At 68.9% G+C, this 56,511-nt stretch carries 54 protein-coding genes (1 of these 54 only partly in view); 19 read left to right on the top strand and 35 right to left on the bottom strand.

Annotated features, from left to right (window positions below; all coding sequences use genetic code 11):
* Window positions 1-82: 82 nt before the first annotated feature.
* The 16 genes from xerC to ACIP6U_RS22750 all read right to left on the bottom strand — a co-directional run bounded on the left by xerC (window position 83) and on the right by ACIP6U_RS22750 (window position 11,479).
* A complete protein-coding gene (xerC, locus tag ACIP6U_RS22675; protein ID WP_401720628.1) occupies window positions 83-952 on the bottom strand; it encodes a tyrosine recombinase XerC in 870 nt (289 codons plus the stop codon).
* Between the two features lie 63 nt (window positions 953-1,015).
* On the bottom strand, window positions 1,016-1,204 hold the full coding sequence (locus ACIP6U_RS22680) for a helix-turn-helix domain-containing protein (protein ID WP_401720631.1): 189 nt from the start codon (window positions 1,202-1,204) through the stop codon (window positions 1,016-1,018).
* Window positions 1,205-1,575: 371 nt separating this feature from the next.
* Complete coding sequence (locus ACIP6U_RS22685; protein WP_401720632.1) at window positions 1,576-3,138, bottom strand: YfjI family protein; 1,563 nt, start codon at window positions 3,136-3,138, stop codon at window positions 1,576-1,578.
* Window positions 3,139-3,448: 310 nt separating this feature from the next.
* Complete coding sequence (locus ACIP6U_RS22690) at window positions 3,449-4,324, bottom strand: bifunctional DNA primase/polymerase (protein WP_401720635.1); 876 nt, start codon at window positions 4,322-4,324, stop codon at window positions 3,449-3,451.
* Complete coding sequence (locus tag ACIP6U_RS22695) at window positions 4,321-4,968, bottom strand: DNA methylase (protein ID WP_401720637.1); 648 nt, start codon at window positions 4,966-4,968, stop codon at window positions 4,321-4,323. The genes ACIP6U_RS22690 and ACIP6U_RS22695 overlap by 4 nt, the downstream gene beginning before the upstream one ends.
* 200 nt (window positions 4,969-5,168) lie before the next feature.
* The gene (locus tag ACIP6U_RS22700) at window positions 5,169-5,399 is read right to left on the bottom strand and encodes a hypothetical protein (RefSeq protein ID WP_401720640.1); all 231 of its coding nucleotides are present in this window, start codon (window positions 5,397-5,399) and stop codon (window positions 5,169-5,171) included.
* 40 nt (window positions 5,400-5,439) lie between these two features.
* Entirely contained in the window at window positions 5,440-5,910 is a 471-nt protein-coding gene (locus ACIP6U_RS22705; RefSeq protein WP_401720641.1) for a hypothetical protein, read from the bottom strand.
* 19 nt (window positions 5,911-5,929) lie between these two features.
* Window positions 5,930-6,118: a hypothetical protein gene (locus ACIP6U_RS22710; protein WP_401720644.1), complete on the bottom strand. Its 189-nt coding sequence runs from the start codon at window positions 6,116-6,118 to the stop codon at window positions 5,930-5,932.
* A gap of 14 nt (window positions 6,119-6,132) precedes the next feature.
* Window positions 6,133-6,387, bottom strand: coding sequence for a hypothetical protein (locus ACIP6U_RS22715; RefSeq protein ID WP_401720646.1), 255 nt, complete (start codon window positions 6,385-6,387; stop codon window positions 6,133-6,135).
* Window positions 6,388-6,408: 21 nt separating this feature from the next.
* Entirely contained in the window at window positions 6,409-6,660 is a 252-nt protein-coding gene (locus ACIP6U_RS22720; RefSeq protein WP_401720649.1) for a hypothetical protein, read from the bottom strand.
* 141 nt (window positions 6,661-6,801) lie between these two features.
* Window positions 6,802-9,027, bottom strand: a complete 2,226-nt coding sequence (locus tag ACIP6U_RS22725) for a cell division protein FtsK (protein WP_401720651.1) — start codon at window positions 9,025-9,027, stop codon at window positions 6,802-6,804.
* 84 nt (window positions 9,028-9,111) lie between these two features.
* Window positions 9,112-9,453 carry an RRQRL motif-containing zinc-binding protein gene (locus tag ACIP6U_RS22730; RefSeq protein ID WP_328682977.1) on the bottom strand — a complete coding sequence of 114 codons (342 nt, stop codon included), beginning with the start codon at window positions 9,451-9,453 and terminating at the stop codon, window positions 9,112-9,114.
* A gap of 52 nt (window positions 9,454-9,505) precedes the next feature.
* Window positions 9,506-10,636, bottom strand: a complete 1,131-nt coding sequence (locus ACIP6U_RS22735) for a conjugal transfer protein (protein WP_401720654.1) — start codon at window positions 10,634-10,636, stop codon at window positions 9,506-9,508.
* The gene (locus tag ACIP6U_RS22740) at window positions 10,633-10,923 is read right to left on the bottom strand and encodes a hypothetical protein (protein WP_401721484.1); all 291 of its coding nucleotides are present in this window, start codon (window positions 10,921-10,923) and stop codon (window positions 10,633-10,635) included. Before ACIP6U_RS22740 ends, ACIP6U_RS22735 begins: the two co-directional genes overlap by 4 nt.
* Window positions 10,924-11,028: 105 nt before the next feature.
* Window positions 11,029-11,322 carry a hypothetical protein gene (locus ACIP6U_RS22745; protein WP_401720657.1) on the bottom strand — a complete coding sequence of 98 codons (294 nt, stop codon included), beginning with the start codon at window positions 11,320-11,322 and terminating at the stop codon, window positions 11,029-11,031.
* A complete protein-coding gene (locus ACIP6U_RS22750; protein WP_401720659.1) occupies window positions 11,309-11,479 on the bottom strand; it encodes a hypothetical protein in 171 nt (56 codons plus the stop codon). The genes ACIP6U_RS22745 and ACIP6U_RS22750 overlap by 14 nt, the downstream gene beginning before the upstream one ends.
* A 487-nt stretch (window positions 11,480-11,966) precedes the next feature.
* On the opposite strand from ACIP6U_RS22750, the gene ACIP6U_RS22755 reads away from it, so the two are divergent.
* Together ACIP6U_RS22755 and ACIP6U_RS22760 are read left to right on the top strand one after the other, a co-directional pair.
* Window positions 11,967-12,725 (top strand): helix-turn-helix domain-containing protein, encoded by a 759-nt coding sequence (locus ACIP6U_RS22755; RefSeq protein ID WP_401720662.1) that lies wholly within the window; start codon window positions 11,967-11,969, stop codon window positions 12,723-12,725.
* Between the two features lie 2 nt (window positions 12,726-12,727).
* Entirely contained in the window at window positions 12,728-13,201 is a 474-nt protein-coding gene (locus ACIP6U_RS22760; protein WP_401720664.1) for an NUDIX domain-containing protein, read from the top strand.
* Here the strand turns inward: ACIP6U_RS22760 and ACIP6U_RS22765 are convergent.
* Window positions 13,189-13,755 (bottom strand): HD domain-containing protein, encoded by a 567-nt coding sequence (locus ACIP6U_RS22765; protein ID WP_401720667.1) that lies wholly within the window; start codon window positions 13,753-13,755, stop codon window positions 13,189-13,191. The two genes, ACIP6U_RS22760 and ACIP6U_RS22765, sit on opposite strands and share 13 nt — an antisense overlap.
* The gene (locus tag ACIP6U_RS22770) at window positions 13,752-14,219 is read right to left on the bottom strand and encodes a GntR family transcriptional regulator (protein WP_401720669.1); all 468 of its coding nucleotides are present in this window, start codon (window positions 14,217-14,219) and stop codon (window positions 13,752-13,754) included. The genes ACIP6U_RS22765 and ACIP6U_RS22770 overlap by 4 nt, the downstream gene beginning before the upstream one ends.
* 268 nt (window positions 14,220-14,487) lie before the next feature.
* Between ACIP6U_RS22770 and ACIP6U_RS22775 the strand changes: the two genes are divergently transcribed.
* Complete coding sequence (locus tag ACIP6U_RS22775; RefSeq protein WP_401720672.1) at window positions 14,488-16,365, top strand: ATP-binding protein; 1,878 nt, start codon at window positions 14,488-14,490, stop codon at window positions 16,363-16,365.
* 180 nt (window positions 16,366-16,545) lie between these two features.
* On the opposite strand, the gene ACIP6U_RS22780 is transcribed toward ACIP6U_RS22775, so the two are convergent.
* The 3 genes from ACIP6U_RS22780 to ACIP6U_RS22790 form a co-directional block, all read right to left on the bottom strand.
* Window positions 16,546-18,627, bottom strand: a complete 2,082-nt coding sequence (locus ACIP6U_RS22780; RefSeq protein WP_401720675.1) for an ATP-binding protein — start codon at window positions 18,625-18,627, stop codon at window positions 16,546-16,548.
* An 888-nt stretch (window positions 18,628-19,515) separates the two neighbouring features.
* Window positions 19,516-22,236, bottom strand: a complete 2,721-nt coding sequence (ppdK, locus tag ACIP6U_RS22785) for a pyruvate, phosphate dikinase (RefSeq protein WP_401720678.1) — start codon at window positions 22,234-22,236, stop codon at window positions 19,516-19,518.
* Window positions 22,237-22,652: 416 nt separating this feature from the next.
* Window positions 22,653-23,876 carry an ROK family protein gene (locus ACIP6U_RS22790; protein WP_401720681.1) on the bottom strand — a complete coding sequence of 408 codons (1,224 nt, stop codon included), beginning with the start codon at window positions 23,874-23,876 and terminating at the stop codon, window positions 22,653-22,655.
* Window positions 23,877-23,996: 120 nt separating this feature from the next.
* Between ACIP6U_RS22790 and ACIP6U_RS22795 the strand changes: the two genes are divergently transcribed.
* The 3 genes from ACIP6U_RS22795 (at window position 23,997) to ACIP6U_RS22805 (ending at window position 29,436) form a co-directional block, all read left to right on the top strand.
* Window positions 23,997-25,493 carry an MGH1-like glycoside hydrolase domain-containing protein gene (locus ACIP6U_RS22795; protein WP_401720682.1) on the top strand — a complete coding sequence of 499 codons (1,497 nt, stop codon included), beginning with the start codon at window positions 23,997-23,999 and terminating at the stop codon, window positions 25,491-25,493.
* Entirely contained in the window at window positions 25,490-27,427 is a 1,938-nt protein-coding gene (locus ACIP6U_RS22800; protein ID WP_401720685.1) for a glycogen debranching N-terminal domain-containing protein, read from the top strand. The genes ACIP6U_RS22795 and ACIP6U_RS22800 overlap by 4 nt, the downstream gene beginning before the upstream one ends.
* 239 nt (window positions 27,428-27,666) lie before the next feature.
* Window positions 27,667-29,436 (top strand): CDP-alcohol phosphatidyltransferase, encoded by a 1,770-nt coding sequence (locus ACIP6U_RS22805; protein WP_401720688.1) that lies wholly within the window; start codon window positions 27,667-27,669, stop codon window positions 29,434-29,436.
* A 146-nt stretch (window positions 29,437-29,582) separates the two neighbouring features.
* Here the strand turns inward: ACIP6U_RS22805 and dusB are convergent, their stop codons facing one another.
* Entirely contained in the window at window positions 29,583-30,725 is a 1,143-nt protein-coding gene (gene dusB, locus ACIP6U_RS22810; RefSeq protein ID WP_401720690.1) for a tRNA dihydrouridine synthase DusB, read from the bottom strand.
* A 97-nt stretch (window positions 30,726-30,822) separates the two neighbouring features.
* Here dusB and ACIP6U_RS22815 point away from each other — a divergent pair, with 97 nt between their 5' ends.
* Entirely contained in the window at window positions 30,823-32,268 is a 1,446-nt protein-coding gene (locus ACIP6U_RS22815) for an MFS transporter (RefSeq protein WP_401720693.1), read from the top strand.
* 10 nt (window positions 32,269-32,278) lie between these two features.
* On the opposite strand, the gene ACIP6U_RS22820 is transcribed toward ACIP6U_RS22815, so the two are convergent.
* The gene (locus ACIP6U_RS22820) at window positions 32,279-33,247 is read right to left on the bottom strand and encodes a helix-turn-helix transcriptional regulator (RefSeq protein WP_401720696.1); all 969 of its coding nucleotides are present in this window, start codon (window positions 33,245-33,247) and stop codon (window positions 32,279-32,281) included.
* A 102-nt stretch (window positions 33,248-33,349) separates the two neighbouring features.
* Here ACIP6U_RS22820 and ACIP6U_RS22825 point away from each other — a divergent pair, with 102 nt between their 5' ends.
* The 3 genes from ACIP6U_RS22825 to ACIP6U_RS22835 all read left to right on the top strand — a co-directional run bounded on the left by ACIP6U_RS22825 (window position 33,350) and on the right by ACIP6U_RS22835 (window position 36,408).
* Entirely contained in the window at window positions 33,350-34,774 is a 1,425-nt protein-coding gene (locus ACIP6U_RS22825) for an MFS transporter (protein ID WP_401720699.1), read from the top strand.
* A gap of 143 nt (window positions 34,775-34,917) precedes the next feature.
* Window positions 34,918-35,124, top strand: coding sequence for a hypothetical protein (locus ACIP6U_RS22830; RefSeq protein WP_123999823.1), 207 nt, complete (start codon window positions 34,918-34,920; stop codon window positions 35,122-35,124).
* 135 nt (window positions 35,125-35,259) lie between these two features.
* Entirely contained in the window at window positions 35,260-36,408 is a 1,149-nt protein-coding gene (locus ACIP6U_RS22835; protein ID WP_401720702.1) for a serine hydrolase domain-containing protein, read from the top strand.
* On the opposite strand, the gene ACIP6U_RS22840 is transcribed toward ACIP6U_RS22835, so the two are convergent.
* The 3 genes from ACIP6U_RS22840 to ACIP6U_RS22850 are packed head-to-tail and all read right to left on the bottom strand — an operon-like array spanning window position 36,405 to window position 39,206.
* Window positions 36,405-37,538 carry an NAD(P)/FAD-dependent oxidoreductase gene (locus ACIP6U_RS22840; protein ID WP_401720705.1) on the bottom strand — a complete coding sequence of 378 codons (1,134 nt, stop codon included), beginning with the start codon at window positions 37,536-37,538 and terminating at the stop codon, window positions 36,405-36,407. The two genes, ACIP6U_RS22835 and ACIP6U_RS22840, sit on opposite strands and share 4 nt — an antisense overlap.
* A gap of 11 nt (window positions 37,539-37,549) precedes the next feature.
* A complete protein-coding gene (locus ACIP6U_RS22845) occupies window positions 37,550-38,140 on the bottom strand; it encodes a TetR family transcriptional regulator (RefSeq protein WP_401720707.1) in 591 nt (196 codons plus the stop codon).
* Window positions 38,141-38,192: 52 nt separating this feature from the next.
* The gene (locus ACIP6U_RS22850) at window positions 38,193-39,206 is read right to left on the bottom strand and encodes an aldo/keto reductase (protein WP_401720710.1); all 1,014 of its coding nucleotides are present in this window, start codon (window positions 39,204-39,206) and stop codon (window positions 38,193-38,195) included.
* Window positions 39,207-39,404: 198 nt separating this feature from the next.
* On the opposite strand from ACIP6U_RS22850, the gene ACIP6U_RS22855 reads away from it, so the two are divergent.
* On the top strand, window positions 39,405-40,460 hold the full coding sequence (locus ACIP6U_RS22855) for a chitinase (protein ID WP_401720712.1): 1,056 nt from the start codon (window positions 39,405-39,407) through the stop codon (window positions 40,458-40,460).
* A gap of 3 nt (window positions 40,461-40,463) precedes the next feature.
* Here ACIP6U_RS22855 and ACIP6U_RS22860 read toward each other — a convergent pair whose 3' ends face one another.
* On the bottom strand, window positions 40,464-41,075 hold the full coding sequence (locus ACIP6U_RS22860; RefSeq protein WP_401720715.1) for a LysE family translocator: 612 nt from the start codon (window positions 41,073-41,075) through the stop codon (window positions 40,464-40,466).
* Window positions 41,076-41,254: 179 nt separating this feature from the next.
* Window positions 41,255-42,637, bottom strand: a complete 1,383-nt coding sequence (locus ACIP6U_RS22865) for a glycine--tRNA ligase (RefSeq protein WP_401720718.1) — start codon at window positions 42,635-42,637, stop codon at window positions 41,255-41,257.
* A gap of 186 nt (window positions 42,638-42,823) precedes the next feature.
* Here ACIP6U_RS22865 and ACIP6U_RS22870 point away from each other — a divergent pair, with 186 nt between their 5' ends.
* The 4 genes from ACIP6U_RS22870 to ACIP6U_RS22885 all read left to right on the top strand — a co-directional run bounded on the left by ACIP6U_RS22870 (window position 42,824) and on the right by ACIP6U_RS22885 (window position 45,949).
* Complete coding sequence (locus ACIP6U_RS22870) at window positions 42,824-43,783, top strand: metal ABC transporter substrate-binding protein (protein ID WP_401720720.1); 960 nt, start codon at window positions 42,824-42,826, stop codon at window positions 43,781-43,783.
* 8 nt (window positions 43,784-43,791) lie between these two features.
* A complete protein-coding gene (locus ACIP6U_RS22875) occupies window positions 43,792-44,565 on the top strand; it encodes a metal ABC transporter ATP-binding protein (RefSeq protein ID WP_401720722.1) in 774 nt (257 codons plus the stop codon).
* Window positions 44,565-45,467: a metal ABC transporter permease gene (locus ACIP6U_RS22880; RefSeq protein WP_401720724.1), complete on the top strand. Its 903-nt coding sequence runs from the start codon at window positions 44,565-44,567 to the stop codon at window positions 45,465-45,467. The genes ACIP6U_RS22875 and ACIP6U_RS22880 overlap by 1 nt, the downstream gene beginning before the upstream one ends.
* Before the next feature lie 62 nt (window positions 45,468-45,529).
* Complete coding sequence (locus tag ACIP6U_RS22885; protein WP_401720727.1) at window positions 45,530-45,949, top strand: Fur family transcriptional regulator; 420 nt, start codon at window positions 45,530-45,532, stop codon at window positions 45,947-45,949.
* A 111-nt stretch (window positions 45,950-46,060) separates the two neighbouring features.
* Here ACIP6U_RS22885 and ACIP6U_RS22890 read toward each other — a convergent pair whose 3' ends face one another.
* From ACIP6U_RS22890 to ACIP6U_RS22915, 6 genes are all read right to left on the bottom strand, one after another.
* Complete coding sequence (locus ACIP6U_RS22890) at window positions 46,061-47,392, bottom strand: histidine-type phosphatase (RefSeq protein WP_401720730.1); 1,332 nt, start codon at window positions 47,390-47,392, stop codon at window positions 46,061-46,063.
* 37 nt (window positions 47,393-47,429) lie between these two features.
* On the bottom strand, window positions 47,430-48,281 hold the full coding sequence (locus ACIP6U_RS22895) for an isoprenyl transferase (protein WP_401720732.1): 852 nt from the start codon (window positions 48,279-48,281) through the stop codon (window positions 47,430-47,432).
* Between the two features lie 24 nt (window positions 48,282-48,305).
* Window positions 48,306-49,052 carry a DNA repair protein RecO gene (gene recO, locus ACIP6U_RS22900; protein ID WP_401720735.1) on the bottom strand — a complete coding sequence of 249 codons (747 nt, stop codon included), beginning with the start codon at window positions 49,050-49,052 and terminating at the stop codon, window positions 48,306-48,308.
* Window positions 49,053-49,097: 45 nt separating this feature from the next.
* A complete protein-coding gene (locus ACIP6U_RS22905) occupies window positions 49,098-49,313 on the bottom strand; it encodes a hypothetical protein (RefSeq protein ID WP_401720737.1) in 216 nt (71 codons plus the stop codon).
* Window positions 49,314-49,464: 151 nt separating this feature from the next.
* Window positions 49,465-50,151: a response regulator gene (locus ACIP6U_RS22910; protein ID WP_401720739.1), complete on the bottom strand. Its 687-nt coding sequence runs from the start codon at window positions 50,149-50,151 to the stop codon at window positions 49,465-49,467.
* The gene (locus ACIP6U_RS22915; RefSeq protein WP_401720741.1) at window positions 50,148-51,356 is read right to left on the bottom strand and encodes a sensor histidine kinase; all 1,209 of its coding nucleotides are present in this window, start codon (window positions 51,354-51,356) and stop codon (window positions 50,148-50,150) included. Before ACIP6U_RS22915 ends, ACIP6U_RS22910 begins: the two co-directional genes overlap by 4 nt.
* A 134-nt stretch (window positions 51,357-51,490) precedes the next feature.
* Between ACIP6U_RS22915 and ACIP6U_RS22920 the strand changes: the two genes are divergently transcribed.
* The 3 genes from ACIP6U_RS22920 (at window position 51,491) to ACIP6U_RS22930 (ending at window position 54,902) form a co-directional block, all read left to right on the top strand.
* Entirely contained in the window at window positions 51,491-52,462 is a 972-nt protein-coding gene (locus tag ACIP6U_RS22920) for an ABC transporter ATP-binding protein (RefSeq protein WP_401720744.1), read from the top strand.
* Entirely contained in the window at window positions 52,459-53,307 is an 849-nt protein-coding gene (locus ACIP6U_RS22925) for an ABC transporter permease (protein ID WP_401720747.1), read from the top strand. Before ACIP6U_RS22920 ends, ACIP6U_RS22925 begins: the two co-directional genes overlap by 4 nt.
* 101 nt (window positions 53,308-53,408) lie before the next feature.
* Window positions 53,409-54,902 (top strand): alpha/beta hydrolase, encoded by a 1,494-nt coding sequence (locus ACIP6U_RS22930; RefSeq protein WP_401720750.1) that lies wholly within the window; start codon window positions 53,409-53,411, stop codon window positions 54,900-54,902.
* Window positions 54,903-54,959: 57 nt separating this feature from the next.
* On the opposite strand, the gene ACIP6U_RS22935 is transcribed toward ACIP6U_RS22930, so the two are convergent.
* Window positions 54,960-56,120, bottom strand: a complete 1,161-nt coding sequence (locus ACIP6U_RS22935; RefSeq protein ID WP_401720753.1) for an abortive phage infection protein — start codon at window positions 56,118-56,120, stop codon at window positions 54,960-54,962.
* A 172-nt stretch (window positions 56,121-56,292) separates the two neighbouring features.
* Between ACIP6U_RS22935 and bla the strand changes: the two genes are divergently transcribed.
* Window positions 56,293-56,511, top strand: the beginning of a protein-coding gene (gene bla / locus ACIP6U_RS22940) for a class A beta-lactamase (protein WP_401720756.1). Its footprint extends 711 nt past the window's final position; only the first 219 of its 930 coding nucleotides appear in the window; it begins with the start codon at window positions 56,293-56,295; the stop codon falls past the right edge of the window.

Raw genomic sequence — 56,511 nt, forward strand, 5'->3', positions numbered from 1 at the left:
AGCCGGTGGCCGTTCATCTATGCGGGCACGATCCGGATGCCGGAGCAAACCCCCGGATCAGGTCGAACCCGTACACCACTTCTCAGGACGCAACCTGGGGCGGGAACTCCTGGCGGTGCCGTGCGATCTCGGCCACGACTGAACGTCCTTGAGGAACAGAGCGATAGCTCTGTCTGGTCTTCGGTTCCCCGAGGTACGGCACCCCCCTGTCGGGGCCGTTCAACTGCTGTTTGACCGTCACGGTCTCGGCAGGGTCTCCGTCCTCCAGTCCAAACAACTCACCTTGCCGTAGACCAGTCGATGCGGCTTGCCTCACCAGGGCGCGGTATCTCGAAGACGCGGTCACGATGAGCGCCTTCACCGCCTCCGGATGAAGCGGGTGGATCTCCGGGTAGAAGACCTCCGGCGGTTTCAGCCCCGCCCACGGGTACTTCGGAATGATCCCCTCTTGGTGAGCCATCTTCAGGATGCTGGTGCAGACGTTCCAGGGCGTCGCAAAGGTCGACGGAGCGATGACCGCCGACCGCTCTTTGATCCACCTCATCCCGTCAGCCCGCTGAATGCGGCCGATCTCGCGATTCCCGAATGTGGGGTAGATGTGCAGCCGTAGGGCCCGCTCGACGTTCGTCTCGGTCCGCTCGCGGTGTACGGCCGTCTCTTGCCAACGTTCAGCGATGGCCCTGAACTTCTGCTTTCCCAACTCCCTGTTCACGAAGGTGCCGTCGTCAAGTTCAGTCGTCACCTTGGCGGCACGAGAGTCCGCGGCAGCCTTCTTCTCGAAGTTCTCCTTGCACTGCTTACCTGACAGGTCCCGGTAGCGCACCTGCCAGCGCTTCCCCATGCCGTGATCGGTACTGCAGTAGAGCGTCTGGGTCTTGCTGCTATGCACCTCGCACGGCTTAGCATCGGCCGGCGGTCGGGAGAGGTGCCAACGGTCGTACACCTCAGCCATCGGTGCCCCTCCCCCCAGAGCAAGCCGAGTCGGCGCTGAGGCGAGGGGCGTTGCTGTTTCGGGTCATGCGGCGCGTCGCCCTCCAATCTCGTCGGCGTCGTACTTGTCGAGCGCTTGGGCGTCGTACAGCACGTGCCGACCGCGCCGTATGAAGCACTGCGGACCGGTTTCGGCGTAGCGCCAGTAGCGGATGGTTGAGGGCGAGGTGCGGTAGCGCTCAGCGACTTCCGCAGTCGTCAGGTACTTCTTCATGACGTCCTTCCAGTGGCAAGCGACGCTTGCGCAGTCGTCGCCGCGAAGCTGAGTTCATGGGCAGGTGCCGCCGCACAAACCGCAAAATCCGCAGAAAAGCCGGGAGTAGGCGTTGACCTGCGGTGATGCGGAGTGCGGGTGGTGACGTGGGGTGCTCCGCAGAAACCCGCGATATTCCGCAAAAATCAGGGACCGCCGGCGGCCGGCCCCGGGGGGTGGGGTGGCGCTCGGTTTTTTGCGGAATATCGCGGGATTGTGCGACGGGCCTCCGGCCAAGGTGGGGCGTGGGTCGCGTTGCAGGTCAGCGGAGTGTCCCGGCTTTTCTGCGGATTTTGCGGTTTGTGCGGGAGGGGTTGAGGGCGCGGCCGGGGTCACCGACCGCCGTGGCGTAGCCCGGGGTGGGCCAACAGGCGGGGCGCCGGGGGCCGTCCGCGCTTGCCGGTCTTCTCGGGCTGGTAGGACCGCAGGTATCCGTGGTCTTCCAGCAGCGCGAGGGCGGGTTCCAGGTCGGCGACGGTGGGGACCTCACTGCGGGACAGGACGGTGAAGACGTCCCGTCGGCTGACGTCCTCCCATCCGTTGTCCCTCAGTGCTTCCAGCACGCTGCGGGCGCGGGACAGGACCGGGTCGGCGCCCATGACGTCGAACACGGCGAGGGCATGGGCGGTGTAGTACTCGCCCAGCTCGATGGCCGCGTTCATGGTGGCGTCGGTGACCGGGTGCGCGTAGCCGTTGCCGCCGTGTTCGGCGAGGTGCAGCAACGCGGCCATACGGGCGGTCGCCCCGGCCAGCTTCCCGGCCCAATTCGAGATGTGGCCCAGCTTCCCGCCGCGTGCCTTGAGCTGGGGTTCGATGCGCTTCTGATAGGCGATCAGAGCCGCGTCCGCTTCCGGGGTGAGCTGGATGACGGCCGGGTCGGTCCACTCCGCCAGGGACAGGGCGAGGTCGATGACCCGGGCGGTGTAGGCGCCGGCCGTCTCTTCCGGGACCGGGTCGGTGATGATCTCGCGGTCACCGACCGTAGAGATCGGCAGGGAGTACAGGAAGCGAGCCAGCAGTCCGCGCCCCTCGAACCCCTTCACCTTCCCGATGTCCCGCAACACGTCCGGCTGCACAGCGAGGCCGATGGTCAGCGCGGGGGCGTCGATGTACTCGCGGCGGGTCTGCCGGTTCACCCGCAACCGGTCCCCGGCATGCCCCTTGAGGAAGACTTCCATGTTGGGGGCCCCGGAGTAGCGGCCGGCGATGATGTCGAAGATGCCGCCCTCCGCGCTCATCACCGACAGCCGGCCGCCCTGTTCGGCCATGAGTGAGGTGACCGTCTCGGGTGTCGAGTCGTCCGCCAACAGCACCGGTTCGGCAGGAACGCTCAGCGTGTCGGCGGTCTGCGCGAGGCCGACAGCGGTCTTCACCATGTCGTCGCGCTTGTCGCCGTCGGCGGACGCGGCCTTGGCGACGGCCTTATCCGCCGCCTCCTTGGCGAGCCTCGCCGTCAACTCCGCTTCCACGATCACAGGCTTCATCGCCGCCTTGAGCTGTTTCTCAGCCTCGTACAGGGGGTTGGTCAGCAGCGCGAAGACGGCGGACTTGCGGTTGGCGGGCGGGAGCGCGACCACGGTGAAGAGGTTGGTGGGCTCGCGCCAATTGCCGCGCACGTGGACCACCGACCGGCCGCCGGCGGCCGTGGCGAGCACGGCGAGGGCGATGGATCCGGCGAGGTCTGCCGGGGTCTGCGTCTCTTCCGCGACGGCCGCCACGAACTCCCCCAGCCAGACAGGGAGAACGTGGACGGGAAAGGCGGGTCGGTCGCGGCGGCCGGTGAGGGGAATGGGGTCTTCCCACACGTCCAGTGCCGTGTCGTCCTCGCCGTGCGGGTCTTGCAGGGTGGGCAGTCCGGCCCACAGGTCGGGGCTGTCCACAGGCTGTGGAGTCATGCGACGGCCCTCCCTTCGATGGTGTGGGGACAAGTCCCGGCGCGGACGCGGGCGGTGAACCTGATGACGGCGGCACGGCCCCGGGCGCGTTCGTGCTGCCCACAGACACAGAGCCAGTCGGCGACCGGTACGCCCTCGCACTGAATGCGAAGCCCCGGAGTGATGCCGGAGACGGTGACCGTCTGCGGGTCAGAACCAACGGCAGAAAGGACGCCCTTGCGGGCGACGTCCTTCGGTTCGCCCCCGGACGGCCGTGGCGGGCCCTGTACGGCGCCCTGACGGCCTTTCATGGGGGTTCGTAGTGCTTTGTTCATGCCGCGCGCTCCACAGCCGCCTCAAGGCCGTTGGTGACCGCGCGGCGCGCGTAGGGCTCCGGGACGCCCACGGAGAAGGCAGCCGTGACGATCTCCTCGCCGATGGCCGCGAGCCCGCACGGGCCGGGGCAGGCGGCGTGTTGTGCGGCGAGGAACCGGGCGACCCCGAACGCCTGTGATCCGGCGCCGGATTCGGTCCGGGCCCGTACCAGGGCGAGGCCGCGTTCCAAGCCGGTACGGACGTAGCGCTCGGTGTGGCGGCACCCGGTGGCCACCTCCCGCGACCACGGGGCGCGCCCGGGAGGAGAAGAGACCACCTCCCCCCGGGCGGGGATGGTGTCTTCCTTCACCACCAGGGCGCGCACGGCCGCCGGGAGAACGGCCATGCGGCCGGTCCCGGGACCGAGCCAACGGGCGTACTGCATCAGGGACTTGACGTCGACACCCGACCGGACCGCGTTGGCCGACGGCATGGCGCCGAGGTAGAGCCAGTGTTCGCCCCGTGTCGTCGGTACCGTGCGGGTGGCGGGCAGCGTCTCGCGAGCCCACGCGACGGCCGCCGCGTTGTCCAGGTCGACCACCGTCAGCCCCGCCCCGCCGGGGTGGTAGGCGACCGTAGAAGCCTCACGCCATACCGCCGCCCACATGGGCGAGGTGAGGACCTGTGGGTCCGTGGTGGCGGCGGCCCACGCGTGGCACGGTGCGGGGCACCGGCAGGGGCCGGCCGCTTTCATGGTGGGCCGTCCGCCGCACGCGTTCCCGTTGCAGGGACGGCAGTTGCCGAACGGAACCTTGCCCCGTAGGGGCAGGACCGGGACGCCGGCCGCCGCGAGGGCGAGGGCGACACTCAGGGGTTCCGGCGTCACGCTCATGCGGCCGCCTCCGTCATCGCCACGTCCGCGAGGAACGCACGGCCGATCCACTCGGCGTAGGCGGGCGGGATGGCCTCCGTCAGCTCCTCGCGGACGTCGGTCCACGTGATACCCATCGCGGCCTGAAGTTCCGAGACGGACGGCTTGCCACCACCGTTGCCGTACGCGGCAACGTAGGGGCCGTCGTACCACTTGCCGTGACGGCAGCCGCGCACGCGGCCCCGGTGCGGGACGTGCGCCGGGCGAACGGCGGTCCAGCCGCCCAACTCGAAGTTGCGGTGCCGAATGACTCCGAGCCCGAACATCTCGCCGCACAGGGTGAGGTCTTTGCGGATCTTCGCGCGGCCGTTGGGCTGCTCGATCGCGTACGGCAGGCCCGTCTTGTCGAGGAGTTCGCGGGTGGGGGCGACGAGATCTTCGTGGGTGCCGCCCCAACCTCGCGAGCGGTTGGTGCCCACGGTCAGGGCGCACTTGTCCTGGCACGGCGGGGAGGCGTGGACGAACGCGTACCGCCGGATCTCGCCCGACGCGATCAGGTCGGCGAGATAGGCGAGGGCGTCGCCGTGGTGGTACGGGAAGGGGTAGTTGGCGCGGTCGGCGATGTCGCATCCGTCCACGTCGAAACCGGCGCGGTGGTAGCCCATTCCGGCAGCACCGGCACACGAGAAGAGATCCAGCAGGCGCGGCCGGGGCACGCGCCCCGTTCGAGTGGCAGGGGAAGAGAAGCTCTCGCTGAATACGTGCAGTTGGGTCATGCTGTAGGTCTCCTGTTCTGCAACGTCGGGATAGGGAGACCGGGGGCGGCGGGTTGTCCTTGTCCGGGAGCCGCCGCCCTCGGGCGTAGCTACTGCGGGGCGCGGCCGGCGCGGCGGATCAGGCTCGCGATGGTGGCCACGGTGGGGTAATCCCATCCGGCGATCCAGTCGACGATTCGCCGGTCGTAGGTGCCCAGTTCGACGCCCGCGTTGGCGAGTTCGGCGTATAGGGCCACGCGCTGCGAGGAGTCCGGCGAGTAGCCGAACGGGGCGTTGCTCAGCGGGCCGTCAGAGATGGGGTCGTTGTCGCGGTAGGGCATAAGACTCCCGTCGGGTCAGAAGGGCGGTTCGTTGCTGTTGTCAGCCGTAGAACTTGTTCCGCTTGATGACGGCCTTGTGGATGTTGACCGTGGTTCCGCCCCGGTGGTCGCTCGCGCTGAAAACCTGCACGGCAACCCATCCCCCGAAGATGACGGCCGCCAGGATGATCAGTTGGTGGATGAACGCGGCCAGTGCGGCGATGAACGAGGTGAGCAAGAGCAACCCGCCGCACACGGCGAGGAACCCGACACCCCCGAGCGCGGTGTTCACGGCCGCGCGGGAGACGGCCGGCTTGACGGTGGTGACCGGGTCGGGCTGCATGGGCGTCAGGGCGTAGCCGGTGACGACGCGGCCGTCGGGAAGGACGATGCTCGCCACGGCCGGGATGGTGCCCGGCTGCACCGGCATGAGCGGGGCGGTGTGGGCGGGGACGATCGGCGTGGGGGTGTGGACTTGGACGGCGGCCGTCTCGTACGCGGCCGAACTGCCGTAGGTGGTGGGCTCGTTCACGGTGCTGGCCTCCCTTCGGTCAGCGTCCGGCGAGGGCGCCGGTGACGGCGGTGACGAGTTGGTTGACGGTGTCGCCTGTGTCGGTGCCGGCGAGGTAGAAGCCGAACAGGGTGACGACGACGGCCGCGCCGGCACCGACGGCCCTGAAACGCAGCAACAGAGCGACGACGACGGCGAGGAGCAGTACGAGCGGGATGGTGAGGACCATGTGGTTCTCCCGGGTCAGCGGTGAGTGCAGGTGGGGTAGGCGGATCGGTGGAAGCAGTGTTCGTAGTCGTGGCGGGTGACGCGGAAGGTGTCGCGGTGGCCGTCGGGGGTGGTGACGGTGAGGCGGTAGCGCCAGCCGCCGGATTTGAAGTAGGCGGCGCTGCGGTCGGTGACCGTGCCGGCCGGGCCCGGCGGGTACTGCGGGCCGCACGCGGACAAAGTCATGACGAGTGCCACGGCCGCGACCGCGCCGGGCAGGAACTTGCGCATGGCGGGGTTCCCTGGGGGTGGTCAGCGGGCGCCGGCGCGGTAGGTGCGCGCGGCGCGGTTGTAGATCCAGCGGCCGACACGTATGCGCTTGCCGGTGGCCTGGCAGCGGCGGCAGTCACGGCCGCGCCGGGTCTTGCCCTTGCGGTCGGTCTTGAAGCCGTGGCCCATGCCGTCGCACGTGCGGCAGTTGCCGAACGGGCTCAGCCAGCACTTGACTACATAACCGAGAGTGACGGTGAAGAGGAAGGCGGTAGCGAGCACTGCAAGGCTCATCAGGGGCCTCTCAGAGGGTGTTTGAGGGGTTTCCGCAGGTCGGCCGCTATCTGCTAGTGGCCTGATCAGGGGCGCTTTGGGTCGCTAGCAGGGTTGCTACCGGTAGCGACGTGTGCCGCTACCGGTAGCAGGCTGTGAGACCTATCCGGCATCCCTCGATTGGTTGCGCTGCGTAATCGCGGCGGCGATGTCATCGCGCTTGATGCCGCGCTTGTTGACCTGCTTGCCGTCGATGCGCCGGCTGATCTGGTCGGTCGCAACGCCGTACGGCTTGAGTGCGGCGGTGAGTGCTTCCGCCTTGGGCTTGGGCTCCAGCTCCGCCCACGGGCCGTAGACGTCCGGTCGCAGGTCGGCGAGCCGGTCCACGATCGTTTCGGACCACACCTTGACCTCGCCCTTGCCCAGCACCTGGGCGACGTCGTCGAGGATCGTCGCGGACGTCTCCGGGGCCGGGGCCTCGCCGACCGCGTCGCCCGACAGCGTGCCTTCCGCCTCGCGCAGCGCGGCGGCCCGGGTCAGGATGCGTTCGGCGTCGCGGCCGTCGGCGAGGTAGGTCCGCACGATCCCGGCATCGTCCGACATGCCCTTGAGCAGACCAACGCCCTTGTGGGACTTCAGCAGCTTGGACGCGTCCAAGCCCTCGCTGTAGGAGCCCGCGCCAAGGATGACATCGGAGACCTGATAGGCGCCCACCCGCAGCGCGAACCGGCCCTGATGCTGGTCACGCAGCTCAGAGGGGCAGGCCTTGTCGTCCGGCTTCTGCGTCGCCGTCAGCACCGACACACCGACCGCAGGGGCGACCCGGGCGAGGTAGACCATCAGAGACAGGATCTCTTTGCCGTGCTCGGGGTGGGTCAGGTACTCCTGCACCTCATCCACCACGAACAGAGTCAGGGGCATGTTCAGCTTCGGATCCCGGCTGATCTCCGGGGTCAGCTTGCCCTCCGGGCAGATGTGCAGCGGCAGTTCGGACAGCCGGTGGTAGCGGTCTTCGACGTCCGCCTTCAACTCCCGCAGCGCGGTCAGCAGATGCCCTACCGGGTCGATGCCGTTCTTGGGCACGATGCCGAACCCGATGCGGTGGGCGACCAGCGCGAACTTGCGCCAGTCCGGCGACGCCTTCCCGTCGAACACGTACAGCCGCACGTATGGGTCCAGCGCGGCAGCAAGGGCGATCGTGCGGGCTGAGAACGTCTTGCCCTGACGCGGCACGGCGCCGACCAGCAGCGACAGCCACAGCATGGTGGCCATGACCGCGTTGCCGCGCTCGTCCACGCCCCACGGGAACGGCTTCCAGAAGTCCACCCGAGTCGCGCCCAACAGCGGCGACTTGCCCGACGGCACGGCGAGCGGGTCACGGTCGGCGATCCAGTACGAGATACGCCGGTTGCTGGTCTCGTCCTTGTCCAGGAACAGTTGGGTGGGGGCGATGTCCAGACCGGACGCGAGTCGGCCATGGGCCTTGAGCGCGTCTTGGAAGTGCTTGCCGTAGGGCAGATCCACCACCACGCGCCAACCGTCCCCGTCCCGGCCGATCGGCCTCGGGAACGCGATGGACTGATCCTTCTCCGTCAGCCCCGCCACCTCGTGCGCGCGGATGACGATGTCGGAGGACAGTTTGCGCTTGCGGAAGGTCACCTTGGCCATATCGATGAGCGGCCGATCCGCCGGCGCCCCCACCACACCCAGGGTGGTGGCCAGCGTTGCCACGGCCAGCATGAGCAGCCACGACGGCGCCATCACGTACAAGGTCAGCGCGGCGGCGAGCCCGACGAAACCGGCGACCGTCGCCACGATCCCCCGCAGCCGGACGCGGTCGTTGCGCTGCCGCGACAGCTTCAGATACTCCGCCGCATCCTCGTTGACCACCGACGCCAGACGCAGCGACTTGCCCTCCGCATCCGACACCCACCGGCCGACAGCGGTCGACCAACGCCATGCGCCGCGCGGCGAGTACATGCAGATCTTCGGTGTGTAGACCAGCGGCAGGCGGACCGCGTGGTAGCCGGCCACGGAGGAGTAGTGGCGGATCGCCCACTTGCGGACGGCCGTGCGCTGGTCGGGGAGCTTGACCCAGTCCGGCAGGACCGGCAGACGGGCCTTGTCCCTGGCCTCCATCCATTCCGCGACCGAGGGCGGGTAGACCTCGCGCGGCGGGTCAACCGGCACGCCCTCGCTCAGGCCGTCGGCCTCCGGGTCGTCGGTGTCGGGGAGTTCGGCCTCCCACTCCCCCGGCTTCACCACACCCTCGCCGGCCGATGCGACGGGGTCGGTCTTCTTCGACAGCGGGAACGGCAGCACGGCGGCCGTCGGCGATTCGGTGCCCTCGGGGTCCCCGGGGGGCGTGAAGGTGGTGGTCTCGGTCACGATGTACCTACTCCTTCGGGAGTCGAAGGGTCCGGCCGGCTTGCTGTGGAAGGTCGGGCGGCCGGACCCGGGATGTGAGGTGGTTCAAGCGGCGCGCTGTTCCTCGGGATAGGCGCAGGTCACGCATGTTCCGAGGGTGGGCGGGATGACGTATCCGGCGTCCCGGTGGCACTCGGGGCAGGTGCGGCGGGCGCGCATCATCGCGGCATGGGCCCGCCACCGGCCCGCCGTCATCGGCCGGACCGGTTTGGCGAGGTCGACGCGGTACAGGTAGGCGACAAGCGGCGGGCGGCCCCGTCGCCGGGGGCGTTCAAGCTGGGCGGCGACGTCCTGTCCGCCGGGGCGCAGGTCGCGGGCCCTCAGTTGGCGGCGGGTGGCGTAGCCGTCCGGGGCGAGGTGCCACCGGAAGACCGGCAGCGTGCTCATGCCGCGCCGCACCGTCTCGGACCGCAACCCGAGAGGGCCCCGGCGAAGGCGCTCACGGCGTCACTGCCCCGGTGGCGCGTTCGGCGAGCACGGCGTCACGCAGCATGCGAGCGTTGGCGGGTGAGGTGTGCAGGGCCCGTCGGATGCCCTCACCGGTCACCTGAGCGTCCGTCCATCCGGCCGTCGCCTTACGTGCTTCCGCCATGAGCTGTTCCGGGGTGCGGCGAGTGCGGGGCGCCTTGGCGGCGACCGGAACGCGGCCCGTCGCTCGACGCGGTGCGGTCGTCGCTGCCTGGACCGGGCGGGAGGGCGTCGGGGCGATCGGGATCGGCCTGACCGCCGGAACGACGGCGGGCATCGGCTTCGTGCCCACACCCGACTTGCCGAGGTCGACCGGCGCGGGGTCGGGCAGCACGAGCCGCGTCACAACGACCGTGGGGGTACTCGATCCACGCAGGTCAGAGGTAGACCGTTCTCGACTACTTCCGGTCAATTCCTCCGTATTTGTGTCCATGTCAGAACCCGGGGCGAGGGCGGGGGCCGTGCCGCCGAACATCGACGCGAGTGCCGCGTCCGCGCCGTCGGTGATCCGGTCGCGCTGGACATTCAGCAGCCTCGATCCAAGTGCCGCGTCCCCGACCCCGACCTTGCGGGCCAGTCGCCACGACTTGCGCTCCGACCACTTCTTGATCCGGTCGCTCGGGTGGTGTGCGGCGCGGGCGCGGTGGTAGGCGAGGGCCTGGACGATGTCGGCGGTGCGCCGCTCGTTCTCCGCGTCGCGACCGTCGGTGTGGACGACGATCCGGCGGGCGAGGAACGCCATGCCCTCCGCCGACACGGACATACCCATCGGGGTCAGCGCGTAGATGACGGTGCGGCCCAGGTCCGGAGCGGCCATGGCGCCCATGACAGCGGCGGCGGCCGGCAGCGCCCACAGCCCCGCCCGTACGACGCGCGGCGAGGCCTGACCCAGCATGGTCAAGCCCAGCAGGACCAAGGCGAGTACGGCCGTGGCACCCTCACCGGCACCGAGCGCGCCGAGCGCGGTTCCCGTGCCGTAGGCGTGCCCGATGTTGCTGTACGTACCGATCCCGCCGACCACGCCCGTGGCGAGCATCGGCACGAACGCGGCCGTCAGAACACCGATCTGAACCTTCGTCAGAGGCGTGCGGGTCTCACTCATGCCGCTTCCCCCGTCCCCGAGCGGAAGCCGCGAACAGAACGCAGGAACGGCACCGTGCGGGTCAGCGCGTCCGCGTACAGAGCGTCCCAACCGGCGATCTCGTCACCGGCCTCCGCCTCCGCACACAGGTCGGCGAGCACGTCACGAGCCGCGTCCTCACGTGCGGCCCGCTCGCCGTCCGTCTCGAACTCCAGCGGACCCCGGAACAGGTCGACGTCGATACCGAGCGCCAATTCCACGAACTCCAGGTCGCCGTAAGCCTCCTGGCCAGCGACGAAAGTGCGCATACGCATGGTGGATCTCTCCTTGGATACGTCGGGAAGAGCGCGGGCGGTCAGCTGTCCTGTCCGGGAGTGCGACCGCCCCGCGAAGTGACGAGGTGCGAGGGATGATCAGGGGTAGACGTGCCGAGCGCCGGCAACCCGCAGCGCGGTGTGCGCCTTCCGGGCGTGCAGGCCCGCCGCGCTCAACTCGTCTACGGAGACGTCCCCGAGCTCCATCGCCGCGTCCACGGCCTCTTGCGCGACGGCGATCAGTTCGGTGTCCCGTGTGACCATGTGGAGCGCGTCCATGGCGCTGGTGACGGCGGAACGAGCCGCGTAGCGAGCCTGCCGCTCTCCGGGGCTATCGCCGCGACCCTCGCGGCGAGCCTCGATCTTCAAGTACTGCTGTTCACGGTGGCGCACGATCGCGGCCAGTAGCGCCGGGATCGCAGGCCAGTGCCTCGCGACGCCGTTCGGCCGCCGCTTCGCGGGTTGTACGAGCCGTGGTCAGGTTCTGCATGAACCCGGCGACCACGGTGCCAGCGAGCGTGCCGAACACGGCGATGAGCGTTGCGATCACGCAAACTCCCAAGGGTGAGTCGGGATATGGGATCCAGCGCGGCGAGCTGTCCTGTCCGGGAGTGCCGCCGCGTCCGGAGATCAGGCCAACGCCGCACGTCGCAGCGGGCCAAGTAACCCCGGGCGGAAGTCGATTCCGCGCCCTCACGGCTGGATACCGGGGCCGACGGACCTCACCCGGCCGTCACGGGGACAGGGTCAAGCCCCGTCGATCTCAGAGCACTCTGTTGAGTTTTCAAGGAACAGACGCTGCCTTCGTACTCACCCTCTCGGGCTTTCCTCCGGACGTTCGTTGCAGTACCTGTTTTACAGGTACTGCATAGGGGTCCGTCAAGTGCACCGACGGAACCTCTTGGTTTTGCGCCGGGACTTCTTGGCGCACCATCAGAATCGCCCCAGGTCAGGGGACTTGGTTACCCCATACGTGGACGTCCCAAGGACGTCTAGGTACCTTCAAGACGTCCCTAGACGTCCCACCAGGAGTGCAGATGTCCAACGAGCGCTTGCGATCGGCCCTGTTAGCGCAGGGCATGACGGTGCAGGATCTAGCCGACGCCATCAACGTCAACGCGAAGACCGTCGAGCGCTGGATCACACAGGGGAAGGTCCCGTACCGGCGACACCAGTACGCGACAGCATCAGTCCTAGCGGTCGACGTGACGACTCTTTGGGACGACTCCCGCGCCGTCGAAAGCGCTGCGGACATGAGCAAGGCGGAGATCGTCACCATCTATCCGCACCGCCACATGGTGCCCGCAGGGCTCTGGCGCGAGATGTACGGACGGGCAAGGCTGCGGCTGGACATCCTGGTCTACGCGGGACTATGGCTGTCGGAAGATCCCCAGTTCATCGATCTCCTCAAGGCGAAGGCTGAAGAGACCGCTCAAATCCGTGTCCTGCTTGGTGATCCTGACTGCCCGGCAGTTCAGCAGCGCGGGATAGACGAAGGCCATCGGATCATGGGCGGCAAGATCCGAAATGCCTTGATGAACTACCGCCCGCTCTTCACCAGCCATCCGGATATCCACTTCCGGTTGCACGACGCGACGCTGTACAACTCGCTCTTCCGGTCGGATGACGAGATGTTGGTGAACACCCATGTCTACGGCATCGGCGCCTACATGGCTCCCGTCCTGCACCTGCGGCGACTCCCCGGCGGCGGACTCTTCGACACCTATGCGAATAGCATCGAACAGACCTGGGGAGGCGCGCGCCAGGTGACGGAACACGACTTCACGGGAGCTTGAGCATGGGACGCATCGACTACTTGCACGACCCTGACGCACCGCCGGCTAACTCGGTGGTGCCATCCGTCGTGGCGTTCGTGCAGAACGACACGGCCCAAGTGCTGATGATCCAGCGGTCCGACAACGGACGTTGGGCACTACCCGGTGGCGGGCACGACGTTGGCGAATCCATCAGCGACACCGTGGTGCGCGAGGTCTGGGAAGAGACCGGCATCAAGGCGGAAGTCGTCGACATGTCCGGGATCTACACCGACCCGGGCCACGTGATGCAGTACGACGACGGCGAGGTCCGGCAGCAGTTCAGCATCTGCTTCCGCGCGCGACCGATCGGCGGCGAGGTACGTACGAGCAACGAGACGACTCAGGTCCGATGGGTAGACCCGTCGGACCTGTCGAAGTTGGACGTCCACCCCACGATGCGTCTCCGGATCGAGCACGCCATGGACCGGACCCGCCCGGTTCCCTACATCGGCTGACGCTTTGCGGCGGCGACGCGTTCGAGCACACGCGAGGTGCTCGCGAGGATCTCCGGTTCGGCACGACGGATGAACGTACCGATCAGGCTGTCCGACCCGTAGCGACCGGCGATCTCGTTGACGCGGTCCACGGGATTCGTGGGCGTCCCGTCCGGAGTCGTGTTCATGTCGCAGTAACAGAGCGCGTCGTTGAGCTCAGCGCTCTCCCTCGGGAACTCGCCCTCAAGTTCCGCGCGCAGCCCCCGGGCGTCCGCCTCCATCCACGAACAGGAGTGGTGGGCGACAAGGTGCACGACCCGGGCATCGGCGTCCGCGACATCCCGGAGGTAGCGGGCCCCGTCAAGCGGGTGGAACCCCGTCTTGGCGAGGTCTGGTGCGTAACCGATGTCGTGCAGGACCGCAGTCGCCTCCAACAGTTCCGCGTCCGCACCGAGGATCGGCGCGATGGTGCGTGCGCGCTCGGCGACTCCGACCGAGTGCTTCCAGCGACGCGGCAACGGGTCGGCAAGCAGCGATTCGGCGAGCGGGTAGGCCCACTCCGTCAGTCCCGTCACAGTGAGGAACTCTCCTCTCGATTCGGCAGGGCCCGCACGGTCCGTGCCTTGCCCTGCCCCCCTCCGGACAGCCACCCTGCAGCTTCCAGCTTCTCTAGCGCCTTAGTCACCGTCGGACGCGAGACGTCGAACCTCTCGCACAGTGCGGAAGCGCTGGGGAAGGTTGCCCCGACGTCAAGGCCGTCATCCTCGAAAACGTCAGTGAGCCGTTCCGCGAGGGGCCGGCGGTCGGTTCGCCTTCCGTCCCGGACCGCCCGCCACCGCCCACCAGCAACCGGCTCCGCAGAACCACCCTGCTGAAGCACTGCGAACGCCCGAAGCACTACGCCGCGCGAAACCCCGTGATCCTGCATGATCTCTGCGACCGACGGCAGTTCCACCATCCTCAGGTCCGCATCGATCTGAGCCTTGAGTGCATCCGCGATCTTCTGATAGGTCCCGCGCGGGCTCACTTCCTGCGACACTCACCCTCCCTCTCCCGTCGTCACGGTCCAGCCTGCCATGTCCAGCTTCCGGCCGGACTGTGTCCAGACGGCTGAATCTTCCGACTCCTCGGGCAGCTCTTGAGTAGGCAAGATCCCTGCTCCGGTCCATCTTCCTTCTCGTCGCGTTCAACACCGCTCGTTGGCCTGGTCTTCGCCAGCGCACTGACGGACACCACTGTTCACCGGCGTACGCACACCCCGCCCCATAAACTGTTCTTCCACGATGACGACGGGGATGGAGCCAGCCGTGCGCGAGATCCAACCACTCACGACTCTCACCGCGAATGACACGCAGACTTGGGTGAAACAGCGTGTGATCAACGTGATCCGCAGCTATCACAATGCCGCAGATGTCATCGCAGAGCCCATTCAGAATGCTGTGGACGAAGTACTCTCGGCACCGGACATCGGTTCCATCGGAGACGTGCGTATCGTATTTGATACGGATGAGAACCGAATCTCGGTCCGCGACAACGGGCGAGGAATGTCGAGCGCCGATGTGGAAAGGTACCTCGCCCCCGACGTAGGCAACAAGCGAGCGGCTTTCCTCAAGGGGCTCGTGAGGGGCCACAAGGGAGTAGGCCTTACCTTCCTCGCCTACGGGTTCAACTTTTTTGAAATTGAGTCTCGAACCGCGAACGAACACTACGTCGTGCGGCTGGAAGGTGGCCGCAAGTGGGTCGAGGACGAAGGAGAAATGGAGCCGCCAGTAGGCAGGCTCGAAGACATCGGCCCCGGAAATGGACGACTCCAGGAAACTGGAACAATCATCACCATTGCACTCGGCCCCCAGAGTAAACCTCGAAGCCTGCGTCATGCATTTCCTAGCGCAGCCTTTGCAGTCACGGCAATCAGGAACCAGACAGCGGCTGGAATTATCGAGCCCCCACGTATCGCCAAAGAGCGCGATCTGAAAGTGACACTTGAGTACCGCTCACATTCCGAGACAGAGACGGTCAATGTCGCACCAACCTACCGGCACCCTCACAACGACCTGCAAGAGGGATACCAGACCCTCGACATCGGAGCCTGGCTACGAAAGAACCGAAACTCAGAACCGTCCCCTAAAGAAAAGAGGGCCTATCACGCATGTTATTGGCGCATGAACGGGAATGAGCTAATTGAGCTCATCGGAAACCGAACGAGCGAACAGCTGAGCACAAACGAAGAGATTAAAGAATTCGTAGATAAACATGATGTACACGTCTACACTCTCTTCGCCTACAGCGCCAAATATCGGGAGCATCTGGGAGAAAGTTGGAGCATTCCGGGCAACAGGCAACTGCATTACCCTGCTCTCCGCATCGGCACAGACGGGATGATTTCTTCGTGGTCACGTGAAATCACTTTGACCCACCGTGGTTTTAACGTTGACCGAACCTGGCTCCTCTACACATTTCGAGGCATCGAACCTGACCTCGGCAGGAAGGACTTCCCTCCCGAGGTTCACGACTTCCTTGAGCTCACAGAGGAGATCGTATCGAACGAAATCGCCCGACAGAGTCGTCCATTCTTGCGTCCAACAGCGTCCAGGACGACGACTCCTGAAGGCTACGTGCCTCCGCAGATCAAGGCATACAAGCGTCGAGAGAATCCGCTGTCGCCCGCATATCTTCCCAATTTCGGGGAAATTTGCCTCCGCACCGAGCCTGCGTCGGAGCAGGACGTGATCGCCCTGTACAGCGAATTGACGGGATTGGGTGTATTCCGTCACCTCAAGCCCGTTTTCTACAGCGGCTTTGATTTCTATGACTCCTACTTCGAGTACAGCCCCGAGAGTGTGAATAGGACTGTCCGTCGCCTCTACCCCGGAGAGGACGACCTTGACATTCGAGCGATGGAAGGCGTCGCCGAGTTCAAGTACACGGGAGACAGCGTCATCGAGGACGTCGTCGCGAGCGTGAAGCGGTGGACGGACATGACGTTTCTAGTCTGCTGGGATATCGGCAAAGACAGGAAGTACGGCGGTGACGAAATCACGTTTACCGAGCCGGGAGGAGCAGCCGACAGGCTGTACCACGGCGTCACTCACCTTGCGAGGCTACAGACGGGCGGGGAACACACCGTCTTCGTCATCTCCCTAAAGGATCTGATGCGGCGCCTCGGAGATCAGGACGAAGTCTGAATTTCCGCCACGGCCTCAACCCGCGTGACCAGGCAAGGTATAAGGGTGTCCCCCCCACACACACAGGGGTGCCGCCCTTTCAGGTGTCCATCTCAGTTGGCCACAGAGGGACATGCGAAACGCTGTGCGTGCTCCCGACGGTGGCCGATGAGAAATAGGCACACTTCCAGGCATGCACAATTACGACCCATCGCCCACCGGCGCCCCTTCGATAGCAGGGGCGGATTCACTCCCGCCAGCCTTCTCCCCGTTGGGAGCAACCTCTCTGATAGACCGGACACTGTCGGGGATTTCGATGTCATCGAACGCCTCACGTGGCGGCACCACGAGAGCCTCCGGGGTGTATTGCGCGTGAACGTGCTTCAAATAATCCATGGCCTGTTCAACCGAAGGGTCGTGATCGAAGTGCTCCCTGAAGTAATGAAGACGACCTTTGCTCTCTTCGATAAGGTCAGACCAAGTTTTTACCCAAACCCGGATCGACGCCTCGCCTTCCGACAGGTCCCACGCGCATCCACGGGGCTTGTCTTTCTGCCGAGTTTCAGCCCGGACCATTCTGTTCATCTCCGAGGTGACTAGCCAGAAGTCCCACTCAACGCGAACGTCGGCAAACTGCGGGTCTTCACTGACTGCAAGAGCGTAGCTCTTGATCTGTTCCAGCTCCTTGCCGGTCACCTTCACCTTCGGAGCCTTGAGTTCTACGACCAAATGTTGCCGCCGGTCGTGCTCTTTACGCGCTCTGGAAAGCATGAGGTCGACAATTCCAACGGACCCATCCTCCCTGCGAACGGGTTCCGGGGTCCGCTCTTCCCTCCCTAGAAGATCCAGATGTCGACCAAGCACCTGATCGAGCGATCGATCACTCACCAGTAGTTGGTAATGCTCTCCGAAGATCCAGGTCTCATTTTCCAGGATCTTGTGCAACTCCGTCCGTTCCTTGACTAGCTTTCTCGCTTCAGAATCAAAAACCATGTGCGATAAGGCCGCGAGGAAGTCCAGACGATCGGCCACACTACTCGACGCCTTGATGATGCTTGAGAGGCTGGTTCGATTGAGGAGTCGGTCCAACTCAGACTTGTCGTCTGAGCTAAGCCTGAAAACTTCGCCCAGAATCTTATTCACGTGGCCGGGCTGATGTTTCACGGATTCCCGCAGCAGAGCTAGAGTCGCCCTTTGATGCTTGGCCGGCCGTGGCATGTGACGATGCACCGTTGTCGCGATGATGTCGAATGTCTCTCGCTCAACCTTCTCAGCTTCCGTGTCTGGCTCCTCGTGGTACGGATAGAGACCATCATCCTTCCACTTGTCGACGATCTCGTGACGACGCTCGACCGCACGCAATTTAAAATGATCCCGCAACTTCTGGCGAGTGACGGAAAGCAGTGACGCGATCGGGCCGTCCGAGGCCTCCCCCAACAAGAACTCACCGGGATGGTCAGGCATCCCACGCCACAGGACGTAGACAGTGAAATCGAACCCCGGAGCCTGTATCCGCACTTCAGTGATATCGACGGTTACGCCTTCTGCGTCACATAGGTGTAGCTCACGATCGACCCGCATATCCCACTCAATGACACGCAGGACCGCGTTTTCTTGCTGCCCATCGTGATCAAATTCAAGGTCGTAAGAAGTCTCTTTCTGGATAGCCGCTTGCGGGTCGATCCGCTCACCATCGAACTCGATTTCTACGTCTGGATACATGGCGAGGTACGGGGCAAACTCGGTCGTGAGTTGAGTACGCGCTCGATCTACCAAAAGCTTATTTAGTACCGAAGATTGACGCCCCCATGCCTCGACTACAGTTCCCCTTTCTTCAGCCGTCAATTGAGCATCACTGATTTGAAAGTCGTTGCGAGAGGAATTGTGGGCAGTAATAACCGTCTTCTGACGTCCGTCAATCCCATCGGCAACCGTCGTCCACCGAATGTACGCACCCAACGCGAAGGCCCGTAGACGCCCGTGACCCGCCTGCCCATGCAACGGCCTTCCAAGTTCCTGAGATACGCGCGCACCCTTTTTCCAAGAGCCACCGATCTTGTCAAAGGTCGCTGAACAAGCTTCAGGAGTAATTCCCGTTCCATCATCGGTGACGATGATCTTGTCTACGCTTTCAGATACGGTTCGCTCGATCACGACTCGCACATGTCGGGCGTCCGCGTCCAAGGCGTTCCAGATAAGTTCCTTGACGGCCCCGACCGGGTCGTGCTCCCTGGCCAGCCGCTCAACGTGATCTTCCGCCGCTTCCAGATGTACTCGTCGCATGACGTCATCCTGTCAACTACTCGTAACACTTGGTAGTAGGCGTAAGGCCGGACCTACCACCGGCCGGCATCCTGTCTCAGCGCAGAATCCTGGGACCTGAGCACCAGGTGACCCCTAACGTGAGCGCATGACGAACATCGAGGATTCGACGGGACCTCAGCCATCGGGGCGTTGCTGGTGCGGCTGCGGCCAGAGCACGAGCCGCACTGCCTACTTCCGTCCCGGGCACGACAAGATCGCAGAGTCAGCGCTCTTGCGGACTCGGTACGGCAACTCCGTGGCCCGCCTCCTTGCGCACCACGGGTTTGGCTCGGACGTCTCCGTCGTCGAGGCGGCTGAGGACAGCGGTTGGGAGGGGTGCCCAACGTGCATGTATTCAGGTCGCCCCGAGAGCGTCACACGGCATCGGGAGAAGGCCAATCACTAAGCCGGTCACCAGGCGCAACCCATCCATAGCCCCCCTTGTTGGCCGTCTCAATTTCCGTCTCGTTCATCGCCGTACGCGGCCGTCCAGAATCGTTCACTCCGTCTCGGCCGACACAGCGTCCGCACGGGAATGCACGCCACCGGACCGTACCCTGACCACCCCGGACAATCCTGCAAAGCGAGTTACGCATCTTCGGTATCCGTCACGGCGCATGACACGGCCTAGCCGCACTCAGAGGGCACTCAGAGGGCACAACGGTGCCGCGCGGGCTCACCGGAAGCCAACGCCAGCAAACGCCGTTCTGCCTGGTCAGCGCCGTAGCTTGACAGTCTCCGCAGATGATGCACGGAGGGGCGGCACCCCCGCACAGGGTCCCGCCCCTCCTTCGTGATCCGGAACCGCCGCCCATCGGTTGAGGGTCGGGGACAGGTGGCGGTTCCGGGGTTCAGTGGCCCTCCGGCCTACCGGTGATCACTGCCCGTCGACTGCGTCGCCGCCCGTCCCGCCTCCAGCCGCGCCACCGGGATCCGGAACGGCGAGCAGGAGACGTAGTCCAGGCCGACCTCGTGGAAGAAGTGGACGGACTCGGGGTCGCCGCCGTGTTCGCCGCAGACGCCGAGCTTGAGGTCGGGGCGGGTGGCGCGGCCGGCCTCCACGGCGGACCTGACCAGGGAGCCGACACCGTCGCGGTCGATCGTCTCGAAGGGGGAGACGCCGAAGATGCCCTTCTCCAGGTAGGCCGTGAAGAAGCTCGCCTCGACGTCGTCGCGGCTGAAGCCCCACACCGTCTGGGTGAGGTCGTTCGTACCGAAGGAGAAGAACTCCGCCGCCTCCGCGATCTGCCCCGCCGTCAGTGCCGCTCGCGGCAGTTCGATCATCGTGCCGATCGACAGCTTCAGGTCCGTGCCCGTCGCCGCCTCCACCTCCGCGATGACCTGGTCGGCCTCCTCGCGGACGATCTCCAGCTCCTGGACGGTGCCGACGAGCGGGATCATGACCTCGGCGCGCGGGTCGCCCTTGGCGTTCTTGCGCTCGGCGGCGGCCTCGGCGATCGCGCGGACCTGCATGGTGAACAGACCCGGGATGACCAGCCCGAGACGCACACCGCGCAGCCCCAGCATCGGGTTCTGCTCGTGCAGGCGGTGGACCGCCTGGAGCAGGCGCAGTTCGTTCTCGTGCGGGTCCTTGCGGGACTCGGCCAACGCCACCCGCACCGACAACTCCGTGATGTCCGGCAGGAATTCGTGCAGCGGCGGGTCCAGGAGCCGGACCGTCACCGGGAGTCCGTCCATCGCGGAGAAGAGCTCGACGAAGTCCTGCTTCTGGAGCGGGAGAAGCTGCTTGAGGGACTCCTCGCGCTCCTCGTCCGTGTCGGCCAGGATCAGCCGCTCCACCAGCTCGCGCCGGTCGCCCAGGAACATGTGCTCGGTACGGCACAGTCCGATGCCCTGCGCCCCGAAGCGACGGGCGCGCATGGCGTCCTCGGCGTTGTCCGCGTTCGCACGGACTCGGAGGCGACGCTTGCGGTCGGCGAAGGCCATGATCCGGTGGACCGCCTCGACCAACTCGTCGGCGTCGTTGGCGCCGGCGTGCATCCGCCCCTCGAAGTACTCCACGACCGGGGACGGGACCACCGGCACCTCACCGAGGTAGACCTTGCCGCTCGACCCGTCGATCGAGATCAGGTCGCCCTCCTCCACCACGTGCCCACCCGGCACCGTCATCCGACGGCGCTTGGTGTCGACCTCCAGCTCCTCCGCGCCGCAGACACAGGTCTTGCCCATGCCGCGCGCGACGACGGCCGCGTGGGAGGTCTTGCCGCCGCGCGAAGTGAGGATGCCCTCGGCCGCGATCATGCCGTCGAGGTCGTCGGGGTTGGTCTCGCGGCGGACCAGGATGACCTTCTCGCCCGAGCGGGACCACTTGACCGCCGTATACGAATCGAAGACCGCCTTGCCGACGGCCGCGCCCGGCGAGGCCGCGATGCCCCGGCCGACCTGCGCGGCCTTCGCGTGCTCGTCGAAGCGCGGGAACATCAGCTGGGCGAGCTGGGCGCCGGTGACGCGCTGGAGGGCCTCGGTCTCGTCGATCAGGCCCTGGTCGACGAGTTGCGTGGCGATCCGGAAGGCGGCGCCCGCCGTGCGCTTGCCGACGCGGGTCTGGAGCATCCACAACTGCCCGCGCTCGATGGTGAACTCGATGTCGCAGAGGTCCTTGTAGTGGTTCTCCAGCGTCTTCATGATCTGCATCAGCTGGTCGTACGAGGTCTTGTCGATCGCCTCCAGCTCCGCGAGCGGGACGGTGTTGCGGATGCCCGCGACGACGTCCTCGCCCTGCGCGTTCTGGAGGTAGTCGCCGTAGACGCCCTGGTGGCCGCTGGCGGGGTCGCGGGTGAAGGCGACGCCCGTGCCCGAGTCGGGGCCCAGGTTGCCGAAGACCATCGAACAGACGTTGACCGCCGTGCCGAGGTCGCCGGGGATGCGCTCCTGGCGGCGGTAGAGCTTGGCGCGGTCGGTGTTCCAGGAGTCGAAGACCGCGTGGATGGCGAGGTCCATCTGCTCGCGCGGGTCCTGCGGGAAGTCCCGGCCCGCCTCCTTCTTGACGATCTTCTTGAAGGAGGTGACCAGCTTCTTGAGGTCCGCGGCCTCCAACTCGGTGTCGACCGCGACCTTCTTGGTCTCCTTGGCCTTCTCCAGCGCCTCCTCGAAGAGGTCGCCGTCGACGCCGAGGACGGTCTTGCCGAACATCTGGATGAGGCGGCGGTAGGAGTCCCACGCGAAGCGGTCGTCGCCGGCCTGCTTGGCCAGGCCCTGCACGGACTTGTCGGAGAGCCCGATGTTCAGGACGGTGTCCATCATGCCGGGCATGGAGAACTTCGCCCCGGACCGGACCGACACCAGCAGCGGGTCGTCGGCCTGGCCGAGCCGCTTCCCCATCCGCGCTTCGAGGGCGTCGAGGTGCGCACTCACCTCGTCACGCAGTGCCGCCGGCTCGTCCCCGCTGTCGAGGTAGACCTTGCAGGCGTCCGTCGTGATGGTGAACCCGGGGGGAACGGGGAGACCGAGGTTGGTCATCTCGGCGAGGTTCGCACCCTTGCCACCCAGCAGGTCCTTGAGGTCCTTGTTTCCCTCGGTGAAGTCGTAAACGAACTTCGCTACGTGGGGATCTTTGTTTTCCGACACGGGTCTCGACTCCTCGGGACGCGGGTGGCTGCCCTGACAGCCAGGAACTTACCCAGATCGAAGGCGCCTGGGTACGTCCACTTGCGCGTCATGCGCCTGTAACCGGTCGTCCGCCACCGGATCGAAAGTCAAAGCTTGGCAAGCGCAGAGCAGCTGATGTTTTCACTTCTTGAACGGATCAACGCCCGAACACCGGGAATTCCGCTCACATGAGCGGCTCGCGACACGTCTGATTTCGATCGATGAACGATCAAGGGGTGGCACTCAGTGCCACCCCTTGGAGAAGTGCAGCCGAGCCATGATCCGCTCACCTGAGCGCTACCCCTATCAAAGGTGGCGAGAATCACGCTGCCACAGCCGCCCGGATTTCACCATGCGGACGCGTCTCGGGAGCGAAACGCACCCGTCACACACCGTCAGACGCCCAGCGCGCGCAACCGCTCCTCCACCCGCTCCGGCGCGTACAGATGCTCCACGACCAGCGCACCCGCCCCCACCAGCCCGGCCCGCTCGCCGAGCCGCGAGGTGACGATCTCCAGCCGGGCCGTCGAGCGGGACAGCGCCCGCTGGTACAGCAGCTCGCGCACGCCCGTGAGGAAGGGAGTTCCCGCCAGATCTCCGGCGATCATCAGCACACCCGGGTTCAGCAGCGTCACCACGGTCGCGAGTACGTCCCCCACCTGCCGCCCGGCCTCCCGCGCGAGGCCCACGGCCTCCGGGTGCCCGGCGGCCAGCAGCTCCCGCACGTCCGAGCCGGACGCGGCCTCGACCCCGCTCTCGGTGAGCCGTCGGGCCACGGCCCAGCCACTGGCGACGGCGGCGAGACAGCCGTAGGACCCGCACCGGCACAGCGCTTCGGCGCCCACCCGGATGTGCCCGATGTCCCCGGCGCCGCCGTCGATGCCCCGGAAGACGGAGCCGTCCACGACGACCCCGGCGCCGATGCCGGTGGAGACCTTGACCAGAACGAAGGCCGAGCAGTCCGGGTATCCGGTGCGCTGTTCGCCGTACGCCATCAGGTTCGCGTCGTTGTCGACGAGCACGGGGACGCCGGCCGGACCGCCCGTGTGCTCGGCGAAGGCGCGGGACAGCCGCCCTCGTATGTCGTAGCCGTCCCAGCCCGGCATGATCGGCGGCTGCACGACCAGGCCGGTCTCGCTGTCGACGGGCCCCGGCACCGCGAGCCCGATACCGCAGACCGAGCGCGCGGGCCGGTCCGCCTTGTCCAGCAGCTCGGCGAACCAGCCGCCGAGCGCACCCAGCACCACGTCCGGACCGTCCTCGACGACCAGGACCCCGGCCCGCTCGGCGAGGATCTCGCCGGTCAGGGTGAGCAGGGCGGCGCGGGCGTGGCGGGTGTCGAGGTCGGCGGCCAGCACGACCGCGTGCTCGTCGTCGAACTCCAGGGTGATGGAGGGGCGCCCGCCCAGGGGCGAGTCGACCGGGCCGCCGGCGCCCTCGCGCAGCCAGCCCGCGCGGAAGAGCCGGTCCAGGCGCTGGCCGACGGTGGCTCGGGACAGCCCGGTGGCCTGCTGGAGGGCGCCGCGGGTGGTCGCCCGCCCGCTTCGTACGAGTTCGAGCAGATCGCCGGCGCGAGCCTGACCCCGATGCTGACCCCGAATCTGGTCCCGAGCGGTCATGCGCACCCCCTTGTGTTTCTCAACCCTGCATTACATATTGAGTTTTGCGTGTTAAATAGACGTAACCCTACGGTAGCCAAGACCGAACCGGTCTGCCGCACGTCTTTCGGGGAGCCCCGAGTGGATCGCACTGCCCAACTCACCGTCCGCCCCACCGAGGGCACGCTTGTATACGATCCGCCCCCGATGTCGGATTCGCTGCACCGCAGGGCCGCACGGGTGCTGGAGGCCAACTGGACGGGCACGTCCACGGTCCCCTCGCGCAGCCTGTATCCGCACCAGTGGTCGTGGGACTCGGCGTTCATCGCGATCGGCCTGCGGCACCTGTCGCCGTTACGGGCCCAGACGGAGCTGGAGACGCTGCTGAGCGCCCAGTGGGCGGACGGGCGTGTCCCGCACATCGTCTTCAACCCCTCCGTCCCGCTCGACGCGTACTTCCCGAGCCCCGACTTCTGGCGCTCCTCGACCGCGGGGCACACGGCGGGCGCCCCGCGCACCGTACAGACCTCCGGCATCGTGCAGCCACCGGTCCACGCGCTGGCCGCGTGGCTGGTGCACAGCGCCGACCCGGGCCTGTCCCGCGCGCGTGGCTTCCTCGCCGGGGTGTACCCCCGACTGGCCGCCTGGCACCGCTACTTGCTGCACCGCCGGGACCTGGGCGGCGGCGGACTCGCGTCCGTCGTGCACCCCTGGGAACAGGGTATGGACAACAGCCCTTGCTGGGACGCCCCCTTGGCCCGCGTCACCCCGGCCCCGGCCCGCTCCTTCCGCCGCGCCGACCTCGACCACGGCGCCGCCGAGGACCGCCCGACGGACCTGGACTACGGCCGGTACGTACGCCTGGCGACGGACTACCGGGACCGGGAGTACGCCGACGGGGGAGACCACGGAGCGGCCCGTAGGGCCTCGTTTGAGGGTGGTGGTGGGAGACGGGCGGGCCAATTCGCCGTCGAGGACCCGGCGTTCAACGCCCTCCTCATCTCCTCGGAGCACGCCCTGGCCAGGATCGCCCGCGAACTGGGCGCGACGGGCACGGCCCGGCACGCCCGCGCGGAGCGTCTGACGACGGCGTTGGTGGACCGCCTGTGGGACCCGGCGCGCGGGATGTTCCTGTGCCGGGATCTGCGCGACGGGGACCGTGCGGGCACCCTGATCCCGGAGCGCAGCGTCTCGGGCCTGATCCCGCTCCTCCTGCCCGGCCTCCCGCGGCCCATCGTCTCCGCGCTCCTCCAGACCCTCCGCGGCCGGCACTTCGGCCTCGGCGACAGCACCCGCCTCACCCCCAGTTACGACCTCCTGGGCGAGGCCTTCGACCCGCACCGGTACTGGCGCGGGCCGGCGTGGTTCAACACCAACTGGCTGCTGGAGAGCGGCCTGCGGGTGCACGGCGAACTGACGGCGGCCGACTCGCTCCGCGACGCGCTCCTGCGCACCGCCGCCGACACCGACTTCGCGGAGTACGTCGACCCGTACACCGGCGAGGCCTGCGGAGCCCTCGGCTTCGGCTGGACCGCCGCGCTCGCGCTCGACCTGCTCCACACGCGCCCCGGACACGGCGTGTCCTCCACGGGCGTCGACACGTTCGAGATGAGGGACAAGGGAGGGGAACGGGGATGACGGACCGGCATCATCTGCTCGTGCACGGCGGGACCTTCGCGGCCGTGGGCGACGGCGGGGACATCAGCGGCGTCCGAGGGGCCGGTTCCCCGGACGGACTGTTCGTGCGCGACGCGAGGCATCTGAGCCGTTGGCAACTGACGGTCGACGGCGCGGTCCCGGAGTCGCTCACGCCGGTCGCGGACGGGGACACGGCACGCTGTGTCCTCGTCCCGCGCGGCGGCCGCCAGGAGCCGCCCAAGTGCACGCTCTTCCGCGAACAGGCGGTGGGAGACGGCTCGTTCGTCGAATCCCTGCGGGTGACCAGCAACCACCCCTCCCCCACCACGGTCCGCCTCGCGATGACCGTGGACGCCGACTTCACCGACCAGTTCGAGCTGCGCTCCGACCACCGCACCTACACCAAGATCGGCGCCACCCGCTCCCGCCAAGTCCTCGACGACGGCGTGGAGTTCAGCTACCAGCGCGGCGAATGGCGCTCGTGTACGACGGTGACGGCGGAGCCCGCCCCGGACGGCGTCGAGGAGACCGGCACCGGCGCCCGCCGCCTGGTCTGGACCCTCGAACTGGCCCCGCACGGCACCACGGAGCTGACGTTACGGGTGATGGCCCGCCCGCACGGAGACAAGCGGACCCGGCGCGTACCGGCATCCCCCGCAGCGATGAACGAACAACTCCTGGCTCTGGAAGGCGAGTTCGTCGAAGGCGTCCCCTTCCCGACCGGCTGGCCGGAGCTGGCGGCGGCCTGCGCACGTGGCCTCGCCGACCTGGCCTCGCTCCAGGTCCCGGCGACGGGCCCGGACGGCGAGGAACTGCGCGTGCCGGCCGCCGGGGCCCCCTGGTTCCTGACCCTCCTGGGCCGAGACGCCCTGCTGACCTCTCTCTTCACGCTCCCCTACCGTCCCCAGCTCGCCGCCGCCACACTCCCGGCCCTGGCCGCGACTCAGGCGACGGAGACGGGCCCGACCTCGGTGTCGCAGCCCGGGAAGATCGTGCACGAGGTACGGCACGGGGAGTTGGCGCACTTCGGCCAGGTGCCGTTCGGCCGCTACTACGGCTCGGTCGACGCGACGCCGCTCTTCCTCGTCCTCCTGGGCGCGTACGTCGAACAGACAGGTGACGCGGACTTGGCCCGCCGCCTGGAACCGCACGCCCGCGCGGCGATCGGCTGGATGCTGGACCACGGCGGCCTCACCTCACGCGGCTACCTCGTCTACCGCGCGGACCAGGGCGGCCTGGCGAACCAGAACTGGAAGGACTCCCCCGGCGCGATCTGCTCCGCAGACGGGACGCGGGCGAGCGGACCGGTGATGGCGGCGGGGGCGCAGGGCTACGCGTACGACGCGCTGCGCCGTACGGCGTGGATCGCGCGCACGGTGTGGGAGGACGAGACGTACGCGGCGCTGCTGGAGCAGGCGGCGGGCGATCTCCGGGACCGTTTCCAGCGGGACTTCTGGATGCGGGACCTCAACTTCCCGGCGCTCGCGCTGGACGGGGAGGGCCGGCAGGTCAACGCCCTTGCCTCGGACGCCGGTCACCTTCTCTGGTCCGGGCTGCTGGACAAGGAGTACGGGGAGGCGGTGGGGCGGCGGCTGCTGGAACCGGACTTCTTCTCCGGGTGGGGAGTTCGGACCCTCGCGTCCGGCCAGTCGGCGTATCACCCGTTGTCGTACCACCGTGGGTCGGTGTGGCCGCACGACAACGCGTTGATCACGCTGGGGTTGGCGCGGTACGGGTTGCATGACGAGGCGCGGTCGGTGGCGCATGCGTTGGTGGATGCGGCGACGGCCACCGGGCATCGGCTGCCGGAGGTACTCGCCGGGTACGGCCGGGACACTCACTCGGAGCCGGTGCCGTATCCGCATGCGTGTGTGCGGGAGTCTCGTTCGGCGGCGGCGCCTCTTGCTCTGCTGACGGCGGTGGGGGGCGCGTAGGGGGTGGGGTGGTTGGGGGGTGTGGGGCGGCTGCCGGCCGGTGGGGGCTTGTCGCGCAGTTCCCCGCGCCCCTAAAAGACCAGGGGGTCCGGACGTCGACACGGACCCGCGCCACCAAAAGCGCCTCACCTGAACGTTGACCGGGCATTTGCCCGGTATTTACGTATCCCCGTGAACGGCCCCTCGCAGGCGGCCGTACGAGATGGAGTCACCGGTCTCGCCACGGAAGGAACCCTCGGGTGCCTGTCTTCACGCGCCTCAGTCAGCAGCAGCAGGACACGTCACCCGAGGTCGACCCCAAGGCCGAGTCGGAGGCGAGTGAGCCCCGGCCGAAGGGGCCGCGGGCCCGGCTCGCCGCGCTCCGCGAAAGCCATCCCTCGGCCGTGCGGGCCGTCCGGTGGACGATCACGATCCTCTGTGCCGTGCTCGTTCTCGGGGCTCTCATGCTGCCGAACCGGATGAACGCGCTCCAGCCGGACCGGTTCACGCGGATTCCGGTGGAGGCGATCCTCGGGGCGGCCGTGGCGTTGGCGCTGCCGCGCCGGCCGCGGCTGATCGTGGCCGTGGTGTCCGGAGTGGCGCTGGGCGCGATGACGATCGTGAACCTGTTGGACATGGGCTTCCTGGAGTACCTGGGCCGGGGCTTCAACCTGGTCCTGGACTGGGAGTTGCTGCCGGACGCGCAGGCGTACATCCAGGACTCGATGGGCAAGGCGGTGGCGGTCGGCGCGAGCGTCGGCGCGGTCGTCCTGGTCATCGTGCTGCTCACCGTCATGGCGCTGGCGATGGTCCGGCTCAGCAACCTGCTCTCCCGCAACAAGCAGGTCGCGACCCGGGCCACCCTCGTAGCCACGGTCGCCTGGGTGCTCTGCTCGGCGCTGAGTCTGCAGATCTCCGGGGTGCCGATCGCCGCCGACCGGCAGGCGAAGGCCCTGAGCATCCAGGTGCAGCGGGTGCGGGACACGCTGCGGGACGAGGCGGAGTTCCAGAAGGTGGCGAAGGTCGACGCGTTCGGGAACACGCCGCCCTCCCAGCTCGTGCCCGACCTGCGCGGCAAGGACATGATCTTCACCTTCATCGAGAGCTACGGCCGGAGCGCGATCGAGGACCCGATCATGGCGCCGGGCGTGGACAAGACGCTCGACGTGAGCACCAAGGCGCTCGCGAAGGCGGGCTTCCACGCGAAGAGCGGGTGGCTGACCTCGGCGACGTACGGCGGCAGCAGCTGGCTCGGCCACTCGACCACGATGTCGGGGCTGTGGATCGACAACCAGCAGCGCTACCGCACGGTGATGGCGAGCGACCACCTCAGCCTCACCAAGGCGTTCCAGAAGACGGGCGACTGGGACACGGTCGGGATCATGCCGGGTGTGCAGAAGGCGTGGCCCGAGCAGAGTTACTACGGCCTCGACTCGGTCCGCAACGCCTTCCAACTGGGCTACAAGGGGCCGAAGTTCAGCTGGTCGACGATGCCGGACCAGTACGCGCTCGAGGCGTACCAGAAGCTGGAGCACAGCAAGAAGCGCGACAAGCCGCTGATGTCGGAGATCATCCTGACCTCCAGCCACCAGCCGTGGGCGCCGATCCCGAAGATGGTCGACTGGGACCAGCTCGGCGACGGCACGGTCTTCAACGCGATCCAGAAGGCCGGCAAGAAGGCCTCGGACGTCATCACCAACCCCACCAAGTCCCGCCAGGAGTACGGCAAGTCGGTGCAGTACTCGGTGACCGCGCTCACCCAGTGGATGGAGCGCTACGGCGACGAGAACACCGTCCTGGTCTTCCTCGGCGACCACCAGCCGATCGCCCGGGTCAGCGGTGACCACGCCAGCCGTGACGTCCCGATCTCCATCGTCGCCAAGGACCCGAAGGTCCTCGACAAGATCGCCGACTGGAACTGGTCCGACGGCCTGCGCCCCGCCCACAACGCCCCCGTCTGGAAAATGAGCGCCTTCCGAGACAAGTTCCTGACGGCATACGGCTCTACACCCCACCCCAAGAAGAGCTGACCGCACATTCCAGCCCCTTTGATTCCAGCCCCTCCGGCGTTTGAGGAGCGGGGGTCCGGGGGCTGGCCCCCGGAACGGGGTCGAAGGGGCGGCAGCCCCTGGAGGATGGGACGGGTAGGGGCGGCGGGGGCGAGGAAATCCCGGCGTCACCCCCCGGACGTGTCCAGCTCCGCGTCCTCGCTCAACCCGGCACAGTCGTACGGGTCCTTCAGCCAACCATCCGGCAGCACAACCCGGTTGTTCCCCGACGTACGCCCACGCGGCCCGTCCGCCCCGCTCGGCCAGACCTGATCCAGCTCCAACTCGTCCAGCCCGGCCCGCAGTTCGGCCAAGGACGACGTGACAGCCAGCCGCTTCCGCATCTCGCTGCCGACCGCGAACCCCTTCAGGTACCAGGCGACATGCTTACGGAAGTCGATGACGCCCCGCGCCTCGTCCCCGATCCACTCACCGAGCAGCGTCGCGTGCCGCACCATCACATCGGCGACCACACGCAACGACGGCCGCGCGACATCGTCCGGCCGCCCCTCGAACCCGGCCACCAGATCCGCGAACAGCCACGGCCGCCCCAGGCACCCACGCCCCACGACCACACCGTCGACGCCCGTCTCCCGCACCATCCGCAACGCGTCCTCGGCCGACCAGATGTCTCCGTTGCCGAGGACGGGAATCTCCGGCACATGCTCCTTCAACCGGGCGATCGCCTCCCAGTCGGCCGTACCGCCGTAGTGCTGAGCGGCCGTACGCCCGTGCAACGCGATCGCCGTGACACCCTCCTCGACCGCGATCCGCCCCGCGTCGAGGTACGTGATGTGGTCGTCGTCGATCCCCTTGCGCATCTTCATCGTCACCGGCAGCTCCCCGGCCCCGGACACCGCCTCGCGCAGAATCGCCCGCAGCAGGTTCCGCTTGTAGGGAAGCGCGGACCCACCACCCTTGCGCGTCACCTTCGGCACCGGGCACCCGAAGTTCAGGTCGATGTGATCGGCGAGCCCCTCCTCCGCGATCATCCGCACGGCCTTGCCCACCGTCGCCGGATCGACCCCGTACAGCTGGATCGAGCGAGGCGTCTCCGTCGCGTCGAAGCGGATCAGCTGCATCGTCTTCTCGTTGCGCTCGACCAGCGCCCGAGTGGTGATCATCTCGCTGACGAACAGCCCTTTGCCCCCGCTGAACTCCCTGCACAGCGTGCGGAAGGGCGCGTTGGTGATCCCGGCCATGGGAGCCAGGACGACGGGCGGCTGAACAATGTGCGGCCCGATCATCAGGGGCGCGGCGGTCGTGGACATTCCCCTATTGTCACGCACACCGCAGCGCACCCGGGCCGAAGATCTTGTAACGGTCATTAGTTAGACACACTATCGACACGAGCGTACGATGGAACCCATGCCCGAGCTCAGCCCCCGCCGCCGCATGCTGGTGCTCGCGATCTGCTGCATGAGCCTGCTGATCGTGAGCCTCGACGTCACCATCCTGAACGTCGCCCTCCCGTCGATGCAGGACGAACTGCACGCGAGTACGGCCGGCCTCCAGTGGACGATCGACGCGTACACCCTGGTCCTCGCCTCGCTGCTGATGCTGGCCGGCTCGACGGCGGACCGGATCGGCCGCAAACGCGTGTTCATGGTGGGCCTGGTGGTCTTCAGCCTCGGCTCGCTGCTCTGCTCCCTCGCCCCGAACCTCGACGCGCTGATCGCCTTCCGCATGATCCAGGCCATCGGCGGCTCGATGCTCAACCCGGTGGCGATGTCGATCATCACCAACACGTTCACCGACCCGCGGGAGCGCGCGAAGGCGATCGGCGTATGGGGCGCGGTGGTCGGCATATCGATGGCGGCGGGCCCGCTGATCGGCGGCGTACTGGTGGACTCCATCGGCTGGCGCTCGATCTTCTGGACGAACCTCCCGGTGGGCCTCGTGGCCCTGCTGCTCACCCTGCGCTACGTCCCCGAGTCCCGCGCCCCCAAGGCCCGCCGCCCGGACCCTGTCGGCCAGTTCCTGGTCATCGCCCTGTTCGGTTCGTTGACGTACGCGATCATCGAGGCGCCGACCTCCGGCGCGGCGACCGTCCTCCCCTTCGCGGCGATCGCGCTGGCCGCGCTGCTCGGACTGCTCTGGTACGAGCCCCGACGTGACGAACCCCTCATCGACCTGCGCTTCTTCCGCTCGGCCCCGTTCAGCGGCGCCACCGTGATCGCGATCGGCGCGTTCGCGGCACTGGGCGGCTTCCTGTTCCTGTCGACGCTGTACCTGCAGAACGTGCGCGGCCTGAGCGCCCTGCACGCGGGTCTGTGGATGCTGCCGATGGCGGTGCCGATGTTCCTGTGCGCACCGGTGTCCGGGCGGCTGGTCGGCAGCCGGGGGCCGCGGCTGTCGCTGCTGATCGCGGGGACGGCGATGACGGTGAGCGCGGTGATGTTCGCCGCGTTCGACGCGGAGACCTCGAACGTGACGCTCTTCATCGGCTACGCCGTGTTCGGCATCGGCTTCGGTTTCGTGAACGCGCCGATCACCAACACGGCGGTGTCGGGGATGCCGAGGGCGCAGGCCGGCGTGGCCGCCGCGGTCGCCTCCACCAGCCGCCAGCTCGGACAGACGCTGGGCGTCGCGGTGATCGGCGCGGTGCTGGCGTCCGGCATCAACGCGTCGGCGTACAGGACCACTTTCGTGTCGGCCTCGGTGCCGGGCTGGTGGATCCTCGTGGGCTGCGGGCTCACCGTGCTCGGACTCGGGGTGCTGACCAGTGGGCGCTGGGCGCGCGGGACGGCGGAGCGGACGGCCGAGCAGTTGAAGTCCGTCGAACTGCGCGAAGCGGCCCGGGTCAGCGCGTAGTACCCCGTGGTCAGCGCACCGCCTGCTCCTTCTCCCCCGCCCGCTCCTCGGCCTTCGCCACCGCGATCTCGTGCAGCCGCTCCAGCCGCCGCCTCGACTCCCCGTCCACCGGCAGGTAGGTGACCATGCGCGGGCCGACCTGCGGGCCGAGCCACAGGTCGGTGTGGTCGACGGTGACGCGGCCGACGTAGCGGTTGCGGAACTCCTTGCGCTTGCCGCGGTGTTCGACGATCTCGTGCCGCTCCCAGGCCTCGCGGAAGTCCTCGGACTCGGCGCGCAGCCGCTTGAGGAGGGTCTTCCAGGTGGGCTCGGCGAGATGGCCGGCCATCGAGGCGCGGAAGCGGGCGGCCATCAGGCGCTGGGCGTCCGCGAGGTGCACGATCGAGGACTGCCAGTCGGGGTTGGTGTAGGAGAGGATCATGCAGTTGCGGTCCTCGGCCGGCACCTCGGCCAGGTCGCACAGGAGCAGGCCGTAGGTGCGGTTGTAGGCGAGGATGTCGTACCGGCTGTTCTGCACACAGGCCGGGATCGGCTCCAGCTGGTCGAGGACGGCCTGGAGGGCCGGGGTGATCGACGCGCAGGACGTGGCCGGCGCCGGATCCACCGCCCCGGCGAGCTGGAAGACGTGGGCCCGCTCGCTCGGGTCGAGCAGCAGGGTGCGGGCGAGGGCGTCCAGGACCTGCACGGAGACCTGGATGTCCCGGGCCTGTTCGAGCCACGTGTACCAGGTGACGCCGACCGCGGAGAGGTGGGCGACCTCCTCGCGCCGCAGCCCGGGGGTGCGGCGGCGGGAGCCGCGGGGCAGCCCGACCTGCTCCGGGGTGATGTGCTCGCGGCGGTGACGCAGGAACGCGGCGAGTTCGTGCCGGCGGATCGCCGACACGGCCGGACCCTGCGGCGGGGCCGTGCCGTCGAGTGCCGGCTCCTGAGCCTTCTCCCGGGCCTTCCCCTGAGCGATCTCCTGAGCCATGGTCGTCATACTCTCCAGCGTGCCGCACCGCGGACCCTGTTGCCAGGTGGTCCCGCTACCAGGATAAGAAGACTCTGGTACCAGTCTGCGCGCGGGCGCAAGCTCGTCATCATGACCGAAACCGTCACTTCGCACCGGACCGAGACCCCAGCGCCGCCGGCGCTGGGCGGCCTCGGCCTGTTCACGGTGCTGCTGGCCGCGGCACTGCCGCTCATCGACTTCTTCATCGTCAACGTCGCGCTGCCGACCATCGGCAAGGACCTCTCGGCGAGCGAGGCCGTCCTCGAACTCGTCGTCGCCGGCTACGGGGTCTCGTACGCCGTCCTCCTGGTCCTCGGCGGCCGGCTCGGCGACCTGTTCGGCCGCCGGCGGCTCTTCCTGGGCGGGATGGCCGCGTTCGGCGTGACCTCCCTGGCCTGCGGCCTCGCACCGACCGCGTGGACGCTGGTCGCCGCGCGGATCGCGCAGGGCGCGGCGTCCGCGGCGATGCTCCCGCAGGTCCTCGCCACCATCCAGGCCGCGACGCACGGCCCGCGCCGCGCCAAGGCGATGGGCCTGTACGGCGCGACCGCCGGCCTCGCCATGGTGGCGGGGCAGATCCTCGGCGGGGTCCTGGTCGCCGCCGACATCGCCGGTACCGGCTGGCGCGCGGTGTTCCTGGTGAACGTGCCGGTCGTCATCGTCGGTCTGTTCCTGGCCGTCAAGGTCGTACCGGAGACGCGTTCCCAGCACCCCGAACCGGTGGACGTGCCCGGCACGTTCCTGCTGGGCGCGTCGCTGCTGGCGCTGCTGGTGCCGCTGACGGAGGGCCGGGCGGCGGGCTGGCCGCTGTGGACGTGGCTGTCGCTGGCCGCGTTCCCGGGGATCGTGTCCGCGTTCTACGCGGTGGAGCGCAGGGCGGACCGGCAGGGGCGGACGCCGCTGGTGCCACCGAGCCTGCTGGCGCTGACCTCGCTGCGGCGCGGTCTGGTGATGATCCTGCCGTTCGCGATCGGCTTCAGCGGGTTCATGTTCGTGATCGCGGTGGCGTTGCAGCGCGGCGCGGGGCTCGGCCCGGTCGACGCGGGGCTGGCGCTGGTGCCGCTGGCGGTGACGTTCTTCTTCGCCTCGCTCGCCGGGCCGCGGCTGGTGACCCGGTACGGCACGCGGGTCGTGACGGCGGGTTCGGTGATCCAGGCGGTGGGCCTGGGTCTGATCGTGCTGGCCGCGTGGCGCTCGTGGCCGCACCTCGGCTTCGTCGAGCTGCTGCCCGGGGCGGCGGTCGCCGGTGCGGGTCAGGCCCTCCAACTGCCCATCATCTTCCGGATCATCCTGTCGGAGGTGCCGGCGGCCCGGGCCGGTGTGGGCGCCGGCGTGATGGTGACCACCCAGCAGTCCGCGCTGGCGCTCGGCGTGGCCACGCTCGGCACGCTCTTCCTGTCGCTGATTCCGGGCATGGGGATGCGAGACGCCCTGGTGACAACGCTGTTGGTGCAGTTGGCGGGGGTGGTGCTGACCGGGCTGCTCAGCCTGCGGCTGCCGCGCACGATCGGCTGACAGCGGGACGACACGGACGATCCGCCGGGTGCCACCGCGGCTGTCATGTTCACAGCTTGGACAACTCGGCGTGAATTGAGCACTGTTGATGTTGATATTGCTGCACACTCCTTGCCGGAGACTCCTGAGCGGAGGCGAGGCGCATGTTGCAGATCAACACGAGCAAAGTGAGCCGCTGGGACCAGCACGGGCGGGAACACATCGTCCGCGTGCAGCGCAAAGGCGCGCAACGCACGATCAAGTGCGACACCTGCGGCTGGAAGAAGAGCGCGCAGTTCCTGCCGTGGCTGAAGGCGGAGGAGCACCTGGCCGAGGCACACCAGGCGACGGTGGACCCGTCCGACGACTGAGCGGGGAGACGCCGGACGGCCGACCGAGAGGCGACCGCCCCGGAGACGGCCGCTCGGGAGAGCGATGAGTTCACGAGGCGAGGAGAGTCGTACCCGACGTATTCGATACGACTCCCCGGACCGGAAGGCCGACCGATGAGCTCTCTCCACGACACCCTGCGGCGACACGTCGACGACGGCACCGTGCCGGGGGCGGTGGGCCTGGTGGCCCGCGGCGACGACGTCGAGGTGGCGGCCGTCGGCTCCGTCGACGTCGAAGGCACCGCCCCGATGGCCCGCGACTCGATCTTCCGGGTCGCCTCGGTCAGCAAGCCGGTCACGGCGGCGGCGGTCCTGGCGCTGGTGGAGGACGGGCGCCTCGCGCTGGACGCGCCGGTGGAGGAGTGGCTGCCGGAGCTGGCGAAGCCGACGGTGGTCCGCACGCCCGCCTCGCCGGTCGAGGACGTGGTCCCGGCGGAGCGTCGGATCACGGTCGAGGACCTGCTGAGCTTCCGGGCCGGCTGGGGATTTCCGGACGACTTCTCGCTGCCGGCCGTCCAGACGCTCCTCGCGTTCCAGCAGGACGGCCGCGCGCCCTACCTCCAGCCCGGCCCCGACGAGTGGCTCGCCGCCCTGTCCCGGATCCCGATGCTGCGCCAGCCGGGCGCCGCGTGGCTCTACAACACCTGCTCGGACCTCCAGGGCGTCCTGGTCGCCCGCGCCTCGGGCTCGTCCTTCCCCGACTTCCTGACGGAGCGGTTCTTCGGGCCGCTGGGCATGACGGACACAGCGTTCACGGTGCCGGAGTCGAAGCGGGCCCGCTTCACCACCGCCTACACCCCGGGCGAGCAGGGCACCCTGAACCAGTCGGACACCCCGGACGGCGGCTTCAGCCGGCCCCCGGCCTTCCCCTCGGGCGCCGGCGGCCTGGTCTCGACGGCCGACGACCTCCTGGCCTTCGGCCGCATGCTCGCGAACGACGGCGCGGCTCCTGACGGCACCGCGGTCCTCTCCCCCACCTCCGTGAGCCGCATGACCACCAACCACCTCACCGCGGCCCAGCGCGACGCCTCGACCCTGTTCCTGGAGGGCCAGGGCTGGGGCTACGGCGGCGCGGTCGACGTCACTCCCATCGACCCCTGGAACGTCCCCGGCCGCTACGGCTGGGTCGGCGGCACGGGCACGGCTGCGCACGTGATTCCCCCGACGGGCACGGTCACGATCCTGCTGACCCAGGTGGCGATGACCAGCCCGGTCCCGCCCGCCCTGATGCGGGAGTTCTGGGAGTGCGCGGCGGAGGGCTAATCCCGAGCCGAGAACCTCTCCGGCCGGAAGTCCGCCAGCAGCTCGCTCTGCTCCCCGTCGAGGATCTCCGCCGCGAGCAACCGGCCCAGTACCGGTCCGAGTGTGATGCCGCTGTGGGAGACGGCCTCGTGGTAGCCCGGCACGGACGGCACCGCCCCCACCGAGGGGAAGCCGTCGGCCGGGATGGGGCGGAAGGCCACCCGGGTGCCGGTGATGCGGGAGTCGGCGAGTTCGGGGACGACCTGTCGTACCCATGTGTGGAGCAGCCGGGCCAGTTCCGCGGGATCCTCGTCGCCGGTGTCGATGAGTGCGTCGACCTCGCGGCTGTGCAGGACCATCGATCCGTCGCCGTCGGGGCGGATCTCGATGTGGGGCGCGTGCATGGCCCGGTGGATCGGGACCGGGGCGCAGTCGATCCGCGTGACGACACCGGGTTCGCGGCGCATCGGCAGGTCGCGTGCGACGAGGCCGGCGATGCGGGAGGCGTCGGGGCCCGCCGCGTTCACGACGGCGTCGACCGCGAGAGTGGTCCCGTCGGACAGCGTCACGCTCCGGACGTCCCCGTCGGCACCGGTCCCGATGTCCCGGACCTCCGTGCCGGACCTCAACTCGGCACCGGCCGTGACCGCTTGGCCGACCAGGCGGCCGACGAGGTGGCGGCCGTGCACCCAGGCCTCGTCGGGGTAGAGCGCGACGGGCACCTCGTCGGGCAGCGCGAGAGCAGGTTCGAGGCGGCGGCGCACCTCGGCCCCGGTGGACAGTTCGACCCGGTAGCCCCAACCGGCCAGCAGTTCCGCCGTGTTCAGGAACCGCACCTCCGCCGCCGGGTCGTCGGCCCAGCGCAGATGGCCGCTCGGGTACCACCACGCGTCCGGCCCGATGGTCGCCGCCAGCTCGCGGTGCGCCGCCATGCCCGCGACGTTCAGGTCGTAGTAGGACCTGCGCACGGTCTTGTTGCTGGCGTTGACCCACGAGAAGGACCAGTTGGTGACGCCCTCGCCCGGCCGGCCCGCGTCGAGGAGGACCACCTCGGCACCCTGCCGGGACAGGTTCCAGCCCACGCAGGCGCCGAGGACGCCCACTCCGATGACGGCGACACGTCGGGGCCGGGTCGTGGATCCGTTGTCCATGGACCCGATTGTCAGCCCCGCAGCCCCCGCACCAACAGGTCCACGACCGCCTCGAACTCCCCCTGCGCGCCCGGCCGTTCCCACTCCTTGGCGTAACCGGGGTCGTGGAAGCGGCCGGTGGCCTGGAAGACGGCCGTGGCGGAGGTGAGGGCGTCGGAGGTGGTGAACGCGCCGGTGTCCACGCCCGCCTGGACGATCCGGGTCAACTGCCCGGTCAGTTCGGCGAGATGGTCGCTGACGACTCCGCCGTACTCGGTCACCAGCACGCTGTAGGTGGCGAACAGCTCGGGATCGGCGCTCGCCTTGCGCCGCTTGGCGGCGAACAACCCCGCGAGCCAGTCGCGCAACCGGCTCTCCGGATCACGGTCCGCCTCGTCGACGATCCCGGAGAGCGCCTCGGCCGTCCGGTCCAGCCACCGCTTGGTCACGGCCTCCCGCAGCGCGGCCTTCGTACGGAAGTGCCGGTAGACGCTGCCATGGCTGACGCCGAGCGCACGGGCCACGTCCACCACGGTGGCCTTGGCAGGGCCGTGGCGGCGCAGCACCTCCTCGGTCGCTTCGAGGATGCGCTCGGCGGTCAGGGCCTGGGTGGTCGGTGCCATGGCCTAGACGGTACCCGCAGGCAGAATCACTGATCGATACCCGTAGCCGGGATCACTGCTCGGTTCCGAGATGTGCCATCTGCACGGCCGGGTAGCGGGTGCCCGCCGCCGCGTCCGCGGGCACGGCCTCCTCGATCGCCGCCAGGTCGGCCGCCTCCAGTGTGACGTCCAGCGCGCCCAGCGACTCGGTGAGCCGCTCGCGGGTGCGGGCGCCGACCAGCGGCACGATGTCCTCGCCGCGCGAGAGGACCCAGGCGATGGCGATCTGCGCGACCGTCACGCCCTTCTGCTCGGCGATCTTGCGCAGCGCCTCGACGAGTTCGAGGTTGTGCCGGAGGTTGTCGCCCTGGAAGCGGGGCGAGAAGGAGCGGAAGTCCTGCGCGCCGAGCTGCCGGTCCCGGGTGAAGTGGCCGGAGATCAGCCCGCGGGAGAGCACGCCGTACGCGGTGATGCCGATGCCCAGTTCGCGGGTGGTCGGCAGGATCTCCCGCTCGATGTCGCGGGTGATGATCGCGTACTCGATCTGGAGGTCGGAGATGGGCGCGGTGGCCGCGGCCCGCCGGATGGCGTCCGGGCTCGCCTCGCTGAGGCCGATGTGGCGTACGTGGCCCTTCTCGACCAGTTCCGCGATCGCGCCGACCGTCTCCTCGATCGGCACGTCCGGGTCGACCCGGGCGATGCGGTAGACGTCGATGTGGTCGACGCCGAGGCGCTGGAGGGAGTACGCCGCGAAGTTCTTGACCGCGGCGGGCCGGCCGTCGTAGCCGGTCCAGCCGCCGTCCGGGTCGCGCAGTCCGCCGAACTTCACGCTGGTGAGCGCCTGTTCGCGCAGCGCGGCGGGGGCGGCGCGCAGGGCCTCGCCGATCAGCATCTCGTTGTGGCCCATGGCGTAGAAGTCGCCGGTGTCGAGGAGCGTCACGCCCGCTTCGAGGGCCGCGTGGATGGTGGCGATGGACTCGCTCCGGTCCGCTTCGCCGTACAGCGCGGACATGCCCATGCAGCCGAGGCCGAGGGCGGAGACGCGGGAACCGGTGGTGCCGAGGTTTCGGGTGGGGGTCGTCGTCATGCCCTCCACCATGGCATGACAGCTGACAGATTTCAATATCTGTCATTCCAACATCTGTCAGATCACCCCTGGATCGCCCCCGGATCACCCCACGGATTGGTCCATACCTATTGACGGGAGGTCTGGACCACGCGCACTGTCATGCCAAGCACTGTCATGCCTACGACACCTCGCCGCACCCCCACCGGGAGGATCCGCATGCTCCGCCGCACGCTGCGCCTGCTCGCCGCCGGCCTCACCACGGCCGCTCTCCTCGTCCCCCTCTCGATCGCCACCGCGCCCGCCGCCTCGGCGGCCGACACCTGCGCCGTGAAGTCCCGCCCGGCCGGCAAGGTCCTCCAGGGCTACTGGGAGAACTGGGACGGCTCCGCCAACGGCGTCCACCCGCCCTTCGGCTGGACCCCGATCACCAACTCCGCGATCGCAAGCCACGGTTACAACGTGATCAACGCGGCCTTCCCGGTCATCCGTTCCGACGGAACGGCCCTGTGGGAGGACGGCATGGACGCGGGCGTGAAGGTGGCGACCCCGGCGGAGATGTGCGCGGCGAAGGCCTCCGGCCAGACGATCCTGATGTCGATCGGCGGCGCCGCGGCGGGCATCGACCTCAGCTCGACCACCGTGGCCAACAAGTTCGTCTCGACGATCGTGCCGATCCTGAAGAAGTACAACTTCGACGGCATCGACATCGACATCGAGACGGGCCTGGTCGGCAGCGGAAACATCAGCCAACTCTCCACGTCCCAGGCCAACTTGATCCGCATCATCGACGGCATCCTGGCCCAGATGCCCTCCAACTTCGGCCTGACGATGGCCCCCGAGACCGCGTACGTCACCGGCGGCAGCATCACGTACGGCTCGATCTGGGGCGCGTACCTGCCGATCGTCAAGAAGTACGCCGACAACGGCCGCCTGTGGTGGCTCAACATGCAGTACTACAACGGCAGCATGTACGGCTGCTCCGGCGACTCCTACTCGGCCGGCACCGTCGCGGGCTTCACCGCCCAGACCGACTGCCTCAACAAGGGCCTGGTCGTGCAGGGTACGACGATCAAGGTCCCGTACGACAAGCAGGTCCCGGGTCTGCCGGCCCAGTCCGGCGCGGGCGGCGGCTACATGTCACCGACCCTGGTCTCCCAGGCCTGGCGCCACTACGGCACCTCGCTCAAGGGCCTGATGACCTGGTCGATCAACTGGGACGGCTCGAAGAACTGGACGTTCGGCAACAACGTGAAGTCCCTGCAAGGACGTTGATGTCTAGCGGGCGGTGAACGCCAGCTTCGCCCCCAACGCCACGAACGACCCCGCGAAGCTCCGCCGCAGCCATGTCATCACCCTCGGCCGGGAGGTGACGTGGCTGCGGACCGACGCGGCCAGCACGCCGTACGCGGCGAAGACCACGAAGGTCGCCAGCATGAAGACCCCGCTGAGCGCCAACATCCGCACGACGGAGTGGGGTTGGCCGGGGCTCACGAACTGGGGCAGGAACGCGAAGAAGAAGATCGTCAGCTTCGGGTTGAGGATGTTGATCAGAACGCCCCGGACGATCACACGGCCGGCGGACCGGGGCGCGCTGTCCTGGTCGACGTCGATCACCGCCTTGTCCTTCACCGTCACCCACGCCATGTAGAGCAGATAGGCGACACCGGCGTACTTGAGGACCTGGAAGGCGGCGGCACTGGCGTTCAGCAGCGCGGCCAGCCCGACGACGGTGGCCAGCACGTGCGGCACGATCCCGAGCGTGCAGGCGAACGCCGCGAGGACGCTCGCGCGGCGCCCGCGGGAGAGACCGGCGGCCAGGGTGTAGACGACACCGGTGCCGGGGGTGGCGACCACGACGAGGGTCGTGAGAAGGAAGGCGAGGCTCATGGGGCCAGCCTGACGGCGCCGCGGACCTCGTGGCAGGGCCAATGGGCCGCGTGTATCGGGGACCAATCACCAACGCCGGACGGGCATTCCAGCCCGTCCGGCGTTTGAGGACGAGGCCCTTTCAGGGCCGACGCGGGGGTCTGGGGGCGGCAGCCCCCAGGGACAGCACCCCGACAGACCTACGCGCCGACGAGACGCCCGGCCAGGTACCCCTCGATCTGGTCGAGAGACACCCGTTCCTGCTTCATCGAGTCGCGCTCGCGGACCGTCACCGCGTTGTCGTCCAGCGTGTCGAAGTCGACCGTCACGCAGTACGGCGTGCCGATCTCGTCCTGGCGCCGGTAGCGGCGGCCGATCGCGCCCGCGTCGTCGAACTCGATGTTCCAGTTCTGCCGGAGCGCGGTGGCCAGGCCCTTGGCCTTCGGGGACAGCTCCGGATTGCGGGACAGCGGGAGCACCGCCACCTTCACCGGGGCCAGGCGGTGGTCCAGGCGCAGCACCGTGCGCTTCTCCAGCTTGCCCTTGGCGTTGGGCGCCTCGTCCTCGACGTACGCGTCGAGCAGGAAGGCGAGCATCGCGCGGCCGACACCGGCCGCCGGCTCGATGACGTACGGCGTCCAGCGCTCCCCGGCCTCCTGGTCGAAGTAGGAGAGGTCCTGGCCGGAGGCCTTGGAGTGGGCGCTGAGGTCGAAGTCGGTGCGGTTGGCGACGCCTTCCAACTCGCCCCACTCGTTGCCGCCGAACTGGAAGCGGTACTCGATGTCAGCGGTGCGCTTGGAGTAGTGGGAGAGCTTCTCCTTGGGGTGGTCGTACCACCGCATGTTCTCCTCGCGCAGGCCCAGGCCGGTGTACCAGTTCCAGCGCTGCTCCATCCAGTACTCCTGCCACTTCTCGTCCTCGCCCGGCTTGACGAAGAACTCCATCTCCATCTGCTCGAACTCGCGGGTCCGGAAGATGAAGTTGCCGGGCGTGATCTCGTTGCGGAAGGACTTGCCCATCTGCGCGATGCCGAACGGCGGCTTGCGCCGCGAAGTGGTCTGCACCTGGGCGAAGTTGGTGAAGATGCCCTGGGCGGTCTCGGGGCGCAGGTAGGCGATGGAGCCGGTGTCCTGCGTCGGGCCCAGGTGGGTGGAGAGCAGGCCGGAGAACTGCTTGGGCTCGGTGAACTGGCCCTTGTTGCCGCAGTTGGGGCAGTTGATGTCCGCGAGGTGGTTCTCCGGCGGACGGCCGTGCTTGGCCTCGTAGGCCTCTTCGAGGTGGTCCGCGCGGAACCGCTTGTGACACGCGGTGCACTCGGTCAGCGGGTCCGAGAAGGTGGCGACGTGACCGGAGGCGACCCAGACCTCGGGGGCCAGGATGACGGACGAGTCGATACCGACCACGTCCTCGCGCGACGTCACCATGTAGCGCCACCACTGACGCTTCAGGTTCTCCTTGAGCTCGACACCCAGCGGCCCGTAGTCCCAGGCGGCCTTCTGGCCGCCGTAGATCTCACTGCAGGGGAATACGAAGCCACGGCGCTTGCTCAGGCTGACGATGGTGTCGATCTTGTCGGCGGCCACGGTGCTCTCTTCATTACGACGACGGACGAGGAAGCGAGACGCTTCAGAGCGAATGCTTCAGCGTACCGGCGGGGCCTCCCCCCTAACCAAATCGGTCCGGGAGTCAGGACCCCCGCCGCTCACTCTCACCGGGCTCTCACCACGGCTTGTTGACAACGGTTTCCATATTTGTTGAAAATGACTGTCATGAACGTACGACGACACCACATATCCGGGATCGCGGTCGCCGCCGTCACCGCACTCGGCCTCGGCACCCTCTCCGCCTGCTCCGGCGAGAGCGCGGCCGCCGCCAACACGGACAAGTTCGACGTCGTCGCGTCGTTCTACCCGATGGCCTACCTCGCCGAGCAGATAGGCGGGGACCGGGTGAGCGTCACCAGCCTGACCCAGCCCGGCCAGGAGCCGCACGACCTGGAGATCAGCGCCCAGCAGACCGCGCGGCTCCAGGAGACCGACGCGGTGCTCTACCTCAAGAACCTCCAGCCCTCCGTCGACGACGCGGTTTCCCAGTCCGAGGTCAAGACCAAGATCGACGCCGCCTCCCTGACCACGCTGGAGAAGCACGGCAACGAGGTCGGCGGCCACGCGGCCGAGCACGACAGCTCCGAGAACGAGGACCTGGCCGGCCTCGACCCGCACGTCTGGCTGGATCCGGTGCGCTACGCCCAGATCGCCGAGGGCGTCGGCAAGGCCTTCGAGAAGGCCGACCCGGACCACGCGGCCGACTACAAGGCCAACACCGCGTCCCTGGTGAAGAAGCTGGACGCGCTCAACGTCAAGTTCAAGGACGGGCTCGCGAACACCGGGACCAAGGTCTTCATCACCACCCACGCCGCCTTCGGCTACCTCGCCGAGCGCTACGGCCTGACCGAGGAGGCCATCAACGGCCTCGACCCCGAGTCGGAGCCCAGCGCGGCCCGCGTGAAGGACCTTGAGAAGATGGCCAAGGCCGACGGCGTCACCACGGTGTTCTACGAGACGCTCGTCAGCGACAAGACCGCGAAGACCATCGCCGCCGACGCGAACCTGAAGACCGACGTCCTCGACCCGATCGAGGGCATCACCTCCAAGTCCCGCGGCAAGGACTACTTCTCGGTCCAGGAAGCCAACCTCAAGGCGCTGCGGACGGCCCTGGGAAGCAAGTGATCAACCCCATGATCAGCACGGAGGACGACATGGCCGAGCCCGTCATATCGCTGCGCGGTGTCCGCGCCGAGCTGGGTTCGCGCCCCGTCCTGCGCGGCATCGACCTCACCGTGCGCCGCGGTGAGGTCGTCGCGCTGCTCGGCGCGAACGGCTCCGGCAAGTCGACCGCGATCCGCACGGTCATCGGCCAAGTCCCGGTCAGCGCCGGGGAGATCGAGCTGTTCGGCACCGAGCGGGCGCGCTTCCGCGACTGGGGGCGCGTGGGGTACGTACCGCAGCGCACCACTGCGGCGGGCGGGGTGCCGGCCACCGTCACGGAGATCGTCGCGTCCGGGCGGCTGTCGCGGGCCCGCTTCGGGGTGCTGCGCAAGGCCGATCACGCGGCGGTGCGCCGGGCCCTCGACCTGGTCGGCATGGCGGACCGGGCCAAGGACTCGGTCAACGAGCTCTCCGGCGGCCAGCACCAGCGGGTGCTGATCGCCCGCGCGCTCGCCCCCGAACCCGAACTGCTGATCATGGACGAGCCGATGGCGGGCGTCGACCTCGCGAGTCAGGAGGTGCTGGCCCGCACCCTGCGCGAACAGGTCGCCGCCGGCGCCACCGTGCTGCTGGTCCTGCACGAACTGGGCCCCCTGGAGCCCCTGATCGACCGGGCGGTCGTCCTGCGCGACGGCTGCGTGCTGCACGACGGACCGCCCCCGAAGGCGCTCGGCCAGCACGCCCTGCCGGGCCACGACCACGTACACCCGCACGCGTCGGTACACACGGGACTGCTGAGCTGATGGACTTCCTCGACTACGCCTTCATGCAGCGGGCCCTGCTCGCCGCCGTCCTGGTCGGCATCACCGCCCCCGCGATCGGCATCTACCTCGTCCAGCGCCGCCAGGCGCTGCTGGGCGACGGCATCGGCCATGTGGCGATGACCGGCGTCGGCCTCGGCTTCCTGCTGAACACCTCGCCGGTGTGGATGGCGACGCTGATCTCGGTGCTCGGCGCGATCCTGATGGAACTGATCCGCTGGTACGGCCGCACCCGCGGCGACATCGCCCTCGCGATGCTCTTCTACGGCGGTATGGCCGGCGGCGTGATGTTCATCAACCTCGCGCCCGGCGGCTCCAACGCCAACCTGACCTCGTACCTCTTCGGGTCCCTGTCGACCGTCTCGGAGTCGGACGTGACGGCGATCTGTCTGCTCGCGGGGTTCGTGGTGCTGGTCACCGTGGGGCTGCGGCGGCAGCTGTTCGCGGTCAGCCAGGACGAGGAGTTCGCGCGGGTCACCGGGCTGCCGGTGCGCGTCCTGAACCTGCTGACGGCGATCACGGCGGCGGTGACGGTGACGGTCGCGATGCGTGTGGTCGGGCTGCTGCTGGTGAGCGCGCTCATGGTGGTGCCGGTCGCGGCGGCGCAACAGCTCAGCCGTAGTTTCGTGGCGACCTTCGCGATCGCGGTGGCGATCGGCGTCACCGTGACCATCGGCGGCACGGTCACCTCGTACTACCAGGACGTGCCGCCCGGCGCGACGATCGTGCTGCTGACCATCGGGGCGTTCCTGGTGCTGACCGCGGTGGCCGCCCCGGTGGCCCGGCGACGGGCCCGGGCTGCGGCGGCCGCGCGGCCCGCCGGGGATCCGGCGGAGTGCGCGATTCCGGCCACCCGGGGGGCCGGGGACGGGGTCGGCGTCTGACCGGGCACAGCGCGGGCTGGCACAATGGCCCGACAGGCGCTCAGACGTGGAGGAGGCAACCGGTGACCACCGTAGGACCGCCCGTGAAGGGCCGCTCCACCCGGCAACGTGCCGCCGTGTCGGCGGCGCTCAACGAGGTGGACGAGTTCCGCAGCGCGCAGGAACTGCACGACATGCTCAAGCACAAGGGCGACTCGGTCGGTCTGACCACGGTCTACCGCACCCTCCAGAACCTCGCGGACGCCGGCGAGGTCGACGTCCTGCGCACGTCCGACGGCGAGTCCGTGTACCGCCGCTGCTCCACCGGCGATCACCACCACCACCTGGTCTGCCGCGTCTGCGGCAAGGCCGTGGAGGTCGAGGGCCCCGCGGTGGAGAAGTGGGCGGAGGCGATCGCGGCGGAGCACGGGTACGTCAACGTGGCACACACGGTGGAGATCTTCGGCACGTGTTCCGACTGCGCGGAGCGCGCCGCGGGTTGAGCGGTTGGGCGCCGTGGGAGTGCGGGACGGTTGTCGGCTGCGGACGCGTCGTGGCTTGTCGCGCAGTTCCCCGCGCCCCTGCGGGGTTGCGGCGCCCGTCGCCCGTGAGGCTCAGCTCCGCCCGAAGCAGCGTTCCAGTTCTGCGAAGTCGTAGAACGTGCTGCCCTTCTTGATCGGGTGGCAGGCGGCCTTGAACGCCGTCTCCTTCTCGTTGTAGAGCATGCGGACCAGGTACTGGCCGCCCTTCTTGAAGACGTCCCACTGGATGTTGGAGCCGAGGGGGGCGACATTCGCGCCGCGCCAGGGGTTGTCGGCGTACGTGTACGGCTGTCCCGGCTTCGCGGGCTTCGTGCTGCCCGGCAGGCCCATCAGGGCGGCCAGCGGGATGATCTCCTCGGCGTGGGTGAAGCGGAGTTCGGCGCCGAGGGTGCTGGTGCCGGCCTTCTCCGCCTCGATCTGCGTGAAGAAGTCGTCGAGGAGGACGCCGGCCATCTTGTACGTGATGTCGCTGTCCGAGAAGCCGGGACCCTTCTCGTAGAAGTCCTCGGCGTCGGAGAGGTAGCCGAACCAGGCCGCGTCGGACGTGGAGATGTACCGCCGCATCCCCCAGCCCTTGCCGCCGGGGCTCTCCTCGCTCATCGCGGGGGCGATGGCGTACAGGTTGTAGACGGCCTGCGCGGCGGCGACCTGGTCGGCGCCGCTGAGGGCGTTCACGAAGGCCGGCGCGAAGAGGCGGAGCAGGACGCCGCGGGCCGCCCGGTGCGTCCTGGGCTGGTCGGTGATCGACTTCAGAGTGGCCGCGAGGCGCTGGTCGTTGGCTACGTAGTCGCGGTAGGCCGCGCCGCCGTCCGCCTTGTGGAAGTAGAGCAGGTCCTTGTCGGTGCGGGTCGCGCCGATCAGCGGCTTCAGGTCCGGGTCCGTGTCACCGAGGGCCGCGGCGAACAGGTTGCCGCTGTCGACCGCGCGGCCCTGTCCGGAGCTGACCACGTCGATCTTCTCGCCCTTGGCGGCGATCGACTTGAACAGGGAGGGCAGCCGGTCGGCCATGCGGACGGCCGTGTCCTGGATCTCCTCCTTGCCGCGGGCGCTCAGGTTGCCGTACCCGATCTTCGCCATCTCGGCCAGCAGGGCCTCGACCTTCGGGCCGAACTCCTCGCCCTTGCCGGTGAGTTGACCGGCGGCCTGCGCCTTGTCCCACAGGGCGAGGATCAGGTCGCCGTCCTCGCTGTCGGTGGCGGAGCGGGAGCCGTGCCGGGAGACGTTCTCCGTGAAGACGGGGGTGAAGCCAGCGGGCACGCGCTCGTAGCGGCGCGCGCTCTGCTCGGGGGCGTAGACGGCCTTCGTGCCGTAGCTGTCGCGGTGTGCGGGCTGGTCCGCGGCCTGGGAGGGAACGGCCGCGGCCAGCAGGGCGCACAGGGCGAGGACGGGGGTGACGCGTTTCATGGCCGGATCGTCGACGATCCCCATGAATCCCGGGTGGCTACGAGATGGCCGGATTCCCCGCGATGTCCCGCTCCATGGCCAAAAGATCCTCATTCGGGACCGCGCCGCCGAACCGCCGGTCGCGGGAGGCGAACTCGACGCAGGCCCGCCACAGATCACGACGGTCGAAATCCGGCCACAGGACGTCCTGGAAGACCAGCTCGGCGTACGCGCTCTGCCACAGAAGGAAGTTGGACGTGCGCTGCTCACCACTCGGCCGCAGGAACAGGTCCACGTCCGGCATGTCCGGGTAGTACAGGTACTTCGCCAGGGTCTTCTCGTTGACCTTGGACGGGTCCAGGCGGCCGGCCTTCACGTCCTCCGCCAACGCCTTGGCCGCGTCCCCGATCTCGGCCTGGCCGCCGTAGTTCATGCAGAAGTACAGGGTCAGTCTGTCGTTGTCCTTGGTCTGCTCCTGTGCGATCAGCAGCTCCTTGGCCACCGACTTCCACAGCCTGGGCATGCGGCCCACCCAGCGCACCCGGATCCCCAACTCGTCCAGGGTGTCCCGGGTCTTGCGGATGAAGTCACGGTTGAAGTTCATCAGGAAGCGCACCTCGTCCGGCGACCGCTTCCAGTTCTCCGTCGAGAACGCGTACAGCGAGATCGCGCCGACACCCGCCTCGATCCCGCCCTGCAACACGTCCAACACCCGCTCGGCGCCCACCTTGTGGCCCTCGGTACGCGGCAGACCGCGCTCCTTGGCCCACCGCCCGTTGCCGTCCATCACGATCGCCACATGCTTCGGCACCAGCTCACCCGGCAGCTTCGGCGCCCGGGCGCCCGACGGGTGCGGCTCCGGCGCCCTGTACTCACGGCGCTGACGCCCCAGGATCCCGCGTACGACCATGACCTTCTCGTCTCCTCTTGCGGCTTACTTCTCTACGTAACGCAGCGAGCGCAGCCCGCGTTCCAGATGCCAGTGGAGGTAGGCCGACACCAGCCCGCTCCCTTCCCGGACGTGCCGTGGCTCGCACGCGTCCGCGGTCTCCCAGTCTCCCGTGAGCAGCGCGCCCAGCAGTTCCAGGGTCTGCGGCGAGGGTACGACGCTGCCGGCCACCCGGCAGTCGACGCAGACCGAACCTCCGGAGGCGACCGAGAAGAACCGGTTGGGACCCGGCATTCCGCACTTCGCGCAGTCGCCGAAGCTGGGGGCGTAGCCGTTGACGGCGAGGGAGCGCAGCAGGAAGGCGTCGAGCACGAGGTGCGGCGCGTGCTCGCCGTTGGCCAGCGTGCGCAGGGCTCCGACGAGGAGCAGGTACTGCTGCACCGCCGGCTCGCCCTCGTGGTCGGTGAACCGCTCGGCGGTCTCCAGCATGACCGTCCCGGCGGTGTAGCGGGAGTAGTCGGTCACGATCCCGCCGCCGTAGGGAGCGATGGTCTCGCTCTGCGTGCACAGCGGCAGCCCGCGCCCGACCAGCTCGCTGCCGCGCGCGAAGAACTGCACGTCGACATGGGAGAACGGCTCGAGCCGAGCCCCGAACTTCGACTTGGTGCGCCGCACTCCGCGCGCCACGGCCCGCACGCGTCCGTGTCCGCGGGTGAGCAGGGTGATGATCCGGTCCGCCTCACCCAGCTTCTGGGTGCGCAGCACGATGCCGTCGTCGCGGAACAGGCTCATGGGGTCCATTCTCGCCTACGGGGACCGTGCTACGGGCCCTGCCCTTCAAGGGACCTCACCGCGACCGCGGGCGTCGGCGCCCCCGGACGCCGCGCCGCGCCGCTCGGCGGCGGTGGCGCCGCGCACGGCGTCCGGTTCGGCGTCCCACTCGCGGCCGCCGCCGTACGGCCTGAGCTGGATGTACGGTCCTTCGTGTCCCATGACTATGCCGATCCTTCCGGTGCGCGTGTCCATGACGTGGCTGCCTACGGGGGGCTTCATCTGCGCACTTCCTTCACCGATGGCACCGCACTCCGACGGGCGTGCCTCCACGGTGCTCCCCCGCGCGCCCGAGTTTCACGCTTCGTGTCCCGGTGGTGACATCACGCACCTACACTTGGCGGGAGTCTCTCCAGAGGGCGTGCGGGTTGCCTCAGGGGCGCGGCCCGGAGTGCAGCTGCCCGACCGACACCAGTCCCGCCTCGTAGGCGGTGATCACCAGCTGGACCCGGTCCCTGGCGTCGAGCTTGGTGAACAGGCGGGTCAGGTACGTCTTCGCGGTGGCCACGGTGATGCACAGTTCGGCGGCGATCTCCGTGTTGGACAGGCCGCCGCCGACCAGGGTCAGCACCTCGCGTTCGCGGTCGGTGATGCCCTTCAACTCGCGGCGCGGGCGCGCCGGTTCGGGCCGGCTCGCGAAGTCGTGGATCAGGCGGCGGGTGACGGCGGGCGCGATGAGCGCGTCTCCGGCGGCGACGATCCGCACGGCGCCGATGATGTCGTCGAGGGCCATGTCCTTGACCAGGAAGCCGGACGCGCCGGCCCGCAGCGCCCCGTAGACGTACTCGTCGTCGTCGAAGGTGGTCAGGACGACGACCCGGGCGGCCGAGCCCGTGGCGCCGATCCTGCGGGTCGCCTCGATGCCGTCCATCTCCGGCATCCGGATGTCCATCACCACGACGTCCGGGGCGAGTTCGGCGGTCAGCCGCACCGCCTCCCCGCCGGTGGCGGCCTCGCCGACCACCTCCACGTCGTCGAGGTCGGCCATCACCATGCTCAGCGCGGTACGGATGAGCTCCTGGTCGTCGGCGAGGAGGACCCGCACGGCCCGGTCCGTCATCGGACGGGCGCCGGGACGGGCAGCCGGGCGGCGACCCGGAAGCCGCCCCCGGGACGCGGGCTGGCGGTGAACTCGCCGTGCAGCAGGGCGACTCGCTCCCGCATGCCGGCCAGACCGAATCCGGTGTCGGTCGCGCTTCCCCGGCCCCGTCCCTCGTCCGTGATCTCCAGGGCGAGTTCGTCGTCGCGGTAGTCGAGGGTGACCCGGCACGCGTGCGTGTCCGCGTGCCGTACGACGTTGGTGACGGACTCCTGGACGATCCGGAACGCTGACAGGTCGATGTCCGGCGGGAGTTGCCGTGCCTCACCGAGCCGGGTCACCTCGACGCGGACGCCGGCGGCGGTGGTCGTGACCGCCAGCCGGTCCACGTCCGACAGGCCCGCGGGGAGGGCGGCGGCACGTGCGGAGCCGTCGGCGGCCAGGTCCGCCGCCCGCAGCGCCACCAGCATCCGGCGCAGCCCGGCCAGCGTCTCGCGCCCCTCGTTCTCCACGGCCCGCATCGCGGTCAGGGCCGCCTCCGGGCGGGTGGTCGCCACGCGGGCCGCCGCGCCCGCCTGGAGGGCGATGATGCCGATGCTGTGGGCGACGGTGTCGTGCATCTCCCGTGCGATCCGCAGCCGTTCGGCGGTCACGGCCCGGTCCGCGTGCTCGGCGCTGAGCCGTTCGGCGTGGACGCGGGCCTGGTGGGAGGAGGTGCCGAGCAGCCAGGCGATGACGGCGACGAGGGTCACGGCCAGCTCCGCCGAGGTGCCGACGGTCCAGCCGTTGAACAGGCGGACGGCGAGGTAGGCGGCGAGGGTGCCGAGGGCCAGGGCGAGGGCGGCGGTCGCGGTGCGGCGCGGGCGGGCCGCCGCGACGAAGTACAGGGCGACCATGGGGCCGACGAACAGCGCCATCGGTATCGCGCCCACACCCAGCGGGGTCGTCGCGAGGACGGACGCGAGCAGCAGGGCCGTGAGAGCGCTGAGCGGCCGGCGCGCCAGCAGCCGACCGCCGTACAGGGCGAGGGCGGTGGACAGGGCGAGGGTGGTCAGGCCGTCCCAGCGGTAGAGCTGGACCGCCGCCCACTCGTCCGGCTCGGCCTCGCCGGGCAACTGGACACGGGAGAGCAGGGTGAACAACTCCCCCGCGCACCACGCGAGCGCCGTCCAGGCACCCGGGGGCACGCGCTTGTGCAGGGGCGGCGACGGTTCGACGGCGGACATGCGGCGATCGTAGACACGCGCCATGGGTGCGGTCATCGGCCCGGGGACGTACGACTGGGGTCGACAGCGGAGGCGTACGACTGTCAGCCGCCGGGCGATGACCGGTACCGGCGGCGCGCGGGACCGTGGTGGGCATGATCGAAGTCGAGCACCTCACCAAGCGGTACGGCCCCACCACCGCCGTACGCGATCTGTCCTTCACCGTCCGCCCCGGCCATGTCACCGGCTTCCTCGGCCCGAACGGCGCCGGCAAGACCACGACCCTGCGGATGCTGCTCGGGCTCGTCGAGCCGAGCGGCGGCACCGCCACGGTCGACGGCCACGCCTTCCGCGACCACCCGCGCGGCCTGCGCCACGTCGGCGCCCTGCTCGACGCCCACGACGTGCACGGCGGACGCAGCGCGTGGGCGCATCTGCGGGCACTGGCACGGAGCAACCGCATCCCACCCGGCCGGGTGGACGAGGTGCTCGCCGAGGTGGGGCTCAGCGGCGCGGCGGCCCGGCGCCGGGTCGGCACGTTCTCGCTCGGCATGCGGCAACGGCTCGGCATCGCGGGCGCGTTGCTCGGCGAGCCGCCGGTGCTGCTCTTCGACGAGCCGCTCAACGGGCTCGATCCGGAAGGAGTGTTGTGGGTGCGGAAGCTGTTTCGGCGACTGGCCCGGGAAGGACGGACCGTCTTCGTCTCCAGCCACCTCATGTCCGAGATGGAGCACACCGCCGACGAGTTGGTCGTCATCGGACGTGGTGAGCTGATCGCCGCCGAGAGCCTCACCGAGTTCGCCGCCCGCGGCACCGCACCGACGGTGACCGTCCGGACGCCGGACGCGGGGCCATTGGCCATGGTGTTGGCGGCAGAGGGGGCCGAGGTGACGCCGTACGACGAGGAAACTCTTCGTGTCGGCGGGGCGAGCGCCGGGCGGGTGGGCGAGCTGGCCTTTGAACACCGTTTCCTCTTGCGGGAGTTGACGACTCAGGCAGCGTCGCTGGAGCGGGCGTTCATGGAGCTGACGGCGGACAGTGTGGAGTACCTGGCGGAGGCGGAAGCGGGCGCGGAACCGTGGGAGACCCGAGAAGCGGGCGCGGGCATGGGAGAGGCCCGACGATGACGACATCGGCGACCGTTCGAACCACGTCCCACCCCACCTCCTCCTTCCTCGACCTCTTCGCCTCCGAGTGGCTCAAACTCCGTTCCCTGCGCTCCACTTACTGGGCCCTGGGCGCCGGCGCCCAGGTCGTGATCGCCTTCAACGCGAACGCGGCCCGCGCCGACTTCGTCAACTACCCGCACTACGGCAAGCCGATCCACGACGACTTCGTCTTCTGGGCGCTGCGGGACGCCTTCACCCTGGGCGCGGCCATGATCACGATCCTGGCGTGCGCGAGCATCGGCGCGATCACGGTGGTCGGCGAGTACGCGACGGGCCTGATCCGTACGACGTTCACGGCCGTCCCCGACCGGCGGGCGCTGATGGCGGCGAAGGTCGCCGTGGTGACGACGGTGATGTCGGTGTTCGGCGCGCTCGTCGCGGGCGTCTCCTTCGCCGTGACGCAGGCGATCCTGGCCGGGAGGGACGCGGGCGTGTCCCTCGACGAGCCCGGCGCGGTACGCGTGATCGCGGCCTCGGCGCTGCTCGCCCCGGTGTGCGCGCTGGTCGGCATGGGGCTGGGCGCGCTGATCCGGCACGGCGCGACGACGATGGTCCTGACGACCGGCGTCCTGCTGCTCGCACCGGCCTTCGTGACCGAGCGCTACCACTGGACCGCGTGCGTCCGGAACGCCCTGCCGTACAACGCATGGATGCGGCTCGTCGACATCGGATACGGACGCGAGCCGTACACGCTGGCCGCGCGGTATCCGACGTCGGTCGCGGGCGGGTGGGTCGTGTTCGCGGTGTGGGCGGTGGCGGGGGCCGTCGTGGCGGTGGTGGCGGTGGACCGGCGGGATGTCTGAGGGCGGGGGTGACCCCGAGACGGCTACTGGGGTAACCCCCCGTGGAAACAGGCGAGTTGCCCGGATGTGCGGGTTCGGCAGGATCCGCGAGGCTCGTCCGTATGAAGCAGACCCTCCGCAACGGCTCCCTGATCGCCGTCTCCACCCTGCTCCTCGGCCTCACCGCACCCCTCGCGGCGCACGCCTCGACGCCGGCGAAGGCCGAGGCGCTCGACTGGTCGGCGTGCGGCTCCGGTTCCGACCCGCGCCAGGAGTGCGCGACCCTCCAAGTCCCCCTGGACTACGCCGATCCCGACGGCCGGCACATCGACATCGCCGTCTCCCGGATCGCCGCCGAGAAGCCGTCCGCCCGCCGGGGCGCCCTGCTGATCATCCCCGGCGGCCCGGGCGGCAGCAGCCTCGACGACCCCGCCGAGAAGGGGCGGAAGATGCCGCAGAAGGTACGCGACAGCTACGACCTGATCGGCTTCGCCCCGCGCGGGAACGCGCCGTCCACCGCCGCCGACTGCGGCCTCGAACACGGCGACCTCGCCCTGACGACGCTGCGGCCCTGGCCCGCCGCCGACGGATCCGTCACCGAGAACATGGCCGCCGCGCGGCGCATGTCGCAGGCCTGCGCGCGCAACGGCGGGGAGTTGATCCGCCACATCAGCACGGCGGACAACGCCCGCGACATCGACCACATCCGGGCCGCGCTCGGCGAACGCCGGATCTCCGCGTGGGGCGTCTCGTACGGCACGTACATCGGCGCGGTCTACGCCCAGTTGTTCCCGCAGCGCACCGACCGGATCGTCCTGGACTCCAACCTCGACCCGACCGGTGACTTCGGGCGGACCCAGCTCTCCCGCGCCTGGCTCGCCGGGTTCGCGCCGGGCGTGGAGGACCTGTTCACCCAGTTCGCGAAGTGGGCCGCCGCGCCGGACAACCCGCACCGGCTGGCCAGGACGCCCGCGGCCGTGCGGTCGGACTTCCTGCGCCTCGCCGACCGCCTCGACCGCGCGCCGCTGCCCTGGCCCGGCGCCAACCCGGAGGTCCTGGACGGCAACGCGCTGCGCCAGGCCATGCTGAACGACCTCTACGACCCGGACGACTTCCCCGCCCTGGCCGAACTGATCCTCGCCGCCCGGCAGGGCACCGTACCGCCCGCCCCCGAGGCACCCCCGGAAGCGGTGCTGCAGAACGTGGCCGCGGTCGGCGCCGCCACCCTCTGCAACGACAGCGCGTGGCCGACGTCGACGGCCGTGTACGAGAAGGGTGTTGCGGAGAGCCGGGCCAAGTACCCGCTGACCGCGGGCATGCCCGCCAACGCGATGCTGTGTGCCGCCTGGCCCTTCCCGCCCGCTCAGCCGCCGGTGCGGATCACCGACCGGGGGCCGTCGAACGTCCTGCTCGTGCAGAACGAGCACGACGTGGCGACCCCGCTCAGCGGTGCGCTGAAGCTGCGCTCGGCCCTCGGTGAGCGGGCCGTCATGGTCACCGTCGACTCCACCGGCCACGACGCCTATCTGGACAACGGCAACGCGTGCGGCGACCGGACGGTCTCCCGCTTTCTGGCGACGGGAGAGCGGCCGAGCCGGGACGTCCACTGCGGCTGAGCGGCCGGGCGAGGGGCGCCTGTTCGGTCGGGCGCCCCTCGCCCCTCGCCCCCTGTCCTAGCGAGCCGCCGCCACGCAGGCCTTCCCGTACTGCCGTGCCAGTGCGTGGAACGCCTCCTTCGGCTCCCAGTGCCAGTCCGAACGCGGGTCGTTCGGGCGGTCCTTGATGGTCTTGGTGATGCTGTAGCTCGCCAGGTCGAGGTCGTAGCGCGGGTTGTCGGCGCGGTGCGGGGCGTCCGGGGTGACGAACTCGAACGCCATCGCCGCGTACAGGCCCATCGACTCGAAGACCCGGACGAGGTCGACGAGATAGGCGGCCTGGGTGTGTTCGCTGCGGACGTGGTGGCCTTTGATCTGCCCCTTGTCGTAGTCGACGATGTTCCAGCCCATGCCGGCTGTCTCGGGGGCGCCGACGTAGGCGCAGGTGCCGAACTCGGTGATGGCGACGGGCTTGCCCCAGCGCCGGTACTTGCGCAACTCCCTTACGTAGTCGGCGGGTTGGCGGAAGTACGAGTAGTAGTCGATGCCGACGACGTCGAAGAGGCGCCAGTCGACCTGGTCGTCCTGGGCGGCGGCGTAGCTGAGCCGGCCGTGGAAGACGGACCGGCCGAGCGCCGCCGCCTTGGCGGTGAAGCGGTCGAGCCCGCGCTGCATCTTCACCGGGTCGAAGGTGCCGTTCAGCAGGTTCTCCACCCGGTCCAGAACCGTGTCCCCCGGCACGATCCCGGGCACGAACAGCCAGAACTCGCAGCCCACGCTGAAGTCCACGCTCGCGCCCTGCCTGCGCAGCCGCTCCGCGAACCGGCCGCACTCGGCCAGGTGCTCCAGGATGTCCCGCTCCGGGACGTCCCCGAGGGTCGGCTGCAGCCAGACGTGCAGCCCGCGCTCGGCGGCCTCGGCGGCGGTTTTCGTGAGCCGCTCGACACCGTCGCCGGTGACGTCGACCGTGTCGGCGTGCAGCTCGTCGCGGATGACGCGGATGTCCCGGCGCATCCGGGCGGCGCTCCACGCGGTCCCCGGCGTCTCGCCCGCGCCGACGGTGTAGACGACACCTCTGTGCCGGAGCCCACGCCGTCCGGCGCCCCCTGTCCCGGCGGCCCCGGCCCCACTCCCGGCCGCGGCCTCGGCCACCCCCGACGACAGCACCGCCGCCGTCGCCCCGAGGGCCGCCGCCCCCGCCAGGAACTGTGCCCGACTGATCCCCTTCGTCTTCTCCATGCCCTTCACTGTGGCGCCCGCGGGCCCGCCCCGCCGTCCGCCGATGGTCTACGGCCGGGCAACCAAGGAATGAGTCACGGCGTCGAACAATGGAGAGATCGTCGACAGCCATCGACCGAAGGAGAGCACGATCCAAGGCTCGTACCAGTCTCCGAAGCCCCCGAAGTCCCCGATGTCCTCGAAGCACCAGAAGTCCCCGCTGACCCGGCGCACCCTGCTCGCCGCCGGCACCGCCGGCACCGCCGCCTCCGCCGTCCTCCTCGCCGGCGCTCCGGCACGGGCGGCCACGGACGACCGGCCGTACCGACTGCACCAGTTGCACCGGCTGGAGCGACAACACGGCGCCCGGCTGGGCGTGTTCGCGCACAACGTCCGTACGCGGAGGACCGTG

The organism is Streptomyces sp. NPDC088794 (genome assembly GCF_044750545.1).
Lineage (GTDB): Bacteria > Actinomycetota > Actinomycetes > Streptomycetales > Streptomycetaceae > Streptomyces.

Coding starts and splice junctions, on each gene's coding strand:
- ACIP6U_RS22695 (WP_401720637.1), bottom strand. CDS start 4,968: ATGGGCTACCACCGCGCCGGTTTCGACGTGGACGGATGCGACATCGCC.
- ACIP6U_RS22935 (WP_401720753.1), bottom strand. CDS start 56,120: ATGGAGAAGACGAAGGGGATCAGTCGGGCACAGTTCCTGGCGGGGGCG.
- ACIP6U_RS22685 (WP_401720632.1), bottom strand. CDS start 3,138: ATGACTCCACAGCCTGTGGACAGCCCCGACCTGTGGGCCGGACTGCCC.
- ACIP6U_RS22890 (WP_401720730.1), bottom strand. CDS start 47,392: ATGAAACGCGTCACCCCCGTCCTCGCCCTGTGCGCCCTGCTGGCCGCG.
- ACIP6U_RS22780 (WP_401720675.1), bottom strand. CDS start 18,627: ATGCGACGAGTACATCTGGAAGCGGCGGAAGATCACGTTGAGCGGCTG.
- ACIP6U_RS22680 (WP_401720631.1), bottom strand. CDS start 1,204: ATGAAGAAGTACCTGACGACTGCGGAAGTCGCTGAGCGCTACCGCACC.
- ACIP6U_RS22920 (WP_401720744.1), top strand. CDS start 51,491: ATGATCGAAGTCGAGCACCTCACCAAGCGGTACGGCCCCACCACCGCC.
- ACIP6U_RS22835 (WP_401720702.1), top strand. CDS start 35,260: ATGAGCTCTCTCCACGACACCCTGCGGCGACACGTCGACGACGGCACC.
- ACIP6U_RS22815 (WP_401720693.1), top strand. CDS start 30,823: ATGCCCGAGCTCAGCCCCCGCCGCCGCATGCTGGTGCTCGCGATCTGC.
- ACIP6U_RS22850 (WP_401720710.1), bottom strand. CDS start 39,206: ATGACGACGACCCCCACCCGAAACCTCGGCACCACCGGTTCCCGCGTC.
- ACIP6U_RS22740 (WP_401721484.1), bottom strand. CDS start 10,923: ATGCGCACTTTCGTCGCTGGCCAGGAGGCTTACGGCGACCTGGAGTTC.
- ACIP6U_RS22870 (WP_401720720.1), top strand. CDS start 42,824: ATGAACGTACGACGACACCACATATCCGGGATCGCGGTCGCCGCCGTC.
- ACIP6U_RS22915 (WP_401720741.1), bottom strand. CDS start 51,356: ATGTCCGCCGTCGAACCGTCGCCGCCCCTGCACAAGCGCGTGCCCCCG.
- ACIP6U_RS22760 (WP_401720664.1), top strand. CDS start 12,728: ATGGGACGCATCGACTACTTGCACGACCCTGACGCACCGCCGGCTAAC.
- recO (WP_401720735.1), bottom strand. CDS start 49,052: ATGAGCCTGTTCCGCGACGACGGCATCGTGCTGCGCACCCAGAAGCTG.
- ACIP6U_RS22800 (WP_401720685.1), top strand. CDS start 25,490: ATGACGGACCGGCATCATCTGCTCGTGCACGGCGGGACCTTCGCGGCC.
- ACIP6U_RS22860 (WP_401720715.1), bottom strand. CDS start 41,075: ATGAGCCTCGCCTTCCTTCTCACGACCCTCGTCGTGGTCGCCACCCCC.
- xerC (WP_401720628.1), bottom strand. CDS start 952: ATGGCTGAGGTGTACGACCGTTGGCACCTCTCCCGACCGCCGGCCGAT.
- ACIP6U_RS22825 (WP_401720699.1), top strand. CDS start 33,350: ATGACCGAAACCGTCACTTCGCACCGGACCGAGACCCCAGCGCCGCCG.
- ACIP6U_RS22735 (WP_401720654.1), bottom strand. CDS start 10,636: ATGAGTGAGACCCGCACGCCTCTGACGAAGGTTCAGATCGGTGTTCTG.
- dusB (WP_401720690.1), bottom strand. CDS start 30,725: ATGTCCACGACCGCCGCGCCCCTGATGATCGGGCCGCACATTGTTCAG.
- ACIP6U_RS22930 (WP_401720750.1), top strand. CDS start 53,409: ATGAAGCAGACCCTCCGCAACGGCTCCCTGATCGCCGTCTCCACCCTG.
- ACIP6U_RS22730 (WP_328682977.1), bottom strand. CDS start 9,453: ATGAGCACGCTGCCGGTCTTCCGGTGGCACCTCGCCCCGGACGGCTAC.
- ACIP6U_RS22875 (WP_401720722.1), top strand. CDS start 43,792: ATGATCAGCACGGAGGACGACATGGCCGAGCCCGTCATATCGCTGCGC.
- ACIP6U_RS22720 (WP_401720649.1), bottom strand. CDS start 6,660: ATGAGCCTTGCAGTGCTCGCTACCGCCTTCCTCTTCACCGTCACTCTC.
- ACIP6U_RS22845 (WP_401720707.1), bottom strand. CDS start 38,140: ATGGCACCGACCACCCAGGCCCTGACCGCCGAGCGCATCCTCGAAGCG.
- ACIP6U_RS22710 (WP_401720644.1), bottom strand. CDS start 6,118: ATGGTCCTCACCATCCCGCTCGTACTGCTCCTCGCCGTCGTCGTCGCT.
- ACIP6U_RS22700 (WP_401720640.1), bottom strand. CDS start 5,399: ATGCCCTACCGCGACAACGACCCCATCTCTGACGGCCCGCTGAGCAAC.
- ACIP6U_RS22905 (WP_401720737.1), bottom strand. CDS start 49,313: ATGAAGCCCCCCGTAGGCAGCCACGTCATGGACACGCGCACCGGAAGG.
- ACIP6U_RS22790 (WP_401720681.1), bottom strand. CDS start 23,876: ATGACCGCTCGGGACCAGATTCGGGGTCAGCATCGGGGTCAGGCTCGC.
- ACIP6U_RS22830 (WP_123999823.1), top strand. CDS start 34,918: ATGTTGCAGATCAACACGAGCAAAGTGAGCCGCTGGGACCAGCACGGG.
- ACIP6U_RS22755 (WP_401720662.1), top strand. CDS start 11,967: ATGTCCAACGAGCGCTTGCGATCGGCCCTGTTAGCGCAGGGCATGACG.
- ACIP6U_RS22715 (WP_401720646.1), bottom strand. CDS start 6,387: ATGCGCAAGTTCCTGCCCGGCGCGGTCGCGGCCGTGGCACTCGTCATG.
- ACIP6U_RS22880 (WP_401720724.1), top strand. CDS start 44,565: ATGGACTTCCTCGACTACGCCTTCATGCAGCGGGCCCTGCTCGCCGCC.
- ACIP6U_RS22925 (WP_401720747.1), top strand. CDS start 52,459: ATGACGACATCGGCGACCGTTCGAACCACGTCCCACCCCACCTCCTCC.
- ACIP6U_RS22840 (WP_401720705.1), bottom strand. CDS start 37,538: ATGGACAACGGATCCACGACCCGGCCCCGACGTGTCGCCGTCATCGGA.
- ACIP6U_RS22690 (WP_401720635.1), bottom strand. CDS start 4,324: ATGAGCGTGACGCCGGAACCCCTGAGTGTCGCCCTCGCCCTCGCGGCG.
- ACIP6U_RS22855 (WP_401720712.1), top strand. CDS start 39,405: ATGCTCCGCCGCACGCTGCGCCTGCTCGCCGCCGGCCTCACCACGGCC.
- ACIP6U_RS22820 (WP_401720696.1), bottom strand. CDS start 33,247: ATGACGACCATGGCTCAGGAGATCGCTCAGGGGAAGGCCCGGGAGAAG.
- ACIP6U_RS22895 (WP_401720732.1), bottom strand. CDS start 48,281: ATGGTCGTACGCGGGATCCTGGGGCGTCAGCGCCGTGAGTACAGGGCG.
- ACIP6U_RS22910 (WP_401720739.1), bottom strand. CDS start 50,151: ATGACGGACCGGGCCGTGCGGGTCCTCCTCGCCGACGACCAGGAGCTC.